Here is a 57,671-nt window from a genome sequence, read left to right as displayed (position 1 = left end):
CGGCGGCGACGTGCGCCGGGTCGGCGGTGTGGTCGGCCAGGATCGCGATCTCGGTGGGGCCGGCCTCGGCGTCGATGCCGACCACGCCGCGCAGCAGCCGCTTCGCGGCGGTGACCCAGATGTTGCCCGGGCCGGTGATCATGTCGACTGGGTCGCAGCGCTGCTCGCCGGCCGGGTCGACGGCCGCGCCGTACGCCAGCATGGCCACCGCCTGGGCGCCGCCCACCGCGTACACCTCGTCGACGCCGAGCAGCGCGCAGGCCGCCAGGACCCGGCGGTCGGGCAGGCCGTCGTTGTCCTGCTGCGGCGGGCTCACCACCACCAGCGAGCGCACCCCGGCTGCCTGGGCCGGGACGACGTTCATCACCACGGTCGACGGATACATGGCCAGGCCGCCGGGAACGTAGAGACCGACGCGGTCGACCGGCAGCCACCGCTCGGTCACCGTGCCGCCGGCGACCACCCGGGTGGTGTGGTCGGTGCGGCGCTGGTCGGCGTGGACCCGTCGGGCCCGGGTGATCGACTCCAGCAGCGCGGCGCGGACCTGCGGGTCCAGCTCACCCTCGGCGGCGCGGATCACCTCGACCGGCACCCGCAGGTGCTCCGGGGAGACGCCGTCGAACCGTTCGCTGGCCTCGCGGATCGCCGGGTATCCATGCTCCCGGACCGCCTCCACGAGGGGACGGATCCGCTCGACCGCCACGGAGACGTCGAGCTGGGCACGGGGCAGCAGGCGGCGCGGGTCGCTTACCCCGCCGCGCAGGTCGATCCGAGTCAGCACGCCTGCGAGTCTAGGCCGCCGCCGGTCGGCCCGGCCGGGCGCGCCCGGCCGCCGGGACGGTGAGCCGGGACACGCCGGCCGGGCGTGATGGGGATACGCTCGATCACGTGAGCGCGCGGCTGCCGGTGTTCCCGCTCGGGACCGTCCTCTTCCCCGGGCTGGTCCTTCCCCTGCACATTTTCGAGGAGCGCTACCAGGCACTGGTGCGCCATCTCGTGGCGCTCCCCGAGGGCGCGCCACGCGAGTTCGGTGTGGTGGCCATCCAGGCCGGCTGGGAGGTGGCGCAGGCGGGTCCGCCGGGGCCGCCCGGTGCCGGGCTGGCCGGTGGCGCGGTCACCCTGCACGAGGTGGGCTGCACCGCCGAGCTGCGACAGGTCACCGAGCTGACCGACGGCGGGTTCGACATCGTCACGGTGGGTCGGCGCCGGTTCCGGATCGCCGAGATCGACGACACCGCCGAGCCCTATCTCACCGCCGAGGTCCAGTGGCTGCCCGAGCCGGCCGGCCCGGACGAGGTGGCCGACGTGCTGGCGGCCCGGGTGATCTCGGTGTTCCGGCACTACCTCGCCCTGATCCGCCCCGAGCAGGAGGAGATCTCCGAGCAGCTTCCGGAGGATCCGACCGTGCTGTCGCACCTGGTGGCGGCGACCGCCGCGCTGACCGTCGCCGACCGGCAGGGGCTGCTCGCCATCGACGACACCCCCGACCGGCTCCGCGCCGAGCTGCGCCTGCTCAACCGGGAGTCGGCGCTGCTGCGCCAGGTCCGGGCGGTGCCGGTGCCGCTCAGCGAGCTGGCGGGTCTTCCGGCGCCGAACTGATCCCCGGCGGCGGGGACTGGCCGCCGCCGGACCCCGGCGGATCCGGCCGTTCGCCGCCGGACTCCGGCGAGCGCGGCACGTCGCCGCCGGGAGCGGGCCAGCGCGGCACGTCGCCGCCGGGACCGGGCAGGGGCGACCAGCTGCCGCCGGGCTCCGGCTCCGGGCGCAGCGACGGCCACCGCGACCAGCCGGCCAGCAGCGTGGTGGTGACGGCCGCGCCGAACGCCGCGAGCAGCAGGTTGCCGTGCGGCAGCGGCAGCGGGCCGAACCAGTCGACGCCGCCGGCGCGCAGGTCGGCCGGCTTGGTGAAGTCGGTCCCCGGCGGCGCGGTGTCCAGCAGCCGCCGGAACGTGGCCAGCCCGATCCGGCGGCCGACCTGCCAGGCCACCACGGCCGCGCCGAGGCCGCCCAGCGTGACGGCGAGCAACCCCGCCGGGCCCCGCCACCGGCGCAGCAGCACCCACAGGGCGACGGCGGAGACGACCCCGAAGGCGAGCGCGAGGAGGCTGAACCAGCCGTCGGCCGCGATCGGTTGCTCCGGCTGCGGGACGGCGTAGACCGCGCCGTCGGGGGTCTGCCGCACCGGCGTGCCCGGCGCCACCCACGCCCAGAGCAGACCCAGGGGTACGCCGAGCACGGTGAGCAGCGCCGTCACGCCGACGACCGACGCCACCGCACGGCCGAGGGGCCGCGTGCCGGGCAACGCCGGCCCGACGTCGGGCTGGTCGGCGACCGGGTCCGCCCCCGGCGCGGTCCCCGGGCCGGGCGCGGTCCCCGGGGTGCCGGCGGGCGGCGGCTCGGCGCCGGAACGGTCGGCGGTCCGCTCGGGATCAGGGGTGTCCGGACTCACCCGGTGATCCTCTCAGGCCCGGGAACCGTGTGGGGCGGTGGTCGGCGGTCAGCGCGCGAACGGTTCCAACATCACCGCGGCCGCCTTCAGCCAGGCGTTGCGGGTCTCCGCCTGGAGCTGCGGGTATTCGATCGAGGAGCCGGTCTCCAGGGCCGGGTCGTAGGGCACCACGGCGACCGCCCGGGTGCGGGTGGCGAAGTGCCGCTCCAGGTCGTCCTGAAGCGCGCTGCGCCCCGGCGTCGGGCAGGAGATCAGCGTGACCGCGTTGTCGGCCAGCTCGCCCATCCCCACCTCGTGCAGCAGGTCGAGCATCCAGTCGGCGCTGAAGGCGGCGTCCTCGCGCGGCACGGTGGTCACCACGAGCTGGTCGGCCGCCTGCATGACGGTGCGCCAGTTCGGGCTCTCCACGTTGTTGCCGGTGTCCACGCAGACCACCTCGTGGGTGCGGCGCAGCAGCTCCAGCACCCGCTTGACGGTGAACTGGTCGAGCCGCTGGGCGAAGCGCGGACTCTCCTCGCCGGCCAGCACGTCGTAGGAGCCGTCGGAGGCGTGCCGCAGGTAGTCGTCGAGGTGCGACAGCAGGGTGTCGCCCTCCAGGATCTCGATCTGCGCGAGATCCTGGACCAGGTGCCGGATGGTGCGGGCGTGCCGGGCGCTGCCGGCGCGCAGGCCGAGCGTGCCCCGCAGCTCGTTGTCGTCCCAGGCGAGCACGCCACGCCCGCGCACGCTGCCCACGGTGGCCGCGCCGAGCACGGTGGCGGTGGTCTTGTGCACGCCGCCCTTGGGGTTGGCGAAGGCGAGCACGCGGGGGGTGCCCAGCTCACGGCGGAGCACACCGGTGGCCCGTTCCAGCTCGGCGTCCGGCTCCGGCGCGCGCCACCGCACCCGCCCGGCGTCGACCCGCCCGGGCCGGGCCTCGACCGGCCGGCGTGGGGCGGGCACCACCGGCGGCTCCGGCGCGGACGGGATCTCCGGCCGGTAGCGGCCCCGGTCCAGCAGCGCGTAGCGGGACTCCGGCGGCGTCGCCGGTCGGTAGCCGCCGTCGAGCAGAGAGTATCGCGACTCGACCGGCGCCTCGGCCCGCCCGCGCGGGTCCGGCTCGGCCCGCCAGGACGGCTCCGCCGGCGGCTCCGCGGCGTAGGACGGCTCGGCGCGCCAGGACGGCTCGGGCGGGTAGGACGGGTCGGGACGCCAGGACGGCTCGGCCGCCGGCTCGGGATCGGTGCGGTACGCCGGTTCGGCCCGATAGGCCGGCTCGCCGTCGTAGCGGGGGTCGGCGCGGAAGGCCGGGTCCACCCGGAACGTGGCCTCGGCCCGGTAGCCGGGCTCCGTGCCGTACGACCCGTCGGCGGCCCGGCCGACGGCGGCGGCGCGCCCGGTCCAGCCGGTGCCGGCGCCACGGCGTGGCAGCTCGGGCGGTGGCACCTGGCTCTCCTCGACACGCCGGTCGGCGTCGGTGTGCTCCGCGCCGCGACCGCCGAGCCGGGCCCGGTCGAGCAGCGCCCGCCACCGCGGTGCCGGCTCGCCCTGCCGACCCCAGCCGGTCTCGCTGCCGTCCAAGGATTCGCCCTCCCCCAGCCCATCGATCTCCGCCTGACAGGCTACGAACGAAACCCTATTCGGACCACTCCCCGCGCCGCACATCGCCCGGTGGCTCTGCTCACCGCGGCACCCGGGTCACGGCCGCCCGCGCGGGCGTCTCAGGAGGTGGAAGCGGGATTGGGCGACCCGTCCACGGCGACGCGCGCGCGGTCGCCCGGTGAAGGCACGCTCACTGTCGGTGCGGCTTCCGACGAATCGCCCATTCCGCCGGCCGCGTCCGGCCCGGTGTCGGCCGGCGGCCGGGCCACGTCGCGCTGCTCGGGCAGCGGCGGGGTGAACACGGTCCGGTCCAGTCGGGTCACCTCCGGCGCCGGGTCCACCACCCGCACCCCCGCACGCCCGGCCAGCGCCCGCAACGCGTCCGGGGCGGCGCGCACCACTGCGGCGTAGACGCAGGCGCACCCGGCCCGGTAGCCGGCCGCCTCCCGGGCCGCGACCGCCGCGCCGGTGTCGTACCGCAGGCGCAGCTCGGGGTCGGCGACGGCCGCCGGGGCGGCGGCGCGGGCCCGGTAGTCCGCGGCCTCCCGGTCCTTGTGCCCGGCCACCTCGGCCATCCCGCCGACCACGTCGTCGGGCAGGCGCAGCGCGGCGATCCGGACGATCTCGGTCTGCCGGCCCGGCAGCGGCACCCGCGCGAGGACCACCGACACCGGCGTGCCGGCCAGCGCGGACGCCGCCCGGGCCGGGGTCAGGTAGGCCGCGAACGCGACCAGGGCGTAGCCGTCGGGCGCGTCGAGCCGGGCCAGCTCGTCGCCCGCCGCCCGCAGGTAGGCCGGCACGGCCGCGCCGTCGGCCACCCCGACCCGGGTCACCTCGCCGACCGTGCGGTCGCCCACCGGCCCGTCCCGCCGCTGGGCCACCGCGACCACCAGCACCACCAGCGCGCAGCCCAGCGCGAGCCAGCTCAGCACGGCGGCACGGGGCCGGCGCGGCGGCACGGCGTGGTCGCTCACGTCAGTCGCGCAGGATCTCCAGCGCCCGGGCCAGGTCGTCGGGGTAGTCGCTGACGAACGTGACCTCCTCGCCGGTGCGCGGGTGCCGGAAGCTCAGCGAGCGGGCGTGCAGCCACTGCCGGGACAGCTTGAGCCGGGCCGACAGGGTCGGGTCGGCGCCGTAGGTCAGGTCACCCACACAGGGGTGCCGCAGCGTCGAGAAGTGCACCCGGATCTGGTGCGTCCGCCCGGTCTCCAGCCGCACGTCCAGCAGGCTGGCCGACGGGAACGCCTCCAGCGTGTCGTAGTGGGTGATGCTCGGCTTGCCGCCGGAGACCACCGCCCACCGGTAGTCGTGGTGCGGATGCCTGTCGATCGGCGCGTCGATGGTGCCGCGCAGCGGGTCCGGGTGGCCCTGCACCACGGCGTGGTAGCGCTTCTCCACCTCGCGTTCCTTGAAGGCCCGCTTCAACGCGGTGTAGGCCAGCTCGCTCTTGGCCACCGCCATCACGCCGGTGGTGCCCACGTCGAGCCGGTGCACCACGCCCTGCCGTTCGGCCGCGCCGCTCGTGGAGATCCGGTGACCGATGCCGGCCAGCCCGCCGATCACGGTCGGGCCGGTCCACCCGGGGCTCGGGTGCGCGGCCACCCCGACCGGCTTGTCGACCACCACGACGTCGTCGTCGGCGTAGACCACGGTCAGCCCGGGGACGGCCTGCGGCACCACGGTCGGCGGGGCGGCCGGCGCGGGCAGCGTGACCTCCAGCCAGGCACCCGCCTTGACCTTGTGCGAGTTGGCTCGGGCCACCCCGTCGACGAGCGCGTCGCCGGCGTCCACGAGCGCCGCCGCCGCGGTGCGGGACAGCCCGAACAGCCGGGACACGGCCTGATCCAGCCGCATGCCGTCGAGGCCGTCCGGGACGGGCAGGGACCGCTGGTCGCCGCCGGTGGCGAAGGCGGCGGTCACGCCCGCTCCCGCTGGTCGGCCGGGGCGTCGGCGGCGGTCTCGGCGCCGGCCCGGGAGCCGTCGCGTTGCCGGCCGGTCAGTTCCAGGAAGACCGCCAGCACCACGCCGCAGACGAGTGAGCTGTCGGCCAGGTTGAACACCGGCCAGACCTGGCCGTACGGGTCGAACAGGCTGATCATGTCGACCACGTGGCCGACGAAGTGCCCGGGCGCGCGGAAGATGCGATCGGTGAGGTTGCCCAGCGCCCCGCCCAGCACCAGGCCCAGCGACACCGCCCAGGGCAGCGAGCGCAGCCGCAGCGCCATCCAGGCGATCCATCCGATGACCGCGAACGTGATCAGCGGGAAGATCCAGGTGTGGTCGGAGCCGATGCTCCAGGCGGCGCCGCTGTTGCGGGTGAGGGTGAGGTAGACGGCCCCGCCGAGCACCGACAGCGGCTCCCGCCCGGTCAGCTCGGCCAGCGCGAGCTGTTTCGTGCCCAGGTCCGCCAGGAGCGCGGCCAGGGCGACGCCGAGCAGCACGGCGACTGCCCTGCGGCGGGGTGTGCCGGTGGCTGTCTCGGTGGTGCCGGACCCGGCGGGCGGTGCTGCGGTCATCTGCTCCCCATCGACGCTCGCGACGGTGGCGGTCACCGTCTGCCGTTCGGCCGCCGGGGAACGGACCTCAGCGCCGCTCCGCCAGCTGCTTGCAGCTCACGCAGAGGGTGGCCGACGGGAACGCGGCGAGCCGCTCCACCGGGATCGGGTTGCCGCACCGCTCGCACCAGCCGTAGCCACCCTCGTCGAGCCGCTCCAGCGCGCGCTCGACCTGCGTGATCCGCTCCTTGATGCTGTTGGCGAGTGAGATCTCCTGCTCGCGCTCGAACGTCTTGGTGCCGGTGTCGGCCTGGTCGTCCCCGGCCGAGTCGGTCAGCCGGTCGCGCTGCAGCTCGGTGATCTCGCTCAGCGTCTGATCGTACTCGGCGCTGAGCTCGTCCCGCCGTGCCGCCAGCGCGGCCCGGATCTTCTCGGTCTCCGCCGCGCTGCGGGTGGGCTTCGCCACCGGCTTGCGACCGGCGGTCCTGGTGTCGGCTGGCTTTGCCATCGTCAGCTCCCTCAGCCGCGTGACGCGGCGGTCAACGGTACCTGGGCAGGGGGCAGCGGCGCGTCCCCCGAGAAACGGATCGGGGCACACGGCCACTCGCCGCGCACTCCGGAGGTTGGCAAGGATACGGAACGTACAGGCGTCCGACAACGTGCCGCACCGTCGCCCCGTGCTTTCGCCCCGAAGTGCCATCAATCAGGGCAAAGGGAACGCTAGCAGATCAGCCGGTGCGGTCCTCTCCGTACTCCCCAAACCACCGGGCCAGGCGACCCCGCCGGCTCACCGCCCGCAGCCGGCGCTCCACCGCGTCCCGCACCCCGGCCGTCGCGACGATGAGCAGGCTGTCGCCCACCTTCAGCCGGGTGTCCGGGCCGGGCACGAAACCGACCCCGTCGCGAAGGACCAGCGTGACCGCCGCACCCACCGGCAGCCGCAGCTCGTCCACGTGCACCCCGGCCAGCCGGGAGCCGGCCGGCACCTCCAGTTGGAGCAGGTCGGCCCGCATCCGCTCCAACGGGGCGGTCTCCAGCAGGATCTCGCTCGCCTCGGCCGGCGCGGTCACCCCCAACCGGCGGGCCGCCGGAGCCAGCGTGCCGGCCTGGAGCAGCGTGAAGATCACCACCAGCACGAAGACCGCGTCGAAGAGCCGGTCCGCGCCCGGCACCCGCAGCGACAGCGGGATGGTGGCCAGCACGATCGGCACCGCGCCCCGCAGCCCGGCCCAGGACAGGAAGAGCTGCTCGCGCAGGCGGACCCGGAACGGCAGCGCGGAGACCGCCACCGACAGCGGCCGGGCGAGCAGCAGCAGGGCCAGCCCGGTGATCACCGCCGGCAGCACCGCGGCGTCCAGCCGGCTCGGCGAGACGAGCAGGCCCAGCAGTACGAACAGGCCGATCTGGGCCAACCAGGCCAGCCCGTCGGCGAAACCGAGGATCGCCTGCCGGTGCGGAAGACGGGAGTTGCCGAGCAGCACCCCGGCCACGTAGACCGCGAGGAAGCCCGAGGCGTGCAACGCCGAGCCGGCCGCGTACGCCAGGACGGTGAAGCCGACCACCGCGATCGGGTAGAGACCGGCCGACGGCAGCGCGGCGCGGCGCAGCGCGTACCGCCCGGCCAGACCCGCGCCCACCCCGACCGCCGCGCCGGCGCCCAGCTCGTAACCGAGCAGCAGCACCTCGTACCACCAGGGGTGGGCGGCCTCCACCCCGGCGCGGGACAGCAGCAACACCAGTAGGACCACCGGGGCGTCGTTCATCCCGGACTCGGCCTCCAGCGTGGCCACCAGGCGCGGCGGCAGGCGCAGCCGGCGCAGGGTGGCGAAGACCGCCGCGGCGTCGGTGGAGGAGAGCACCGCGCCGTAGAGCAGGGCCAGCCGCCAGTCCAGACCGAGCAGCAGGTGCACCACCACGCCGACGACCGCGATGCTCACCACCACGCCCACCGTGGAGAGCGCGGCGGACAGGCCGAGCACCGGCCGCAGCAGACTCCACCGCGCGCTCAGCCCGCCCTCGGCGATGATCACGATGAGCGCGCAGAAGCCGAGCACCCGGGTCAGCTCGACGTCGTCGAACTCGATGCCCAGGCCGGCCTCGCCGATGAGCACGCCGAGCGCCAGGTAGACCAGCAGGCTCGGCACGCCGAGGCGGGTGGAGAAGCGCACCGCGCCCACCGCCACCAGCAGCACGGCGGCACCCACCAGCAGCGCGAGGTTCAGCCCCGGAGTCATCGCCGACCACCCCGCCGGTCGGTCACCCGGCGCTGCCGTCGCGCAGCCGACGCAGCTCCTCGGGCAGCCCGTCGCCCGGACGGTCGACCAGGAAGAGCTTGTCCCGGCTGGCCGCCCCGGAGCGCAGCGACACGGCGGCCGGTCGTACGCCGAGCGCGTCGGCGAGCGCCCGGCGGGCCGCCTCGGTGGCCCGGCCGTCCACCGCCGGCGCGTGCACGGCGACGACCAGGGCGGGACCGTACGGCCCGTCGAACCGGCCGCCGACCCGGGCACGGGCCGCGCCGGGCTTCACGCGCACCGCGACGGTGAGCGGGCTGCCCGCGATCGTCATGTCAGCGGGGCCGGCCGTCGGCGAGCAGCGTGGTGGCGGCGGCGCACCGGGCACACGGAGTGAACCCCAGCCCGACCGCCTCGGCGACCGGCAACGGCTCGGCCAGCCGGCCCACCAGGTGCGGGCAGTCGTCGAGGTGGAAGCGGGGGTGGCCGTCGACCACCCGCACCTCGTCGAGCCGCCGCGCCAACCGGGCCACCTGCCCGGCGGTGAGGGACTCGGCCGGCGGGTCACCGCCGAACGGGCCGTCCGGCGCGGGCGAGGTGGGTGCCGGCTCGGCCGGCGGTGAGTACGCGGCGGCTGCCGCGTCGTACGGCTCGGACGGCGGTGAGTATGCGGCGGCTGCCGCGTCGTACGGCTCGGTCACCGGTGACCCGGGCGGTTGCCGCCACCCGGGTCCACCGGCGCCGACCGTGGACGTGTGGTGCGGGATCGGACTCACCGGCTCGTCCTGGGACGGGCCGGCGGGTGCGGTCCGGAAACGCGGGCCGGCTTCCCGACCCGCCGCGGCCCGGGTCGCGGCCGCCTGGCGGGCGAACGCGATGAAGGCGACGGCGGACAGCAGGCTGGCCGCGATCGAGACGATCAGCAACGGACTGGACCCACCGGCCAGCCCGACCACCAGAAGCACGACCGCGACGAGGATCAGCAGGACGCTGGCGGCTATCACGGCTCACCCCCGGCCGCGTCGTGTCGGTCTGGTGCGGTCGGTGGCCGCCACCGGGACGGCCACCGACGTGGGCTCAGCGGCCGGACTCGAGCGAGCCGCCGCGGCCGCCGCCGTAGGAGCCGGCGAGACCGGCGGCGGCGAGGCCGTTGCTGCCACCGGCGGCGCGGGCGCCCTCGGAACGGTTCATCTCGACCTCGAGGCCCTGGCCGCGACCGTCGAGGTCACGCAGCTGGCTCTCCAGGTATGCCTTGAGGCGGGTGCGGTACTCGCGCTCGAACTGCTTGAGCTCCTCGATGTGCTTCTGCAACGCGGTGCGCTTGGCGTCCAGGCCGCCCATGGCCTCCTGGTGCCGCTGGCGGGCGTCACGCTCCAGGGCGTCGGCCTTGGCCCGCGCCTCGCGGGTGACCTCCTCGGCCTTGGACCGGGCCTCGGAGAGCAGGCTGTCGGCCTCGCGGCGGGCGTCGGAGACGTGGTCGTCGGCGGTGCGCTGGGCCATCATCAGCACGCGCAGCGCCTGCTGCTCGCCGTCCCCGGTCACCCCCGCCGGGCCGCCCTGGGCGCGGACCTGCTCAAGCTCGGACTGCATCGCCCGGGCCGCCTGCTCGGCGGCCGCCTTGTCGCGCTGCACCCGGTCGAGCTGGGCCTTGACGTCGTTGAGCTCGGCCGCGAGCCGGGCGTCGCCGCCGGGGCCGGCGGGTGCGCCACCCCGACCGCCGCGCTCCACCTGGGCGCGCAGCTCGTTGTTCTCCTCGATCAGACGGGCCAGCTCACGCTCGACCTCGTCCAGGAAGGCGTCGACCTCCTCCTCGTCATACCCCCGCTTGCCGATCGGCGGCTTTTTGAAGGCGACGTTGTGGACGTCGGCCGGGGTCAGCGGCATCGAAACTCCTCGGGTCAGTTGCGGCCGCGAAAGCGCTCTGGTCAGGCGAACGCCACGATCAGGCGCTGTAACACGAACTCCATCAGCACGAACAGGATAACCAGGAGCACAAGGGAGGCCAGGTCGATGCTCACGGTACCAATTCGCAGTGGTGGGATCACACGCCTCAACGCGCGCAGGGGCGGATCAGTGACGCTCCACACGACTTCCAGTCCCGCGGATGCCCCTCGTCCCGGTTGCCACCGCCGGCCGTAGGCCAGCACGGCCCCTAGGACAAATCGGGCCAAAAGGACAAGCAGGAAGAAATAGAGCAGCAGGTAGAGCACCTGGAACAGGATCGACAACACGGCAGGCGACGTCCCTCGGTCGTGCGGGATTAGCTCAGACTGAAAAAGCCGCCCTCAGCGATCTTGGCCTTGTCCTCCGCGGTGACCTGGACGTTGGCCGGTGAGAGCAGGAACACCCGGTTGGTCACGCGCTCGATCGTACCGCGCAGGCCGAACGCGAGCCCGGCGGCGAAGTCGACCAGTCGGCGGGCGTCCGCCTCGTCCATCTCGGTGAGGTTGATGATCACCGGCACCCCGTCCCGGAAGTGCTCGCCGATGGTCCGCGCCTCGCGATAGGTGGTCGGGTGCAGCGTGGTGATCTGGTAACGCTGCTCCTCCTCCGGGGCCACCGCCCGCTCGCGCGGCGTGGCCTGCGGGGCCAGGGCGAGATTGTCCCGGGTGTGGTAGCTCAGCGCGCCGGAGGTCTCGCCGGCCGTGGACCGGGTGATCGACCGCACACTGGCGCGCTCGGGTCGGTCGAGGCGGTCGGACTCGGAACGGTCGGTGTCGACCGCGCGGCTCGTGGCGCGCTCGGACAGCCGGCCCCGGTCGCCGACCCGCGTCCGGGGCGCCGGCGGCTCCTCGGACTCCTCGTCGTCCTCGTCGGCGAACTCCTCGGCGTACCGGCTCGACCGGTAGCGCGAGTCACGGTAGCCACCCTTGTCGTAGCCACCGTCCTCGTACGCCCGCTCGTCGTCCTCCTCGACGAGACCGAGCCAGACCCCCGCCTTGCGCAGTGCACCCATCCCCGCGCCCTTCCGTCCGCCATGCGGCACGCGCCCCCGTGCCGTGTCGCTTGATCACGAGTGGACGATCATGCCCACCGGACCGGATCGGCAATCCCCCGGCGCGCGGTTCGCGGTCCGCCCGCCACGGCCCCCGGCTAGGGGAACGCCGTCCTGAACAACACTGATGTAATTTGCTTCCGTCGCGGCCAGGCTACCCCAGCGTGGGGCGCATTCCGAGCAACGCGCTGCCGACACGGACATGTGTCGCGCCGTGACCGACCGCGCTCTCCAGGTCGCCGCTCATCCCCGCCGACAGGGCCGTCGCACCCGGATGGTCGGCCCGCAGCCGCGCCGCCACCTCGGCCAACCGGGCGAACGCCCGGTCCGGCTCCCAGCCCAGCGGCGCCACCGCCATCAGGCCGGCCAACCGCAGCCCGGCCGCCCCGGCGACCGCCGCGGCCACCGGGTCGAGGCCCCGCTGCGGGTCGGCGGCACCCGGCAACGCCCCGCCCCGGGCCGGATCACCGTCGATGCTCGCCTGCACCAGCACGTCCAACGGCCGGTCCCGCACGTCGGACGCGGCGGCGTCCAGGGCGGCGGCCAGCCGGACGCTGTCCACCGACTGGACCATGTCGGCGTACCGGACGACCGAGCGCGCCTTGTTGCGCTGCAACTGGCCGATGAAGTGCCACCGCGGGGTCACTCCCGCGCCGGCCACCGCCGCCGCCTTGGGCGCCGCCTCCTGGTCCCGGTTCTCCCCCACGTCGGTGACCCCGAGACCGGCCAGCGCGACCACGTCGGCCGCCGGGTAGGTCTTGGTCACCGCGACCAGGGTGACCGCGTCGCGGTCCCGGCCGGCCGCCGCGCAGGCGTCGGCGACCCGGGCGCGCACCCGGGCCAGGCCGGCCGCGAGCTCGGCACGACGCTCGGGTCGCACCGCGATGGCTGAGTCGGTCATCGGCGCGGCTCAGGACCCGTTCTTGAGGAAGTCGGGCACGTCGACGTCGTCGAAGAGCACCCGGCGCGACGGCTGCTGCGGAGCCGGCATGGTGGCCGGCGGGTTCACCGGCGCGCTCGGCTGGGCCGGCGGGTTCTGGTTGCTCTTGCGCGGCGGCTCGACCGCCTTGTAGGCGGGCGTCCCCCCGTCGAAACCCGCCGCGATCACGGTCACCCGCACCTCGTCTCCGAGCGCGTCGTCGATGACCGCACCGAAGATGATGTTGGCATCCGGGTGAGCCGCGTCGGTGACCAGCTGCGCCGCGTCGTTGATCTCGAACAGGCCGAGGTCCGAGCCACCGGCGATGGAGAGCAGCACACCCCGCGCGCCGTCCATGCTCTGCTCCAGCAGCGGGCTGGAGATGGCCGCCTCGGCCGCCTCGACCGCGCGGTTCTCGCCCCGGGCGCTGCCGATGCCCATCAGCGCGCTACCGGCACCGCTCATCACGCTCTTGACGTCGGCGAAGTCCAGGTTGATCAGGCCCGGCGTGGTGATCAGGTCGGTGATGCCCTGGACACCGGAGAGGAGCACCTGGTCCGCGGTGCGGAAGGCGTCCATCATGGAGATGTTGCGGTCACCGAGGGCGAGCAGCCGGTCGTTCGGGATCACGATGAGCGTGTCGCACTGGTTGCGCAGCTCCTCGATGCCCGCCTCGGCCTGCACCTGCCGGCGCTTGCCCTCGAACGAGAACGGCCGGGTGACCACGCCGATCGTGAGCGCGCCCAGCTTGCGCGCGATGTTCGCCACGACCGGCGCGCCGCCGGTGCCGGTTCCGCCGCCCTCGCCGCAGGTGACGAAGACCATGTCGGCGCCCTTGAGCACCTCCTCGATCTCGTCGCGGTGGTCCTCGGCGGCGTTCTTGCCGACGTCCGGGTTGGCACCGGCGCCCAACCCGCGGGTCAGCTCCCGGCCCACGTCGAGCTTGACGTCGGCGTCGCTCATCAGCAGCGCCTGCGCGTCGGTGTTGATCGCGATGAACTCGACGCCCTTGAGCCCAACCTCGATCATCCGGTTGACGGCGTTCACGCCGCCACCCCCGATGCCGACGACCTTGATGACCGCCAGGTAGTTGTGCGGAGGTGTCATCTCCGGTCCTTTCCCTTCGAGATTGGCATGGGCCGACCCCACACGGCTTGGCCGGACCAGAGGAGAACCCTCACCCTCTACTAGAGGCTTAGAGTTATGTCAACCACTGATCTCTTCGGGGCAACGTATGCGCCGCCGCGCCAGGAGCCAAGGACCCCTTCCGGCGTGTCGCCGACCGAGCGACCGGCGACACACCGGCCACCGGCTGACCGACGGGTCACTGGAAGGTGACCACGTCCGGCGCGCTGACGTCGATCCGGTCCGCCCGGCGCGGCAGCAGGGCGGTCGCCACGGTGGACTTGTCGGAGCTGCGCGAGGCGTCGCCCCAGAAGACCTGCCGGTCGCCGCGCAGCAGCAACGTGATCCGGGCCAGCCCGGCCACGTCCACCGCCACCAGCTCGGCGCGCAGCTTCTCCCCGAGCGCGGCGAGCACCGCCAGCCCCGCCCGGGTGCCCGGATCGTCCGGGCCCGGCTCGGCGACCCGGATCAGCGGCAGCCCCTCGGGCGCCCGGCCCAGGCGCTGGAAGACCACCCCGGCGGCGTCGACGACGGCGAACCGCTCGCCCTGCGACACCGCCGCGACCGGCACCCGCTCGACCACCCGGATCACCAGCGCCCCCGGCCAGTCCCGCTCCACCGTGGCCCGGGCCACCGGCGGCAGCGTGCCGACCCGGCGGGCGGTCGCGGCCAGATCCACCCGGGCCAGGGGCGTGTCGTCCGGCACCGCCGCCGCGTCCCGGATCTGCACCGGCGTGACCAGCCGCGCGCCCACCACCCGCACCTCGCGGACGCCGAACAGGCCGGTGCCGAGCAGCGTCCAGGCGACCAGAGCGGCGACCGTGACCACTGCCGCGGCCACCGCCCAGGGCAACGCGGCCCGCACCCGCCGCTGCCGGGCCCGGGCCATGAACCGGCGGGTCGACGGCGGCACCGCGTCCGCACCGGCCCGCACCAGTTGCCACCGCCGGACCGGGCCGCGCCGCCCCACCCCGCCGTCGTGGCCCCGAGTGCGCCCGCGGGCCGGGCCCGGACTCATCCGGCGGTGGTCGCCGCGCCGTCCGGGCCGACGGCGGCGCCCAGGGCCGTGCCGCCACCGGTACGCGCCAGCAGCGCATCCAGCAGCTGGTCACCCAAGAGCGAGATGGGCGGAGCGCCCATGGTCACCACCACGTCGCCGGCGCGCGCCCGGCGGGCCACCTCGGCCGGCACGTCGTCCCACGCGTCGACGAAGACCTTCCGCTCCGCCGGCAGCGGCACCGCCTCGATCAGCGCGGCCGACCCCTCGCCCGGCTGACGCAGCTCACCGGGGCCGAAGACCTCCAGCAACACCACCTCGTCGGCGATGCCGAGCGCGGCGGCGATCTCCGCCTGCAGGTCCCGGGTGCGGTAGAGCCGGTAGGGCTGGAAGACCACGATCAGCCGGCCGTCCCCGGCCACCTCACGCAGCGTCTGCAGCGCCAGCGTCATCGAGGTCGGGTGGTAGGCGTACTCGTCGTAGACCAGCACCCCGTCGGCGACCCCCTTGCGCTCGAACCGCCGGCGCACGCCGGGAAACGCGGCGAGCGCCGCCTCCGCCGCCGCCACCGGCAGCTCCAGCAGGTACGCGGCGAGCACCGCCGCCGCGCTGTTCAGCGCCATGTGCCGGCCCGGGACCGGCAGCCGGATCTCGCCCAGCGGCCGCCCCTCGATCTCGGCCAGGTAGCGCACCCCCCGCGCGGACGAGGTGACCTCGCTCATCCGCAGGTCCGCGTCGGCGGACTCGCCGTACGTCCAGACCCGACGGCCCTGGGCCCGCAGCGTCTCGGCCAGCCGCCGCCCGCCGGCGTCGTCGGCGCAGGTGACGACGAAGCCGTCCGGGTCGGTCAGTCGGGCGAAGTCGGCGAACGCCGCCTCCAGACTGGCCAGGTCACCGTAGGTGTTGAGGTGATCCGCCTCGATGTTCGTGACGATCGACACGTACGGGCGATAGATCAGGAAGGAGCGGTCGCTCTCGTCCGCCTCGACCACGAAGTGCTCGCCGGTGCCGTGGTGCGCGCCGGAGCCCACCTCGGAGATCTCCCCGCCGATGACGAAGGACGGATCGGCGCCGGCCTGCTGGAGCACCATGGTGACCATCGACGTGGTGGACGTCTTGCCGTGCGTGCCGGCCACCGCCACCGTGCGCCGGCCGGTCATCGCCGCCGCGAGCGCCTCGGAGCGGTGCAGCACCCGCAGGCCCCGCCGGCGCGCCTCGACCATCTCCAGGTGGTCCTGCGGGATGGCGGAGGAGTAGACGACCGTGTCCACCCCGTCGAGGTTGGCCGCCTCGTGGCTGGAGTGGATCGTCCCGCCCAGCGCCCGCAGGCCGGCCAGCGACGGCCACTCCCGCAGCTCGCTGCCGGAGACCGGCAGGCCGCGGGTGAGGAACAGCCGGGCCAACCCGGCCATCCCGACCCCGCCCACCCCGATCAGGTGGATCCGGCCCAGGTCCTCCGCGGTCATGGTGCCGGCGGGCGTGAACTGCGCGGTGTTCATCTCAGGTACCTTCCCGTCGTGACGGCCCGCATCAGCGGGGCCACCTTCGTTCGCGACTGCGGGGCTCGCAAGCTCACTCCTCACGCTCACCGGGAAACCGCCTCGTAGACGAAGTTCAGCAGGGCCACGTCGCCGTCGCGACGGCCGTAGCCGGCCGCGGCGTGGCTCATCGCCCACAGGCGCTGCGGATCCCGGATCAGCGGGATCACCGTGCGCTCCACCCAGGCCGGAGTCACCTCGGCGTCGTCCACGAGCAGCCCGCCGCCGGCCTCCACCACGGGCAGCGCGTTGCGCTTCTGCTCCTGGTTGCTGTGCGGGTAGGGCACGTAGACCGTGGGTAGACCGATCGCGGCCACCTCGGCGCAGGTCATCGCGCCGCCACGGCCCAGCATCAGGTCGGCCGCCGCGTAGCCCAGCTCCATCTCGGACAGATAGGGCAGCGTCACGTACGGCACCGGCAGGTCGGTGGGGACGGAGACCGGTTCGTTGCGGGCGCCGATCACGTGCAGCACCTGCACGCCGTTGCGGGCCAACTCCTTCGCGGCGCCGGAGACGGCCAGGTTGATCGAGCGGGCGCCCTGCGAGCCGCCGGCCACGAAGAGCACCGGCAGATCGGGGCGGAGCCCGAAGTGGGCGCGGGCGGCGTCGCGCAGGGCCGCGCGGTCCAGGCCGGCGATGCCGCGGCGCAGCGGCACCCCCACCACCCGGGCGTCGCGCAGCGCCTCGGCCTGCGCCGGCTGGTGCGGGAAGCCCACCGCGACGTTCTTGGTGAACTTCATGCCGAGCCGGTTGGCCACCCCCGGCGGCACGTTCACCTCGTGGATGACGATCGGCAGGTCGCGGCGCCACGCGGCCAGGTAGCCGGGGACCGAGACGTACCCGCCGAAGCCGACCACGGCGTCGGCCCGGACCTCGTCGATCACCTTGCCCGCCGCGCGGGCCGCCTTCCACATCCGGTCCGGGGTGCGCACCAGGCTCATGTTCACCGACCGGGGGAGCTGGTAGGCCGGGATCTGCCGCAGGTCGTAGCCGGCCGGCGGGATCAGCTCGTTCTCCAGCCCCTTCGGCGTGCCCAGGCAGGTGATCCGGACGCTCGGGTCGTGTCGGCGCAGGCAGTCGGCGAAGGCGAGCAGCGGGTAGATGTGCCCGCCCGTACCCCCTCCGCAGAGCACCACCGAACGCAGCGGACCCATCAGCGTCTCCTCTCGTTCGCCGAGCCGGCGCGCGTCCGGTCGGGCCGGACGCCGCGGGCCGCGGCCTGATCGTCCTGCCGACGCCGGCGGGACCGGGGCACGGGCCCCCGGTCCGCCGGGGGCGGCGCCGGTCGGCGGCGCCGGCCGGGAAGCGGCGGCAACGGGGCCCACACTAGTCGGACCCATCGGGCCGGCGGACGGGCGTGCAGCGCCCGCGCCGCGTCCGGCTCGGCGCGGGCGAAGGAGGCGAGCATGCCGATCGCGGCCAGCGTCACCACCAGGGCGCTGCCGCCGTCGGAGATGAACGGCAGCGGTACGCCGGTGAGCGGCAGCAGCCCGGTGACACCACCGATGTTGATCACGGCCTGGCCGACCAGCCACGCGGTCACCCCGGCGGCGGCGAGCCGCCGGAACGGGTCCTCCACCCGGCGGGCGATCCGCATCCCGGTGTACGCCAGCACGGCGAACAGCACCAGGATCACGGTGCAGCCCACCACGCCCAACTCCTCGGCGACGATGGCGAAGATGAAGTCGTTGTGCGCCTCGGGCAGCCAGCCGTACTTGAAACTGCTCTGGCCCAGGCCGACGCCGAACCAGCCGCCGTTGCCGATCGCGTAGCGGGCCTGCACGAGCTGGTAGCAGTAGTCCAGCTGCTGGTCGAAGCAGGTCTTCGGCGACGGCGGGTCGAGCCACATGGTGAGCCGGCCCAGCCGGTAGTTGTCGGCGTCGCGGGAGCCGGAGCCGGCGCCGAGCGAGGCCACCGCGACCAGCAGGCCGACGCCGACCAGGCCGATCGCCGAGAGCGAGGCGAAGACCCGACCCCGCACGCCGGCCGCCCAGAGCAGGCCCACCACCAGCGCCAGCAGGCAGAGCATGCTGCCCAGGTCGTTGTAGCCGACCAGCACGAAGAGCAGGCCCACCACCGGGAACAGCGGGGTGGCCAGCTCCCGCCACCAACCCAGCGCGGCGCCCTTGCGGGCCAGCACGTGCGCGCCCCAGAGCACCAGCGCGAACTTGGCCACCTCGGCCGGCTGGAGCGAGATCGGGCCGAGGGAGAGCGAGAGCAGTTCGCCCTTCAACGGCCCGATGGACGCCACCCCGAACAGCGATTCCAGCGCGACCAGCAGGTTCAGCAGGAGCAGCAGCGCCACCGCCACGCCGAGCGCGGGCCGACTCACCGCCCGGAAGGTGCGCGTGGGCAGCCGCTGGCAGGCCCAGAACGCGCCGACGCCGATCACCGCGAACACGGTCTGCTTGGCCAGCGAGGCCGCCGCGTCGTCCTCCAGCACGAAGTCGCGCACGCTGGTCGCGGAGAAGACCATGGTGAGGCCGATCAGCAGCAGCATGCCGGCGCTGGAGAGCAGCAGGTAGTAGGAGGCCAACGGCCGGGCCAGCAGGCCGCGCAGCGCGGCCAGGCCACCGGCCGGGTCCCACCGGGCCGCGTCGGCCGGCGGATCGGCCGGCGGCGTGGCCGCGGGCGCGCGGCGGGCCGGCGGGTCGCTGGTGACCTGGATGTCTCGTCCCTCCCCCACCCGCCCATCATGGCGGCTCGACCCGCCGGCCCGTGGCGCAACCGCCCGGTCGGCGTGTCGGATCTGAAGGAGGGGCCCCTTTTTAACAGACGTCTGTTAAAAAGGGGCCCCTCCTCACACCTAGCTCACCGCGGCGAGGAACTCGCTGTAGAACAGGCCGAGCGCGATCGCCACCCCGATGCCGGCGATGATCCAGAACCGGACCACGATGTTGACCTCGCTCCAGCCGGCCAGCTCGAAGTGGTGCTGCAACGGCGACATCCGGAACACCCGCTTGCCGGTGGTGCGGAACGAGATGATCTGGATGACCACCGACATCGTGATGATCACGAACAGGCCGCCCAGGATCGGCAGCAGCAGGACCGTACGGGTGGACATCGCCATGCCGGCGATCAGGCCGCCCAGCCCGAGCGCGCCGGTGTCACCCATGAAGATCCGGGCCGGCGAGGTGTTCCACCAGAGGAAACCGACGCAGGCGCCGGCTGCCGCGCCGGCGATCAGCGCGATCTCCAGCGGGTCGCGCACCGTGTAGCAGTACGCCTCGGTGTAGTTCGGGTCCGCGCACCAGTGCCGGTACTGCCAGAACGCGATCAGCGCGTACGCGGCGAGCACCATCACCGAGGCGCCGGTGGCCAGGCCGTCCAGACCGTCGGTGAGGTTGACGCCGTTGGTCGCCGCCATCACCACCATGATGATGACGATCACCGCGCCGATCCTGCCGATCTCCAGCGCCGGGATGTCCCGGATGAAGCTCAACGTCGTGCTGCCGACCGTCTCGGTGTTGGTCGCGTTGCCGCTGACGTCGGTCATGCTCGACGGGAAGTAGACCGCCACCGCGCCGAAGACGGCGCCGACCAGGATCTGCCCGGCCAGCTTGCCGCGCTTGTTGAGACCGCCGCTGTGCCGCTTGCGGACCTTGAGGAAGTCGTCGATGAAGCCGACCGCACCGGAGAACACCATCAGCCCGAGCAGCACCAGCGCCGTGATCGTCGGTTCGACCTGCGCGATCTGCGCGTCCGGCAGCGTGGTCAGGGCCAGGTGCCCGGCGACGTACGCGATGACGGTGGCCAGGATGAAGACCACGCCGCCCATCGTCGGCGTGCCCTTCTTGCCCTCGTTGCTGGCGAGCCCGAGGTTCGACCGGATCGGCTGGCCGGCCTTCAGCCGGGCGAACACCTTGATCGCGATCGGGGTGCAGAACAGCGAGATCAGGAACGCGACGCCGATGGCGACGATGACCGCCCTCATGCGGCGCCGCCCTCCGTCGCCGCCTCCCGGGCGTCCGCGCGCAGCGCGTCGGCCACCTCCCAGGTCCGATAACGGGAGCCCTTCACCAGCACCACGTCGCCCGGACGCAGCTCGCTCCGCAGCACCTCGACGGCCGCCGCCTGATCGGTGAGCAGCACCGACTCTCCTCCCCAGTTGCCTACCGCTGTCGCGCCTTCGTGGATCGGCGCCGCCGGCCCGCCCACCACGAGCAGCCGGTCCACTCCCAACTCGGCCGCGAGCCGGCCGACCTGCTGATGCCCCTGACGTTCGAAGTCGCCCAGCTCGGCCATGTAGCCGAGCACCGCGACGGTACGCCCCTCGCCGCGCATGCTGGCCAACGCCCGCAGCGCCACGCCGGTCGACGCCGGGTTCGCGTTGTAGGAGTCGTCGATCACGACCACCCCGTCGGGACGCTCGAAGACGTCCATCCGCCGGGTGGAGACCAGACCCAGCTCGCCCAGGGCCGCCGCCAGGTCGGTCAGGGGCAGACCCAGCTCCCGGGCGACCGCCGCGGCGGCAAGCGAGTTGGACACCTGGTGCCGACCGGTCAGCCCGAGCCGCACCGGAGCGCTGCCCTCCGGCGTCACAAGCGTGTACGAGGGCCGCCCCCGGCCGTCCAGCGTCACGTCCACCGCGCGCACGTCGGCGCGTTCCGACTCGCCGTAGCGGACCACCCGGGCCGTGGTCCGGGCGGCCATCGCGTCGACCCGGGGGGCGTCGGCGTTCAGCACCGCCAACCCGTCGCCGGGCAGCGCCTCGACCAGCTCCCCCTTGGCCAGCGCGATGGCGTCCACCGAGCCGAACTCGCCGAGGTGCGCCACCCCGACGTTGAGCACCACCGAGATGCGCGGCGGCACCACGTCGCACAGGTAGCGGACGTGTCCCACCCCGCGGGCGCCCTTCTCCATCACCAGGTAGCGCGTCTCCGGCGTGGCCTGCAACGCGGTGTACGGATGCCCCAGCTCGTTGTTGAACGAGCCGGGCGGCGCCACGGTCGGGCCGAGCCGCACCGCGAGCTGGGCGATCAGGTCCTTGGTGGTGGTCTTGCCGGACGAGCCGGTCAGGCCGATCACGGTCAGCCCGGGCAGCCGGTCGACCACCGCGCGGGCCAGCCGGCCCATCGCGTCGAGCGCGTCGCCGACCAGCACCATCGGCACGCCCGGCACCTCGCGGGTGCCGAGCACGGCCACCGCGCCGGCGGCCACCGCGCCGGCGGCGTAGTCGTGGCCGTCCACCCGCTCACCGGCGAACGCGACGAAGAGCCCGCCGGGGGTCACCTTGCGGGAGTCGAACTCGACGGTGCCGGTGACCCGCGCGTCCTCGTCGGCCCCGGCCAGCCGGCCACCGACCGCCGACGCCACCTCGGCCAACGTCAGCGGGATCACCGCTGACCCACCAGGTCGCCGAAGCGGGCGCGCAGCGCGGTCGCCAGCTCCACCCGGTCGTCGAACGGCAGCACCTCGCCGCCGATCTCCTGGCCGCGTTCCTGCCCCTTGCCCAGCACCGCCACCACGTCACCCGGTTCGGCCACCCGGACCGCCTCCTCGATCGCCGCCCGCCGGCCGGGCACCTCGATGATGCGGGCCGGCGCGGCGGCGGCGTACGCGCCGGCCAGCACCTCGGCCCGGATCGTGGCCGGGTCCTCGGTCCGCGGGTTGTCGTCGGTCACCAGCAGCACGTCGGCGCCCCGGGCCGCCACCTCGCCCATCACCGGCCGCTTGCCCCGGTCCCGGTCACCGCCGGCGCCCACCACGCAGACCAACCGGCCGCCGGTCAGGCCGCGCAGCGCGGTCAGCACCGCCTCGATCGCGTTCGCCTTGTGCGCGTAGTCGACCACCCCGCGCACCGGCGCGTCGCCGCTGACCAACTCCAGCCGGCCGGGCACGCCGCCGCAGTCGGCCACGCCGCGCGCCGCGACGGCCGGGTCGACGCCGACGGCGACCAGGGTGGCGACGGCCAGCAGCGCGTTGGCCACGTTGTGCCGGCCGGGCAGCGCCACCCCGGTCGGCAGGGTCAGCCCGTCCGGGCCGTGCAGGGTGAAGCGCTGCGCGTAGCCCGCGCCGTCGATCCGCTCGGCCCACCAGGTGGCGGACGGGTCACCGGCGGCCGAGTAGGTCACCGTGGGGGGCCGGCGCAGCGGGCGCAGCGCCGGGTCGTCGTGGTTGAGCACCTCGACCCGGCAGCGCCCGTCGAAGAGCCGGGCCTTGGCGGCGAAGTAGTCCGCCTCGTCGGCGTGGAAGTCGAGGTGGTCGGAGCCGAAGTTGGTGTAGCCGCCGACGTCGAACCGGACGCCGCCGACCCGGCCCATGGCGAGCGCGTGGCTGGACACCTCCATGACCACGGCGTCCACCCCGCGCTCACGGGCCACCGCCAGCATGGCGTGCAGGTCGGTGGCCTCCGGGGTGGTCCGGACGCTGTCCACGACGAGGTCACCCAGCCGGGTCTCGACGGTGCCGACCAGACCGGTGGTGTGCCCGGCGGCGCGCAGTCCGGACTCGATCAGATAGCTGGTGGAGGTCTTGCCGGCGGTGCCGGTCACCCCGATCACGGTCAGCTCGGCGGTCGGGTCGCCGTAGACCGTGGCGGCCACCTCGCCGAGCACGCCCCGGGCGTCGTCGACGACGAGCAGGGGCAGACCCGCGCCGTCGGCCAGCGGCACACCGGCCGGGTCGGTCAGCACCGCGACCGCGCCGGCCCCGGCGGCGGCGGCGGCGAACTCGGCGCCGTGGCGGCGGGCGCCGGGCAGGGCCGCGTACAGGTCGCCGGGGCGGACCTCCTGGCTGGCGTGGGTGACCCCGGTGACGGCCAGGTCGGCGCTCCCCGGAGGCGGTGTCAGCGCGAGCCGGGCGGCGAGGTCGCCGAGCCGGACGGGCAGCACGGTGGCGGGACGTGGATTGCCGGGCACGGCGTCAGACCCTACCCGGTCGTCCGGTTCCGACCGCACAGCCGCCCCGGTGGTTCGTCGCCACTCACCGATGATGTCCCGCCGGCCCCGTTCAGCGCGGAAAGACCTCGAACTTGGGGGACTTGTCGGTGAGCGACGGCGGCACCCGGTAGTGGCGCAGCGTGAAGCCCATCATCTCGCGGAACGCCGGTGCGGCGACCGCCCCGCCCTCGCCACCGGGGCTCCAGACGAAGACCGCCACCACGTAGCGGGGCTTCTCCGCCGGGGCCATCCCGATGAACGAGCCGACCTCGCCCGGCTGCTGCTTGCCGTTGTCGTAGCGCAGGCCGGTGCCGGTCTTGCCGGCCACCCGGTAGCCCGGCACCGCGGCGGCGAGGCCGGTGGCCCGTCCGTCCGGGCCGTCGACGGTGGTGACCGCCTCCAGCATCCGGCGCAGGGCGGCGGCGTTCGCCGGGCTGAGCACCGAGCGGGTGGTCGGCGCGGCGGCCGGGGTCCGGGTGCCGTCCGGGCCGATCGTCTCCTTGATCAGGTGGGGTTGCACGTACGTCCCGTTGTTGGCGATGGCGTTGTACGCGGCGGCCATCTGCAACGGCGTGGCGTCCACGCTGTGGCCGATCGGCACCGACCCGTAGGACGACCCGCTCCACTCGTCGGCCGGGAGCAGCCGGCCGGACGCCTCGCCGGGCAGGCCCTCGCCGGTCGGCTGGCCCAGCCCGAACCGCTTCTGGTAGTCGATCAACCGGTCCCGGCCCAGCTTGTCGGCGATCTCGATGGTGGCGACGTTGGACGAGAACGCGAGCATCCCCGGGACGCTCATGACGCGGCCGTTCGCGTGGTGGGTGTCCTCGAACTGGACGCCGCCCAGGACGACGGTGTTGGCCACCGGGAACGTGGTGTCCGGCCTGATCACACCCTCCTGGAGCGCGGCGCCGTAGGTGATCGCCTTGTGGATCGAGCCGGGGTCCACCACGAAGCTGGTGGCCTTGTCGTCCCGGTCGGCGGGCGAGTCGACCTTCATCGGGGCGGTCGCGTCGTAGGTGGGCTGGCTGGCCTGGGCCAGCACCTCACCGGTGGGCACGTCCATGATCACCGCTGCGGCGACGCTGCCCTTGACCTGGGCCACCTGCTTGGCCAGGATCCGCTGGGTCATGAACTGCAGGTCCCGGTCGACGGTGAGCTTCAGCGAGCTGCCCGGCCTCGGCTGGGTGGTGCTGCTGTAGCCGCCCGGGATGGGCGCGGCCAGGTCACCGAGGCCGGCTTCGTAGGTCCGCTTGCCGGCCTCGCCGCGCAGCAGATCGTCGTACTTCGCCTCCAGGCCCTCCAGTCCGTTCATGTCCTGGCTGACGAAGCCGAGCATGTTGGCGGCCAGGTCACCCCCGGGCACCTCACGCCGCTCGTCCCGGTGCACGCCGATGCCGGCCAGGTCGAGCGCCATGATCTGCTTGGCGGTGCCGATCTCCACGCCCCGGGCGAGGTAGACGAACTCGTCCTCCCGGTCGGTGCCGGGCACCTTGCGGCGTTGCATCCTGTCGGCCAGGTCCGAGGCCGGCACGCCGAGCAGTGGGGAGAGCGCCCGCGCGGGGGCGAACCGGTCCTTGACCAGGGGCGGGTCGGCGAACACGTAGCGCGCCTCCACGCTGTGCGCCAGCGGCTCGCCGGTGCGGTCGAGGATGGCGCCGCGCGGGGCCGGCAGGTCGATCACCTTGACCCGGTTGGGCAGGCCGCCGTCGGCGTACGCCGGGCTGTTCGCGGTCTGCAGATAGACCAGTCGGACGCCGATGCTGGCGAACAGCGTCAGGGCCAGCACCGTGGCCAGCCGCAGCCGCCGGCGCGGGTCGCCCAGCCGGGGCGGACGGCGCGGCTTGCGGACCGGTCGCCGGGCCGCCGGGCGGCGCGGGCCGGGCCGGCGGCGCGGCGGCGGGTCGTCCTCGTCGTCGAACGGCTCGTGCACCGGGCGGGCGGAGACGGTCCGCACCACGCCGGCGCGGCCGCCCACCGCCCGGCGTCCGGCCCGGGCGCTCTCGGCGGCCGCGGCCGGCTCCCGGCGGCCACGGGCGGCCCGGCCACCGTCGAGCACCTGCAACGCGGGCCGGAACGGGTCGCCGGACCGGCTGTCGCGCGGGGTACGCCGTTGCTCGGCGCCACCCTCGCGGATGGTCCGCCCGCGCGGGGTGTACGCCCGGGCGTCGGAGATCCCGCCGACGCCCGGCTCCCGCGGCTCGGCCCCACGCGACGAGCCGCGCCGGGAGCCCGTGGCGTCCCGGCGCGGCTCGTCCGATCTCGGCGGCACCTCTCAGCCTCCGTTGCCCTGCTGACCGTCGGCGGCCGTCCCGCCCTCGGCGGGGTGCGGCACACCGATCGTCCGGCCGTCCGGCAGCCGGATGTAGGCCGGGTCCCCGGATTCCACCAGGCCCAGCTTGCGGGCGTTGGCGGTGAGGTTGCCCGGCGCCTCCTGGTCGGCGATCTCCTTCTTCAGCTCCTGCTCGTCCACGTCGAGCTTGGCCTGCTGCTGCTGGAGCCGCTCCAGCCGGAAGGCGTTCTCGTTGATCTTGGTGTTGACCGCCAGGATGCCGAGCACCCCGCCGACCACGAGCACCAGGATCAGCCCGACGAACGGCGCCCGCGGCACCCGGATCGGCGGCGGCGGGGCGACCCGCAGCCGCGGCGCCGCCGGCGTCGCCGCCCGGGTCCGCTCGACCGGACGCAGCGCGGCCGTACCCTCGGTCGGGTAATCGTGCGTCCCCCGGGCCCGGGTCCCCTCCCGACGGCCGGCCGCCGTGGTCGTCGTGTCCCGCGTGGTGCGCTGCGCCGTGGTCCGGCCCCCCGACCGCGGTGCGCGCTGCCCGACGGCCCCCCGGCCGTCGCGCTTCTCGACGTTCATGTCCCCTCCCCCTCCTCGTCCGTCCCGTTCCCCGGTTGGTGCATCGCCTTCACCCGGCGGCGGTACCGTTCGCGGTCGGTACGCCCCTGCCGGTTCGCCTCCGGATCGAGCCGCTCCGCGGCCCGCAGCCGCACCGAGGCGGCCCGCGGGTTCGCGGCCACCTCCTCCTCCCCGGGCAGCTCGGCGCCCCGGCTCAACAGCCGGAACGTCGGGCCCGACCCGGGCAGCTCGACCGGGAGGTCGACCGGGCCCTTGCTGCGGACCCGGTCGGCGAGCGCCTGCTTGGTGAGCCGGTCCTCCAGCGAGTGGTAGGACAGGACCACCATGCGGCCGCCCACGTTGAGCTTGTCCAGAGCGGCCGGCAGCGCCGTCTCCAGCGCTGCCAGTTCTCTGTTTACCTCGATCCGTAAAGCCTGAAACGTTCTCTTTGCCGGGTGTCCGCCCGTTCGTCGGGCCGGCGCCGGAATCGCGTCCCGCACCAGCTCGGCCAGCCGGGCCGACGACGTGATCCGGGCCCGCTCGCGCTCCCGGATGATCGCCGAGGCGATCTTCCCGGCGAACTTCTCCTCGCCGTACACCCGCAGCAGCCGGGCCAACTCCGGGTGGCCGTAGGTGTTGACCACCTCCTCGGCGGTCACCCCCCGGGTCTGGTCCATCCGCATGTCCAGCGGCGCGTCCTGCGCGTAGGCGAACCCGCGGTCGGGTGCGTCCAGTTGCAGCGACGAGACGCCGAGATCGAACAGCACGCCGTCGATCGCCGGGTAGCCGAGGCGGTCGAGCACCTCGGGCAACTCGTCGTAGACGGCGTGCTCCAGGTGGGTACGGTCGGCGAACCGGGCCAGGCGGACCCGCGCGTGGGCGAGGGCCTCGGTGTCGCGGTCCAGACCGATGAGGACCGTGTCGGGGTGTGCCGTGAGCACCGCCTCGGCGTGCCCGGCCAGGCCGAGCGTGGCGTCGACGTGCACGGTCCGGCCGGGGCGGCCCAGCGCGGGGGCCAGCAGCTCGAGGCACCGCCCGAGCAGCACCGGCACGTGCGTGCCGCGAAGCTCCCCCATGTCGACCCCCACTGCTCGAAAACCGTTTCCGTCCACGTGTCCGTCGTCGCCACGACGCCTCGCCATACCGCCAGATCCCCATCCGCTCCCCGCCCGCCGGAGGCCGCGGCCCTCCGTGTCGGATCGTGCGCCTGGCACCGGGGAAGGGGTGCCAGGAACTCGAAAGCGGCTGGAGATCTCGCAGTACGTCGGGCGCCGTCACGCCCTACAGACCGCCGGGCAGCACCCCCTCCTCGATGTCGGCGAAGTCGTCTTCGCTCTCCGCGAGGTAGGTCTCCCAGGCCGCCCGGTCCCAGATCTCCACCCGGGTGCTCGCGCCGATCACGACCAGTTCCCGGTCGAGGGCCGCGTAGGACCGCAGGTGCCCGGGAATCGTGACCCGCCCCTGCTTGTCCGGCACCTCGTCGTGGGCGCTGGCGAAGAAGACCCGGCTGTAGGCCCGGGCCGCCTTGCTCGTCATCGGTTGCGCGCGCAACTGGTCGGCGATGCGCTGGAACTCGGGCATCGGGAAGACGTAGAGGCAGCGCTCCTGCCCTTTGGTGATCACGACACCCCCCGCCAGCTCGTCCCGAAACTTGGCCGGCAGGATCAACCGGCCTTTGTCGTCCAGGCGCGGAGTGTGGGTGCCGAGGAACATCGGCCCAACCCCCTCGCCCTGAGCGGCGTTCGCGGCGCCGCTGACCCCCCGGGCCGGTGTGGCCCTCCCGGCCTCACCATCGCGCCCCACTCTACTCCACTTCCCTCCACCTGCAACCGGAATCGCCGCCTCGGCGCGGCGTGTCCGCGCGCAAAACCGCACGTCAACGCGGGTGGGGCGGAGTGGAGGGGGGGTGCGCCCCGCGCCGGTGCGTCCGCTACCCGACATCGACCGCCGCCGTCCGGCCGAGCGCGCTCCGGCCGTCCACCGCACCGCCCCCGGCCGAACGGTTCGCCGTCGGCGGCGATCTGGCGATGGTCGTGGTCCGGTAACCTCGCTCGGGTGACGGACGCGAAGATGCCCATGCGGGCGAAGGTGGCCAGCTCCGTGTCGCGCACCGCCGCGGCGCTGTCGCGGGCCGCGGGTCGTGGCGACGGCTCGGTGATCGGCGGCTGGATCGGCCTCAAGATCGATCCCGACCTGCTCGCCCACCTCTCGGCCGGGCGTGCCATCGCCCTGGTGTCCGGCACCAACGGCAAGACCACCACCACCCGGCTGACCACCGCCGCGGTCGGCGTGCTGGGCCGGGTCGCGTCCAACGCCTTCGGCGCCAACATGCCCACCGGCCACACCTCGGCGCTGGCCAAGGCCGGCAGCACGCCCTATGCCGTGCTGGAGGTGGACGAGCACTACCTGGCTCAGGTGCTGGAGGCGACCGAGCCGCACGCGGTGGCGCTGCTCAACCTCTCCCGCGATCAGCTCGACCGGGCCAAGGAGGTCGCCATGATGGCGCAGCTCTGGCGCGCCGCGCTGGTCCGGCACCCCAGGGTGCGGGTGGTCGCCAACGCCGACGACCCGATGGTGGTCTGGGCCGCCTCCCCGCCGGCCGACCCGGCCCAGGGCCACGTGCCACCGCACGTCACCTGGTTCAGCGCCGGCCAGCGCTGGCACGACGACTCGTGGGTCTGCCCGGAGTGCGGCTCCACCATCCAGCGCTCCGGCGGGCAGTGGTGGTGCACCGGCTGCCCGCTGCGCCGTCCCGAGCCGCAGTGGACGGTCGAGGACGACGGCGTGCTCGACCCCACCGGCGCCTGGCACAAGATCCAGCTCCAGCTCCCCGGCACGGTCAACCTCGGCAACGCGGCCACCGCGCTGGCGGTCGCCGCCGAGTTCGGCGTACGCCCGGTGGACGCGGTCTCCCGGCTCGGCACGGTCACCTCGGTGGCCGGCCGCTACGCCCAGGTCGACCGGGACGGGCGCAACGTCCGGCTGCTGCTGGCCAAGAACCCGGCGAGCTGGCTGGAGGCGTTCGACATGGCCGACGTCGCGCCGACCCTTCTCTCGATCAACGCGCGCGACCCCGACGGGCTGGACACGTCGTGGCTGTTCGACGTCGACTTCTCACCGCTGGCCGGCCGGCAGGTGCTGATCACCGGCGACCGGGCGTACGACCTGGCGGTGCGGCTCGACGTCAACGGCGTGCCGTTCCGGCACGTGCGCACGTTCGACGAGGCGGTCCGGGCGGTGCCGCCGGGCCGCCTGGAGGTCATCGCCAACTACACCGCCTTCCAGGACATCCGAGCGGAGCTGGACCGTGTCAACTGAGAGCCTGCGCATCGTCTGGGTCTACCCGGACCTGCTGTCCACCTACGGCGACCGGGGCAACGCGCTGATCCTGGCCCGCCGCGCCCAGCTGCGTGGCATGCCGGTCGAGATGCTGGAGGTCCGCTCCGACCAGCGGCTGCCCGCCGCCGCCGACATCTACCTGATCGGCGGCGGCGAGGACGGCCCGCAGGCGCTTGGCGCCCAGCGCCTGCTCGCCGACGGCGGCCTGCACCGGGCGGTGGCCCAGGGGTCGGTCGTGTTCGGCGTCTGCGCGGGCTACCAACTGCTCGGCACCTCCTTCTTCGCCAAGGGCACCCGCTGCGCCGGTCTGGAGCTGCTCGATTTCTCCTCCGACCGCGGCCCGACCCGAGCGGTCGGCGAGCTGGCCGGTGAGGTCGACCCCCGGCTGGGCATCCCGCACCTGAGCGGGTTCGAGAACCACGGCGGGCGTACCCACCTCGGCCCGGGCGTGTCACCGCTGGCCCGGGTGACCGCCGGCGTCGGCAACGATGGCACTACCGAGGGCGCCTGGCGGGGCAAGCTGCTCGGCACCTATTCGCACGGTCCGGCGCTGGCCCGCAATCCCGACCTGGCCGACCTGCTGCTGCGCTGGGCCACCGGCATCCACCAGCTCCCCCCGCTCGACGACACTTGGGCCGACCGGCTCCGGTCCGAGCGCCGCAGCGCGGTGGCCGCCGCCGCCCGGGCATGACCGGCGCCGCCCGGCCTGGGCGGCGACCGGTGGTCCGCCGGCTCGCCGGGCTGCTCGGGCAGCCGTCGGCGCGCCGGTTCGGGCTGTTGCTCCTGCTGCTCGGCGGGTTCGCCGTCGCGCTGCTGCTGGCGCCCCGCCCGGACGCGGCCGACCTGCCCCGGCTCGCCGACGCGCTCGGCGGGTACGCCCCGGTCGCGGCCGTGGTCGGCGGCGCGCTGCTGCTGGTGGCCCTGGTGCCCCGGACGTTCGTCACGCTGGCCTCGGGCGCGATCTTCGGTCCGGTGCAGGGCGCCGCGTACGCGCTCGGCGCGGCGCTGCTCGCGGCGGCGCTCGGCTTCGCGGTCGGCCGGATGCTGGGCCGCGAGTTCGTGGCCGAACGGGTCCGCGGCCGGCTGGCCCGCCTCGACGGCTGGTTCGCCCGGCAGAGCGTGTTCGGGGTGATCACCGTGCGGCTGCTCCCGATCGCCGGCTTCGGGCTGGTCAGCTACGGCTACGGCACCACCGGCGCCCGGGTGCTGCCGTTCCTGGCCGGCAGCGTGATCGCCTCCGCCCCCACCGCGATCGGCTACGCCGCGATCGGCGCGGCGGTGAGCACCCCCGGTTCGATCAACTGGTACGCGGCCGCGCCGGCCAGCCTCGGCCTGATCGCCAGCGTGCTCATCATCCACCGGTGGTGGCGGGCCGAACGGCAACGCCGGCTCGGCCCGAGTTGACCTGAACGGCTCCGGAAAGAAGCTACCCGACGGGTTCGTCGCCGAGGTGGTCCGAATCGGCGACCCGGTCCGCCGCACCCCAGGGGCCGACGCCGTCTTCGCCGCCGCGCTGCTGCGCCACCTGGCGGCGACCGCGCCCGGCGTCGCGCCCGTGTGCCTCGGCACGGACGGGCAGGGGTGGCAGGTGCTCTCGCACGTGGACGGGGTGGTGCTCTGGCGCGACCGGGAGGACCGGGCCTTCTTCGCCGACGCCGCGCTGACCGCCCGGCCGAATTGATCCGCTCGGTGCACGACGCCTGCGCCGGCACCGCCCCGGCCGGCGGCGCGGAGACGGTCTGCCACCGGGACCTGTCGCCGAAGAACACGGGCCTACCGGCTCGGCCCGGTCGGCCCGTTGCCGCGCTCGGGCCGTCACGGTCGCACGGGCCGTCACAGTCGCACGGGCCGTCACGGTCGCACGGGCCGTCACGGTCGCACGGGCCGTCACAGTCGCACGGGCCGTCACAGTCGCACGGGCCGTCACAGTCGCACGGGCCGTCACAGTCGCACGGGCCGTCACAATCGCACGGGCCGTCACAGTCGCACGGGCCATCACGGTCGCACGGGCCATCACGGTCGCACGGGCCATCACGGTCGCACGGGCCGTCACGGTCGCCCTTTGGCGTTCGGCGGCAGTCGGTCGGCCGTCGCGGTCGCTTGATGGCATTCGGTCGCTGTCGGTCGGGCGGTCACAGCCAGGCGGTAGCCGATTACGCTCGCCGGTCGCCAGTCACATCGGGGCGCCTTTAGAGCTGATATCAGAAACGACTCAGTAGCGGGCATCCGTGCCGGGGTGGGTCTGAGTCGTTGGTGATATCAGCTCTAAAGGGAGTGCGTCGGGATCAGTGGTCAACGAAGGCGGGACCGCGCCCGCAGGAGGGGCTGCCCGGGTGGCGACACCGGCAGTCATCGCCCCGGTCGCACCGCCCAGCACCGCACCACCCAGCACCGCCCGCCACCGCACAGCACCGCCACAGCACCGCACCGCACCGCACCGCCCGCCACAGCACCGCCCGCCACAGCACCGCACAGTACCGCACAGCACCGAACAGCACCGCACGGCACCGCACCCGGCACAGCACCGGGCACCGGGCACCGGGCACCGGGCAGGATCGGCGGGTGAATCGACCGGACCGTCGCGATGGTCACGCTGCTCGCCACGACGGTCGCGCACCGCTGCGCGAACGGGTGCCCGGTCCCGGGCGCGCTCGGGCCATGCGCGCCCGGGACCCTCACTGTCAGACGACGACCGAGACCATCCGGCCCTGCACCACGATCACCTTGCGCGGCTCCTTGCCGGCCAGCGCACCGGCGACCGCCTCCAGCGCTGCGCCGCGGACCACGTCCTCGGTCGCGTCGGCCGGCACCTCGACCCGGGCCCGGACCTTGCCGTTGACCTGCACCGGGTAAGTCACCGACTCGGCCGCCAGCAGCGCCGGGTCGGCGACCGGGAAGTCCGCGTACGCCAGCGAGGTGTCGTGGCCCAGCCGGTGCCACAGCTCCTCGGCCAGGTGCGGGGCGAGCGGCGCGACCATCAGCACCAGTGGCTCGGCCACCTCCCGGGGCGTCTCGGCCAGCCGGGTCAGGCCGTTGGTCAGCTCGATCAGTTTGGCGATCGCGGTGTTGAACCGGACCCCGTCCATGTCGGCGCGGACCCCGTCGACCACCTTGTGCAGCAGCCGCCGGGTCGCGTCGTCGGCCGGCGCGTCGGTGACCCGCGACCCGCCGGTCCGCTCGTCCACGACCGTACGCCAGACCCGTTGCAGGAACCGGTACGAGCCGACCACCGCCCGGGTCTCCCAGGGGCGGGACACCTCCAGCGGGCCCATCGACATCTCGTACACCCGGAAGGTGTCGGCGCCGTACGCCGCGCACATGTCGTCCGGGGTGACCACGTTCTTCAGCGACTTACCCATCTTGCCGTACTCGCGCCGGACCTCGGTCTCGCCGTGGAACCACCGGCCGTCGACCTCGACGACCTCCTCGGCGGGCACGTAGGCGCCCCGCGGGTCGACGAACGCGTACGCCTGGATCATGCCCTGGTTGAACAGCCGGCGGAACGGCTCGAACGACGAGACGTGCCCGAGGTCGAACAGCACCTTCTGCCAGAAGCGCGCGTACAGCAGGTGCAGCACGGCGTGCTCGGCGCCGCCGACGTACAGGTCGGTGCCACCGCAGTCGCCCGCGCCGCGCGGCCCCATCCAGTACGCCTCGTTCTCCGGGTCGACGAACCGCTCGGCGTTGGTCGGGTCCAGGTAGCGCAGCTCGTACCAGCAGGAGCCGGCCCACTGCGGCATCACGTTCGTCTCCCGGGTGTAGCGCTTCGGCCCGTCACCCAGGTCCAGCTCGACCTCGACCCAGTCGCGCCGCCGCGACAGCGGGGTCTCCGGGTTGCTCTGCGCGTCCTCCGGGTCGAACGTCTTCGGCGAGAAGTCGTCCACCTCGGGCAGTTCCACCGGCAGCATCGACTCCGGCAGCGCGATCGGCGCTCCGGAGGAGTCATAGACGATCGGGAACGGCTCGCCCCAGTAACGCTGCCGGGAGAACAGCCAGTCGCGCAGCCGCCAGGTGACCGCGCCCGCACCGTGGCCGTTCGCCTCCAGCCACTCGATGATCCGCGCCTTGGCCTCGGTCACCCCCAGGCCGTCCAGGTCCACGCCGCGGTCCGGCGCGGCGCTGTTGATCGCCGGCCCGTCGCCGGTGAACGCCTTGCCGTCGAAGCCCTCCGGCGGCGCCACGGTGCGCACGATCGGCAGGTCGAAGACCTCGGCGAAGTCCCAGTCCCGCTCGTCCTGCGCGGGCACCGCCATGATCGCGCCAGTGCCGTACCCGGCCAGCACGTAGTCGGCGATGAAGATCGGGATCTGCCCGCCGGTCACCGGGTTCGTCGCGTACGCGCCGACGAAGACGCCCGTCTTCTCCTTGCTGTCCGCCTGCCGCTCGACGTCCGTCTTGGCCGCGGCGGCCTTGCGGTACGCCTCGACGGCCTCGCGCGGGCTGCCGTGCCCACCGGTCCAGGCGTCCTTCGTCCCCTCCGGCCAGGCGGCCGGCGCCAGCACGTCGACCAGCTCGTGCTCGGGCGCCAGCACCATGTAGGTGGCGCCGAAGATCGTGTCCGGGCGGGTGGTGAACACCCGGACCGGGGCGGCGTCGGTCGGGAAGTCGATGTGCGCGCCGGTGGACCGGCCGATCCAGTTGCGCTGCTGCAGCTTGATCGGCTCCGGCCAGTCCAGCGTGTCCAGGTCGTCCAGCAGCCGGTCGCCGTACGCGGTGATCCGCATCATCCACTGCTTCAGGTTGCGCTTGAAGACCGGGAAGTTGCCCCGCTCGGAGCGGCCGTCGGCGGTGACCTCCTCGTTGGCCAGCACGGTGCCCAGGCCCGGGCACCAGTTCACCGGCGCCTCCGAGACGTACGCCAGCCGGTGGTCGTCGACGACGCGGCGGCGCTCGGCCACGGTCAGCTCGGCCCACGGGCGGCCGTCCGGGGTGGGCCGGTTCCCGCCCTCGAACTCGGCGATCAGCTCGGCGACCGGCCGGGCCTTCTTCGCGTCCGCGTCGTACCAGGAGTTGAAGACCTGCAGGAAGATCCACTGGGTCCAGCGGTAGAAGTCGGTGTCGATGGTCGCCACCGAACGCCGCTCGTCGTGGCCCAGCCCCAGCCGGCGCAACTGCGCCCGGTACCGCTCGATGTTCTGCACGGTGGTGGCCCGGGGGTGGGTGCCGGTCTGCACCGCGTACTGCTCGGCGGGCAGGCCGAACGCGTCGAAGCCCATCGCGTGCAGCACGTTGCGCCCGGACATCCGCTGGTAGCGGGCGTAGCAGTCGGTGCCGATGTAGCCCAGCGGGTGGCCGACGTGCAGGCCGGCGCCCGACGGGTAGGGGAACATGTCCAGCACGTACAGCTTCTCGGCGCCCGCGCGGGGGTGGTCCGGATCGGCCAGCGGGCCGGTCGGGTTCGGCGCGTGGAAGGTGCCCTCCCGGGCCCAGGTCTCCTGCCAGCGGTGCTCGATCTCGTCGGCCAGTGCGGCGGTGTACCGGAACGGGGGAATGTCGGTGGCCGGTGCGGCTGCCTCACTCATGGCGTCTCCTCGGCGCGTTCGTCTCGGGTGGTGGGAGGTCTGCTGCGGGCACAAAAAAGCCCCTCGCGCAGGAGGGGCGGCCGTGCTGTCGCGCGTTCAGCGCATCAGCACGGCTCGGTAAGAAGCAGGAACACTCCGGCCATGCCCGGCAGTGTACCCCGATCCCCCGTCCGGCGAATATTCCGGGTGTAACCGACCGACCACCTGCGGGAGTCGGCGTTGACGAGAAACATGGTTAGCCTGAGAGGCCAGTGAGATGCGTGCGGCAGACGAGGCTCGGCGTCGCGAACCCAACGACGGGTCCAGGTGCTCTTATTCAGAGCTGCCGTTCCGGCGACGAGGAGGAGGCCCGTGACACAACAGACCTGGGACGAGGTGGGCGGTCTGCTGCCGCACGACGAGTTCCGTGCCGCCAGCGAGGCCATCGTGGCCAACATCGAGCAGGTCATCGCGGGTAAGACGGCCACCGTCCGGCTCGCCCTGGCGGTGCTGCTCGCCGAGGGGCACCTGCTCATCGAGGACGTGCCCGGCGTCGGCAAGACCAAGCTCGCCAAGGCGATGGCCCGGTCCATCGACTGCTCGGTCCGCCGCATCCAGTTCACCCCCGACCTCCTGCCCAGCGACGTCACCGGCGTCAGCGTCTACAACCAGGAGACCCACGACTTCGAGTTCCGCCCGGGCGCGGTCTTCGCCAACCTGGTCGTCGGCGACGAGATCAACCGGGCCTCCCCGAAGACCCAGTCCGCGCTGCTGGAGTGCATGGAGGAGCGACAGGTCACGGTCGACGGGGTGACCTACCAGCTCCAGACGCCGTTCATGGTGATCGCGACGCAGAACCCGATCGAGATGGAGGGGACCTACCCGCTGCCGGAGGCGCAGCGGGACCGGTTCACCGCCCGCATCGCGATGGGCTACCCGGACCCGAGCGCCGAGCTGGCCATGCTCGACGGGCACGGGGCCAACGACCCGCTGCCGGGGTTGCGGCCGGTCTCCGACGCGGCCACCGTGCGCCGGCTGATCGGCCACGTCCGCCAGGTGCACGTCGCCGACGCCGTCAAGCAGTACGCGATCGCCCTGGTGACCGCCACCCGGGAGGCACCCGACCTGCGGCTCGGCGCGTCCCCGCGGGCCACCCTGCAACTGCTGCGCACCGCCCGCGCGGTGGCCGCCCTGGAGGGCCGCGACTACGTCCTCCCGGACGACCTGCAGGCCCTCGCGGTGCCGGTGCTGGCGCACCGGATCATCCCGACCGCGGACGCGCAGCTGGCCCGCCGCACCACCGACGCGATCGTCTCCGAGTTGGTGCATCGCCTGCCGTTGCCGCACGACCGGCAGCGCTCCCCGTACGACACCCGACCCGGCGGCGGCAACGGCCGCGGGCCGTTCGAGCCGCGGAGGCCATGACGTGCGTGACGGCCTGCGCGGGCTGACCACCCGCGGCCGATCCTTCCTGGCGGCTGCGGTCGCCGCCGCGATCTCCGCCGGCATCCTCGGCGAGAAGGACCTGCTCCGGGTGGCCGTCCTGCTGGCCGTCCTGCCGCTGCTCGCGGCCGCGTACGTGGGGCGCAGCCGGTACAAGCTGGCCTGCCACCGCACGCTCGAACCGCACCGGGTGCCGGTCGGCGCCAGTTCCCGGGTGGTGCTGCGGTTGCAGAACCTGTCCCGGCTGCCCACCGGCACCCTGCTGCTGGAGGACCGGCTGCCCTACGCGCTGGGCAGCCGACCCCGGGTGGTGCTGGAGCGGCTCGGCGCGCACCAGGCCAGCTCGGTGGCGTACACGGTCCGCGCCGACGTGCGCGGCCGCTACGACGTGGGTCCGCTGGTGATCCGGCTGACCGACCCGTTCGGGCTGTGCGAGCTGACCCGCTCGTTCCCCAGCACCGACCACCTCACGGTGATCCCGCAGGTCACCCCGCTGCCCTCGGTCCGGCTGCCGGGCGAGTACGCCGGCAGCGGCGACAGCCGGGCCCGCTCGGTCGCGGTGCACGGCGAGGACGACGCCGCCACCCGGGAGTACCGGCGGGGCGACGACCTGCGCCGGGTGCACTGGAAGTCCACCGCCCGCACCGGTGAGCTGATGGTGCGCCGCGAGGAGCAGCCGTGGGAGAGCCGGGCCACCGTGGTGCTGGACACCCGCGCCGCCGGCCACCGCGGCGAGGGGCCGACGGCCAGCTTCGAGTGGGCCGTCTCGGCCGCCGCCAGCATCACCGTGCACCTGCGCCAGGCCGGTTACAAGTTGCGCCTGGTCACCGGCAACGGGGTGGACGTCGGCGCCACCGAGGCCGGCGGCGAGGGTCTGCTCCTCGACCATCTCGCCGAGGTGCACCTGGACCGACGCGGCGAGATCACCACGCTGGTGCAGCAGGTCCGGCAGCGGGCCGACGGCGGCCTGATCATCGCGCTGTTCGGCACGCTCGGCGATGCCGAGGCGGAGCTGCTGGCCGGCCTGCGCGGCAACGGCGCCACCTGTGTGGCGTTCCTGCTCGACAGCAACACCTGGCTGAACCTGCCGGCCAAGGCCCGGGCCGAGGCGGAGCGGGCGCACGGCGGCTCCGCCCTCGCCCTGGTGCAGAGCGGTTGGCGGGTCATCGGGGTGGAGCACGGCAACCGGCTGCCGGCGCTGTGGCCGCAGGCCGGTCGCGGTTCGCAGGGCTTCGCCCTGCGGGCGGCGCTGGCCGAGACGGTCGCCGGTGGCATGCGATGACCGGAAGGACGATTCGGTGACCCCGCACCGCAACATCGGTTTCGTCGCCGCGGCGGCGACCCTGCTGGCGGCGGCCCCGCTGTCGGCGATCTTCGAGCGCTGGACGTGGCTGGTCCAGGCGGCCATCGTGGTTTCCGTGGTGGCCGGCGCGGCGGCGCTGAGCCGGTTGGGCCGGGCCCCGCTGTGGGGTCAGTTGCTGGCCATGCTGGCCGGCCTGACGCTGGGCCTGACCTGGGTCTTCCCCGGTGGCACCGAGCTGCTCGCGTTCGTGCCCACCCCGGCCACGTTCGCCCACTTCGGCGACCTGCTCCAGACCTCGTCGCAGGACATGCGCGCGTACGGCGTGAAGGTCCCCGACGTCGACTCGCTGCTCTTCCTCGCCGTGCTCGGCATCGGCGCGGTGGCCGTGGTGGTCGACGTGCTCGCGGTCGGGCTGCGCCGGCCGGCGCTGGCCGGGCTGCCGATGCTGGCCATCTACTCGGTGCCGGTGGCGGTCTACGTGGACAGCGTCCCCGCCGTCCCGTTCGTGGTGGGCGCCGCCGGCTACCTGTGGCTGCTGGTCACCGACAACGTCGACCGGGTGCGCCGGTTCGGCCGTCGGTTCACCGGCGAGGGCCGCGACGTCGACGTCTGGGAGGCGTCGCCGCTGGCCGCGGCCGGGCGGCGGCTGGCCGTGGTGGGGGTGCTGGTGGCGGTGGTGCTGCCGCTGGCCGTGCCCGGGATGACCGGCGGCCTGCTGAACAACGTCGGCACCGGCCCGGGCGACGGCACCGGGCGGCCCGGCCAGGGCGGCAGCAGCGGCCGGATCGACCTGTTCGCCGCGCTCAGCGGCCAGCTCAACCAGAGTGAGCGGTTCGACCTGGTCAAGGTCACTACCAACGAGGCGAACCCGTTCTACCTGCGCCTGGGCGTGGTGGACGATCTGCGGCCGAGCGGGTTCCAGGCGCGCGTGCCGAGCGGGCCGCAGGTCACCCGCGACCTGCCCGACCCGGCCGAACAGGCGCCCCGCGGGGTGGAGCAGCGCAGCTACCGGGCCACCGTCGAGGTGACGAAGAACCTGAACATGCCGCTGCTGCCGGTCTACGCCGAGCCGGTCCGCACCGAGGACCTCAACGGCAACTGGCGCTACGACCCGAACCAGCAGGTCGTTTTCTCCAACCGGGAGAACGCGCGCGGCAAGCGCTACTCCTTCGACTACGTGCGGTCGACGTTCAGCCCGGCGGCGCTGCGCGCCGCGCCGACCCCGCCGTCGGAGAGCGCCGTGATGCGTCAGCAGACCAGCCGGCCGACGATCCCGGACGTGGAGCGGCTGGTCACCCGCCTCACCGAGGGCCGGAGGACCAACTACGACAAGGTCCGGGCGATCTACGACTACTTCTCGGTGGAGAACGGCTTCACCTATGCGCTCTCCACCCGCAACGGCAGCAGCGGCGCGGACATCACCGACTTCCTCGCCACCAAGGTCGGCTACTGCCAGCAGTACGCCGCCGCGATGGCCTGGCTGGTCCGGGCCGCCGGTGTGCCGGCCCGGGTGGCGGTCGGGTTCACCAACGGCAGCAACGCCGACGGCGGCACCTACGTGCTGACCAACCAGAACCTGCACGCCTGGACCGAGGTCTACTTCGGTGGGATCGGCTGGGTGCCGTTCGACGCCACCCCGGCGGCCAGCATCGCCGGCTCGGTCCGGTCCGCGTGGGCCCCGGACACCGACGCGCCGCAGGAGATCACTCCGTCGCCGGGCAGCAGCGCCGCGCCCGGCGGGGCGGACCCGTCGGCCGGGCCGGACGAGCCGGACCGTCTCGACAAGGACGCCGACCAGGGCTTGGCGGTCGGCGAGGGCGGGCCGGCCCGGCGGGACACGGTCTGGCCGTGGTGGCTGGCCGGGGTGATCGCCCTGCTGGTCCTGCTCGCCGTGCCGGCCCTGCGCCGCTCGGCGCTGCGTCGCCGACGCCGGGTCCGGGCGACGGTGCCGGCCGCGACTGCGGTGACGGTGCCCGGTCAGCGGGGTGAGAGCCGCGAGATCGTGGTCGGGGTGGACGCCGAGGTGGCTCGCGCCGACGCGCACGCCGCCTGGGACGAGCTGCTGGACACGCTCGTCGACTTCCACGTGCCGGTCGACGGCACCGAGACGCCGCGGGCGACCGCGGAGCGGTTGACCCGGGAGGCGCTGGTCGCCGACGGGGAGGCGGTGACCGGGGTGCGGCTGCTGGGTCGGGCCGAGGAGCGGGCCCGTTACGCCCGTGACCCGCTCACCGACGTCGAGTTGCAGCCGGCGCTGCGGACGGTACGCGGGGCGCTGGCCGCGCGCGCGAGCCGGCGTACCCGGCTGCTGGCCGCGGTGCTGCCGCCGTCGGTGCTGTTGCGGTGGCGGACCGCGCTGGCCGAGCGATCGGCCGGGCTGGTCACCACCACCGGGCAGGCGCGGCAGCGGATGCTGCGGTGGAACCCCCGTCGCCTGTTGGCGGGCCGCCCGGCCCGCTGACCGGTGCGGTGACGGCCGGCCGGCCCTCGGTGCATGCCCGTCGAGGGAGGCTGTCCCGGTGGCCGCCGGACCGAGGGCACCACGGAGCCGGCGTGCTCGCCGACGGGTGTCGGCAAGCACGGTCCAGTCGCCGCCCGCCCGGTCAGGGGCGGGGTGTGGTCAGCGGTGGCCCTCCGGGCGCTGCCGCCAGCGGTCCTCCATCCGGTCGAGGAAGGAGCCTCGCCGGCCGCCGCTGCGGCCCCGGGGGCGACGCCGGCTCGTCGTTGTGCCGCCGACCACGTGCAGGTCGGGCGACTGGGATCGGCGGTGCGACTGCACCGCGTAGCCCGACGAGGCCAGCATGACGACGAAGCCCGCCACGGCCACCGCGGGAATCTTGATCACGACCCCGTAGATCAACAGGGCCAGACCAACGACGACCACGCCGGCAGCGACGAGCACGCGACGCCGCGCGTGGAAACGCGGGTCGCTGGCGCGCACAGCCGAGGCGAACTTGGGATCCTCGGCAAGCGACTGCTCGATCTGCTCGAACAGCCGCTGCTCGTGCTCCGAGAGCGGCACGGCACTCCTCCCCGGTCACATTGGTCGGCCCGGTCGGGCCGACAGACCGTGGCAGCCAACCGGCTGCTTACCCGCAAGTCTACGAGGGCCCTCGCGCGTCGGAAAGCGGGACGACCTACGGCCGGGTCGGTTTTTCGACTCGCCGCTGGTCGCGCCGGCCCAGAAGACTGGCCGGACCTATGACGGACCGCCCGAATCGGGCAGCCGCCGAGTCCGCCGCGGCCTCCGCCTCCCGCCAACCCCGCTCCGGCTCACCCAAAGTGAGCTGCCGCGGCGTCTCCTTCGCCGGGGCGAGCCCCTCCATCCGTACGCCGACCAGACGGACCGGCTCGCCCGGGGCGAGAACCCCCCAGAGCCCCCAGGCAGTGTCGAACATCTCCCGGGCGGTGTCGGTCGGCACGGCGAGGGTGCGGGCGCGACTCACCGTGCGGAAGTCGGCGAACCGGACCTTCAGCGACACCGTGCGACCCACCTGCCCGGCCGCCCGCAGCCGGGCGCCGGTCTTGTCGGCGAGGGCGAGCAGGGCCCGCCGGATCTCGGCCGGGTCGGTGACGTCGGTCTCGAAGGTGGTCTCCGCGCCGATCGACTTCTCCACGTGCTCCGGGGACACCCCGCGCGGGTCCCGCCCCCAGGCCAACTCGTGCAGGTGCGCGGCGGACGCCTCCCCCACCGCCCGGCGCAGCAGACCGGGCGACGCCTCGGCCAGGTCGCGCACGGTGCGCAGGCCGAGCCGGCGCAGCGCCTCCGCCGACCGCTCGCCGACCCCCCACAGCGCCGACACCGGCAGCGGGTGCAGGAAGTCCAGCACCCGGTCGGCGGGGACCACCAGGAGCCCGTCCGGCTTGGCCCGGGTGGAGCCGAGCTTCGCCACGAACTTGCTCGACCCCACCCCGACCGAGCAGGTCAGTCGCTGCTCCTCGGCCACCCGGCGGCGGATCAGCGCACCGATGGCCGCCGGCGGACCGAACAGCCGCCGGGCGCCGGCCACGTCGAGGAACGCCTCGTCCAACGAGAGCGGCTCGACCAACGGGGTGACGTCGCGGAAGATCCCCATCACCGCGCCCGACGCCGCCGCGTAGGCGCCGAAGTCGGGCGGCAGGTAGACCGCGTCGGGGCAGAGCGCGCGCGCCCGCGCGGTGGGCATCGCGCTGCGCACCCCGTGCCGGCGTGCCTCGTAGCTGGCCGAACTGACCACGCCGCGCGGGCCCACGCCGCCCACCACCACCGGCCGGCCGCGCAGCTCGGGGCGACGCCGCACCTCCACCGAGGCGAAGAAGGCATCCATGTCGACGTGCAGGATCGAACAGCCGGTGTCGTCGGCGTCCGGCCCGAAGCGCGGATCACCGCCCCGGGGCAACGACTGGCTGCGGCCCATGCCCGCAGGCTAGCCCGCCGGTCCGACACCCACGCCGGTCAGCCCCGGACCACCAGCAACGGCACGATCATCTCCGCGGCGGTGTCCGCGCCGTGGTACGCCACCAGCCGCGACACCATCGGCGGCTCCGAAGCGGTGGCGAGGACCGCGTACGTGTCCCGGCAGACCACCACCACGTCGCCGATCCGGTCCAGGTGCGCCTCGGGCACCGGCCCGAACCAGCCGGTCGCCACCGCCTCCGCCCGGGTCAGCACGTCGGCCGCGCCGCCCAGCACCGCCGTCCAGGCGGCCACCACGTCGGCCTGCGCGCCCGGCTCGACGTGCAGGTAGCGCACCCGGGGCTCACCGGCCACCACCCGGACGCCGGCCCGCAGCCGCGGATCGGCGTCCAGGTCGATCCGGTGCCCGGGCGGCACGTCGAGCTGGCCGTGGTCGGCGGTGACCAGCAGCGCGGCGTCCGGCGGCAGCCCGTCGACCAGCCGGGCCAGCAGCGCGTCCACCTCGGCGGCGGCCACCCGCCAGGGCGGCGAGTCGACACCGCTGAGGTGCCCGTGCCGGTCCAGGTCGGGGTGGTAGCCGGAGACCAGTGTCGGCCCCGTGCCGGCGGCCAGCGCGGCAAGCATCCGGGCGGCGAGCGCGTCGGCCCCGGCCGCGCCCCGGTAGTCGCCGCCACGGTTCGCGGCCATGGTGAGGCCGCCGCCGGCGAACTCGGGCCGGCTGACGACGGTCACCGCCACCCCGGCGGCGCGGGCCCGCTCGTACCAGGTGGGGACCGGCTGCCAGCGGGACGGGTCCGGGTCACCGGCCCAGTCGACGTGGGTGAGCACCCGGTCGGTGCCGGGCACCCGGACCGTGAAGCCGAGCACCCCGTGCGCGCCGGGCGCCACGCCGGTGCCGAGACCGACCAGGCCGGTCGGGGTGGTGGAGGGGAAACCCGCGGTGAGCGGGGAGCCGGTGGTGGCGGCCAGGCCGGCCAGCGTCGGCGCGTACCGGGCGGCGGTGGGGATCTGGTGCCAGCCGAGCCCGTCGACCAGCAGCACAGCGATCCGGCGCACTCCGGCCAGCCGTGAGGTCAGGCCGAGCCGGTCGACCGCACCCGGGACGCCGAACAGCGACAGCGCGCTGGGCAGCACGTCGACCAGGCTGCCGCCGCCGTAGCGGGGCGGGACCCGGTCCAGCGGCCCGGGGACCGGGCCGGTCATGCCGGGCGGCGGGCGAACAGGTGCAGTTGGGCGGCGAGGTCGCGGTAGGGCAGCTTCGCCGCCAGGGCGCACTCCAGGTCGAGCAGGGCGGCCGGCTGCCCGTCCGCCACGGCGGCCGGGAGCAGGTCGGCGAGCACCCGTACGCCGTGGATCTCCTCGACGGCGAGCCCGGCGGCGGTGAGCAGCGCGCCCGCGCCGTCGGCGTCGTAGCGGCGGTGCAGCGTGTCCCGACCGCCCGCGGTGCCGTGCGGGTCGGCGGCGAGCGCGGCGGCGGCGGCGAGCTGACCGTTGATCGCCCGGCCGAGCACGGCGGCGGCCCGCGCGGCGACCAGCACACTCGCCGCGCCGCCGGGGCGCAGCGCGCCGGCCAGCGCGGCGATCACCGGCTCCGGTTCGTCGACCACCTCCAGGACGGAGTGGCAGAGCACCAGGTCCACGGAGGCCGGTTCGACCAGCCCGGTGAGCGCGTCGGCGTCGCCCTGGGTCGCGCGTACCCGGTCGGCGACCCCGGCCTCGGCGGCCCGGCGGGTCAGCGCGGCGAGCGCGTCGGGGCTGGCGTCGACCACGGTGACCCGGTGGCCGGCCTCGGCGAGCGGGACGGCGAAACCGCCGGTCCCGCCGCCGACGTCGAGCACCGAGAGCCGCTCGCCGGCCCGCCGGTCCAGTTCGGCCCGGAGCACCGCCCAGATCACTGCGGTGCGGGGGCTGAGGGTTCGGGTCTGCTCCACGCCGCCGAGCCTAACCAGGGGTCAGGACTCGCCGCCGCCCGCCGGGTCCTCCTCGGCGCGGGACCGCTGGGCGTTGGCCACCGGGCCGTCGGTCACCTGGTGCTCCCGCGGCTCGATCTCGTGGGTGGGCGCCCACCCGGCGCCGAGCCGGGTCCGCCGGGCGTTGGCCACGCCACCGGGGTACGTGCTGTCAAAGGTCATCGTTCATCCCCCATGCCGGGGTGGGCGACTCTGCCCACCGCCTCCGGGAGTCTCCCGTGTCCGGCCCTCGGAAACCGTAATGTGGATCACTGGCGTCAACGGAAGTCCCGAGACGCCGGCGTGACGGGCGGCTCGATCGCGTCCAGCCGGTCCGCGGTGAGGTTCGTGACGCCCTCGTGCCGCTGCAACCGGCCCCGCACCACAAGCGCTCCGCTGGTGCGGGCGATTCGACGGTAGCGCTGCCAGAGCCCCGGTGAACACGTGACGTTGAGCATGCCGGTCTCGTCCTCCAGGTTGAGGAACGTGACCCCGCCCGCGGTCGCCGGCCGCTGCCGGTGGGTGACGATCCCGCCGACCCGGATCCGCTGCCCGGGCGGCACCTGGCCGAGCCGGGCGATCGGCACCGCGCCCAGCGCGTCCAGCCGGTCCCGGATGAACCGGGCCGGGTGGCTCTCCGGGGACAGGCCGGTGGCCCAGACGTCGGCGACCAGCCGGTCCACCTCCGCCATGCCGGGCAGGGTGGGCGGGTCCACGCCGGTCACCGTGCCGGGCAGCCGGCCGGGCCGGTCCTGCGCCGCCGCGCCGGCGGCCCAGAGCGCCTGCCGCCGGGTCAACCCGAAGCAGGCGAAGGCGTCCGCGGTGGCCAGCGCCTCCAGGTGCGCCGCGGTGAGACCGACGCGGCGGGCCAGGTCCGACATGTCCCGGTACGGCCCGTGCGCCGCCCGCTCCGCCTCGATCCGCTCGGCCACGTCCGCGCCGAGGGTACGGACGCTGCCCAGCCCGAGCCGGACCGCCGGACCGCCCAGCCCCCAGGCGTGCGGCGGCTCGCCCGGCACGCTGCCCCACCGGGTCGCGGGGGTGGACTCCAGCACCGCCTTGGCGCCGCTGGCGTTGATGTCCGGCCGGCGCACCTGCACCCCGTGCCGGCGGGCGTCGTCGGCGAGCGTCTGCGGCGAGTAGAAGCCCATCGGCTGGGCGTTGAGCAGCGCGGCCAGGAACGGGCCCGGGTGGTAGCGCTTGAGCCACGAGCTGGCGTAGACCAGGTAGGCGAAGCTCATCGCGTGGCTCTCCGGGAAGCCGTAGCTGGCGAACGCGGTGAGCTTGCGGTAGACGTCGTCGGCCAGCTCGCCGGTGATGCCCCGCTCGGCCATCCCGGCGTAGAGCCGGTCGGCGATCCGCGCCATCCGCTGCACCGACCGTTTCGCCCCCATCGCCCGGCGCAACTGGTCCGCCCCGGCCGCGTCGAACCCGGCCAGGTCGATGGCGAGCTGCATGAGCTGCTCCTGGAACAGCGGCACACCGAGCGTCTTCTCCAGCGCGTTGCGCATCAGCGGGTGCGCGTACGTCACCGGCTCCTGGCCGTTCTTGCGCCGGATGTACGGGTGCACCGAGCCGCCCTGGATCGGGCCGGGACGGATCAGCGCCACCTCCACCACCAGGTCGTAGAACTCGCGGGGCTTGAGCCGGGGCAGGGTGGCCATCTGGGCCCGGCTCTCCACCTGGAACACCCCGACCGAGTCGGCCCGGCAGAGCATGTCGTAGACCTCGGGGTCGTCCAGCGTCATCCCGCCCAGGTCCAGGCTGGCGCCGATCAGGTCGTAGCCGTAGTGCAGCGCCGACAGCATGCCGAGGCCGAGCAGGTCGAACTTGACCAGGCCGACGGCGGCGCAGTCGTCCTTGTCCCACTGGAGCACGCTGCGGCCGGGCATCCGGCCCCACTCCACCGGGCAGACCTCGATCACCGGCCGGTCACAGATCACCATGCCGCCGGAGTGGATGCCCAGGTGCCGGGGAAACGTCTGCAACTCGTTCGCGTACGCGACCACCTGCTCCGGGATGTCCGCCACGTCGACCGCGGCGACCGAGCCCCACCTGTCGATCTGCTTGCTCCAGGCGTCCTGCTGGCCGGGCGAGAAGCCGAACGCCTTGGCCACGTCCCGCACCGCCGAGCGCGGCCGGTAGGAGATGACGTTGGCGACCTGGGCGGTGTGCTCCCGGCCGTAGCGGGCGTAGACGTGCTGGATCACCTCCTCCCGGCGGTCGGACTCGATGTCCACGTCGATGTCGGGCGGGCCGTCGCGTTCCGGGGCGAGGAACCGCTCGAACAGCAGCCGGTGCCGGACCGCGTCCACGTTGGTGATGCGCAGCGCGTAGCAGACCGCCGAGTTGGCCGCCGACCCCCGGCCCTGGCAGTAGATGTCCTGCTCGCGGCAGAACGCGACGATGTCGTAGACCACCAGGAAGTAGCCCGGGAAGCCCAGCTCGTCGATCATCCGCAGCTCGTGCTCCAACTGCGCGTACGCCTCCGGGTGCGCCTCGGGCGGGCCGTAGCGCTCCCGGGCGCCGTCCATGGTCAGCTTGCGCAGCCAGCTCATCTCGGTGTGCCCGGCCGGCACCGGGTAGGCCGGCAGTTGCGGCGCGACCAGGTGCAGGTCGAACGCGAGTTCCGCGCCGAACTCGGCGGCCCGCGCCACCGCGCCCGGGTACGCGGCGAACCGCGCCGCCATCTCCGCGCCGCTGCGCAGGTGGGCGGTGGCCGCGGCGGGCAGCCAACCGTCGATCTCGTCGAGGCTGCGCCGGGCCCGGACCGCCGCCACGGTGGTCGCCAACCGGCGCCGGCCCGGCGTGGCGTAGTGCACGTTGTTCGTGGCCACCGTGGGCAGCCCGGCCGCGGCGGCCAGCTCGGCGAGCGCGTCGTTGCGGTCGGCGTCGGCCGGGTGGCCGTGGTCGGTCAGCTCCACCGCCACCGTCTCCGCGCCGAACAACGCGGTGAGCCGGTCCAGCTCCCGGGCCGCCGCGTCGACGCCCTCGGTGAGCAGCGCGGTGGGCACGTGCCCCTTGCGGCAGCCGGTGAGCACCAGCACGTGGTCGCGCAGCTCGGCGGCGATCTGCTCCAGCTCCCCGTAGACCGGGCGGCCCTTCTCCCCGCCGCGTAGCTGGGCCCGGGAGATGGTGGCGGCCAGGCGGGCGTATCCCTCGTGGCCGTGGGCGAGCACCAGCAGGTGCCGGCCGAGCGGGTCGGGCTCGCCGTTCTGCGGGCCGGGCAGTCCGAGGGACAGCTCCGCCCCGAAGATCGTCGGCAGCCGCAGCGCGCGGGCCGCCTCGGCGAAGCGCACCACGCCGTAGAAGCCGTCGTGGTCGGTGACGGCGAGCGCGGTGAGCCCCAGCCGGGCCGCCTCCTCGGCCATCTCCTCCGGGTGGCTGGCCCCGTCGAGGAAGCTGAAGTTGGAGTGCGCGTGCAGCTCCGCGTAGGGGACCGTGCCGTCCGGGCGGTCCAGCTCCGGCGGCTGGTATTCCTGGCGCTTGCGGCTCCAGGCCGGGGAGTCGCCGCCGTCGGCGTCGACCGCGAGCGGGTCCACCACGTGCAGGTGGCGCTCGCCCTTGCCCGGTCCGCCCCGCCCGGAGAGCACCTGCTCCAGCTTCGACCAGGGCAGCTTCGGGTTGTGGAAGCTCACCCGACGCTCCCCCGCCCGGCAGCTACCGAGATCTTGGAGTATTTCGGCCCCCGGATGGGCCATGAGCTTCCAAGATCTCCCAAGCCAACCGGTCGAAGGCCGGTCTGCGGTCGCCTACAAACCTGGTGGCCCGGATGAGTCGCCACGACTACGGCAAGGGTGGCAGCGGCGGTTCGGCGCGGTGACCCGTTTACACCATCTAGTTCGTAGGCTCCACCGGGTGGAAGCCGACGCGGCACGTCGGCACGCCGCGGCGCCCGGGCACGGCGCTCAGTCATAGATGGCCTCCACCAGCCACTGCCCACCCTCGACCGCGAGCAGCAGTGCGGTGCCGTCGGCCAGGCAGACCTGGAACCGGGCCCGGCGACGCGCCTCGGCCGGCGCCCACCAGCGTTCGTCCACCGGCCACGGGCCGGCCCAGCCGGAGATCTGGGTTGGTCGGCCGGCGCCCACGGTCAGCCGGGCGGGCGGTGCGCTGACCGCCAGTCGGGCGCTCACCACGACCGGCTCACCCGCCGCGTCGTGCACCTCGGCCGGCAACGGAGTGGGCGGCACCACCGCCGGTGACGGCGGCGGGATCCGCCCCGGCCACGGCGGCTCGACCACCGTCCGGCCCCGACCGACCCGCTTCGTCACCGCGTCCGAACGGGCAGCCGCCGCGGCCACCGAGCCGGGCCGCACCGCCGCAACGACGGCCGGAGTCGACGGCGCGGAGGGCGACGGCGCAGAGGGCGACGGCGCGGAGGCCGGCCGGGGTGGCGGGCCGGGGCGGGCGGGCACCCGTTCGTCGCCCCACGGGACCAGGCGCACCTGGTCGGCCGGGGAGCGCCCGCCGCCGAGCACGGCGGTGACCACCGCCTCGGGACCGAGGATGCCCTGGACCCGGCTCAACGCGCGGTGTGCCCGTTCCCGCTCCGCGCCGGTCTCCCCCCACAGCCCGGGTTGCAGGCCGGCCTGGGCGAGCACCCCGTCCGGCACCAGCCGCAACCGGACGAGGCCGGCGGTCGGCCGGGTCGGGCGGGCCCCGCCCCGGCCGTTGCTGCCGGAGAGCCAGCCGTCGAGCTGCCAGCGGACCCGGTCGGCGATGGCCGCGGCGGTGAGCAGGCCGTCGTGCCGCCACACCCGGTGCAGTTCCTGGCCGTGCGCGGTGACCGCCTCGATGCCGAGCCGGGTGCAGGCCAGCCCGTACGCGGCGAGCCGCTCGTGCAGGCGCTCGGCCAGCGTCCGGGCGGCGAACGCGGCGGCGTCGACCCGGTCGATCGGTTCGTCGTGCTCGGCGGTGACGGTCAGGTCGGCGGGCGGCTGCCGGACCGCGAGCGGACGGTCGTCACGCCCGGCGGCGAGCCGGTGCGCCAGCGCCCCGTCGAAACCGAACCGGGCCAGCACGTCCCCGGCCGGCAACGCGGCGAAGTCGCCGAGGGTGCGGATGCCGAGCCGGCGCAGCAGGTCGGCCAGAGCGGCCCGGCCGAGCGCCTCGACCGGCCGGCCGGCCAGGAACTCCGTGGTGCCGCCGGGAGGCACGATCCGACCCTCCCGGGCGGCCAACCCGGCCGCGAAGACACCGTCGGCGATGCCTACCTGGCTCTCCACCGCGCAGCTCTGCGCGACGTGCTCGACGATCCGCTCGGCCGCCGCCTCCTCGCCGCCGAGGTAGCGGCTCGGCCCCCGGGCGGCGGTCGCGCACGCGCCGGGCCGGATCACCTCGACCCCGGCGACCACCTCCTCGACGGCGGCCACCACCGGCTCGAACGCCCGCGCGTCCCGGCCGGGATCGTGGTCGACGACGGTGAGCCCGGGGCAGCGGCCCTGCGCCTCCCGCCGCCGCAGCCCGCGCCGGACCCCCTCGGCCCGGGCCCGCTCGGAGCAGGCGACCACCCGGTTGGCGTGCAGCACCACGACCGGGTCGGTGGCGGGCACGCCGTCGACGATCTCGGCGGCCAGGACGGGCCAGTCCGGACACCAGAGCAGCAGGGCCCGCGGCGGCGCGCTCACGGGCGTGCCTCAGCTCGCGACTGCGGGGCTCGCAAACCCGGCCCACTCCTCGCGCTCACGGGGTCACCACGCGCAGCCGGCGGGGCGTGGCGGCAGGGACACCGGAACCGGCGGAGCGGGGAATCACCCGGGTCAGCTCGTCGCCGGGCAGCCACACCCTGATCTCCTTGGGCCGGGCGGCGGCGCCCCGGCCACGGGCCGAGACGGTCACCTCACGGCGGCGCAGCCGCCCGCGACCCGGCCCGAGCCCCTGCCAGACGCCGCGGACCACCCGGAGCGTCACGTCCGCGCCGTCCCACCGGCCGTACGGGACCAGCACGCTGCCACGCTGGCGGGCCCGGGCGGCCAGCCGGGCGGAGACCGAGGCGGCGACCGTGGTCGGCACGGCGGTGACCACCACGTCGACCCCGTCGATGAGCGCGGCCACCACGGTGGGCCACTCCGGCCCGGGGTCGGGCACCAGGGCGAGCCGGTCCAGGGCGATCCCGGCCTCCGCCGCCGCGCCGGCCCCGAAGGTGGGTACGCCGACCACGGCGCACCACGAGCCGGCCCGGGACGCCTCGGCGAGCAGCGCCAGGATCAGCGAGGTGGCACCGCTGTGCCGGGGTTGACCGAGGCCGACCGCGACGGTGCTGCCACGACGCAGCCCCCGGTTGGGCAGCAGCCCGGTCAGCTCGGCCCGCACGGGGAGCACCCGATGGCCGCCGGACGGGGCGGGCGCACTCGCCGGACGTACCAGCTCGGTCAGGGCGGCGGAACCGACCACCATGCGGCCCGCCATCGGACCAACCCCCCGTCGTGTTTCGCCACGGGCCCGGCCCGTGGGTGGTGCTGTGGATCGTGTGGTGCGGTGGGAGCGGCGCCCGGCCGCCCTGGGTCCCGCCGGTGGCGGCCGGGCGCCACGACTCAGGCGGCAGCCGCCCCGCGGCGCGGCACGGCGGCGGCCGAACCGGGACGCGGCACGGCGGCGGCCGAACCCGGGCGCGGCGCGACGGCGGGGCCGCCGAGCCGGAGCGGTCGGTGCAGACCGTCGAGCGCCGGTTGGTGCGCCAGCCCGAGCGCGGACTCCACCACGGTCACGAACTGTTCGGCGGCGCGCAGCAGATCGTCGGCCTCCCGGGCGGTGACCACCCGGGGGATGCCGGCCTCGGCGGCGGCCCGCTTGCTCGCGCCGGCGGCGAAGAGGGCGGCCCACTCGTCCAGCTCGGGCGCGACGGCGGCGAGCAGCACCCAGACGCTGGTGATCCGGTTGCGCCGGGTGGGCGCGGGACGGGCCCGGGCGGCGAGCACGGCGGCGGCGGCGCGCAGCGCCGCGAGGTGGGCGGCGGCGTAGCGAAGACCGTCGGGACGGGTGCGGGCGGCCTCGGCCAACCCGTCGCGGGCCACCACGAGCAGTTGGGTGGGAGTGCGGTGCGGCAGCACGTGCGCGGGCACCGTGGGCCCCTGGGCCGGACTGGTCGGCATGGCTGTCTCTCCTCCGCGTGTGGCCGGGGCGGGCGCTCGCGCGACGGGGAAAACCGTCGCCCGGTCGCCCGGAGCGGTCGGTGCGGAGGAAGACGCACCGGTGTTGGCGGCCGGCCGGGTGTGGACGCTTCCCCACACCCACACCCGGCCGGCGTGCCGGCGGGTCCGTCGCCCGCCGCCCGGGGGTCGTGGGCGGCGGGCGACGACCTGCCTGACGGGCTCGGACTCGCGACTGTCCGAGGCCCCGGTGCGGCCCGCGGAGCCGCACCCTTCCGGAAGCCGGTGCCGCGAAACACCGCTTCCGGAGCGTGGCGAACGGTGTGCGTCCGGTCGCGTCGGCGGGGAACCGATCGGGATCGAATCGAACACTCGTTCTAACTACCCTGACAGTACACCTCCCCACCGACGAAAACGCAACGTGTGACGCGGCGAGGACACGCCGGCGCGTGGCCCGGATTCTCAGCCGGCGCACAGCCCCGGCAAAGGAGAACCGGAACTCGCCGGCAGACGGTTTACCCCATGACCGTCCGCCTTATCGAAGACACCGTCCGGTGACCGCCACCGTGGCCGGCCGACGGGCCGTCCGCCCGGCCCCGCCGGCCTGGTGGGCCGACGTCGCCGGCAGCCTCGCCGCGCTCAGCCTGCTGGTCGTCACCGCCCTGTGGACCGCCGACGGCGGGGCGCGGGAGCTGCTGGCCGGCGCGGCCACCGGGCTCACCTCGCTCGGCCGGCTCACCGGCCTGCTCAGCGCCGACCTGATGCTGATCCAGGTGGTGCTGATGGCGCGGGTGCCGCTGCTGGAGCGCCGCTTCGGCCAGGACCGGATCGCCCGCTGGCACCGGCTCGCCGGTTTCACCTCGTTCCACCTGCTGCTGGCGCACGTGCTGCTGACCGTCCTCGGGTACGCCGGCACCGCCCGCCGGGGCGTGCTCGCCGAGACCTGGGACCTGGTCGTCACGTACCCCGGGATGCTGCTGGCCACCGCGGCGCTGGCGCTGGTGGTGGTGACCTCGGTCCGCGCGGCCCGGCGGCGGCTGCGCTACGAGTCCTGGCACCTGCTGCACCTCTACGCCTACCTGGGCGTCGCGCTGGCGCTGCCGCACCAGCTCTGGACCGGCGCCGACTTCCTCGCCTCGCCGGCGGCCCGCGCCTACTGGTGGACGGTCTACCTGCTGGCCCTGGCCAGCGTGCTGAGCTGGCGACTCGGCCTGCCGGCCTGGCGCTCGCTGCGGCACCGGATCGAGGTGGCCGCGGTGGTGCCCGAAGCGCCCGGGATCACCTCGGTCTGGCTGCGTGGGCGGGACCTGCACCGGCTGCCGGTGCGGGCCGGGCAGTTCCTGCTCTGGCGGTTCCTGGACGGTCCCGGCTGGTCGCGCGCCCACCCGTACTCGCTGTCCGCGCCGCCGCACCGGGACCTGATGCGGATCACGGTCAAGGACCTGGGTGACGACAGCGCCCGGGTGGCCGCCCTGCGCCCCGGCACCCGGGTGCTGATCGAGGGACCGTACGGGCGACTCACCGGGCAGCACTGGCGCGGCGGCGGGCTCACCATGCTGGCCTGCGGCGTGGGCCTCACCCCGCTGCTGGCGCTGCTCTGGGAGCTGCCGTACGCGCCCGGTCAGGCGGTGCTCGCCTACCGCGCGCGTACCCCGGAGGACCTGGCCTTCTCCGACGAGCTGGACCGGCTCGCCGCCGAACGCGGGCTGGTCGTGCACCACCTGGTCGGCCCGCGGGCGTCGCAACCGTCCTGGCTGCCCGCGTACGCCGAGGGGCTCGCCGACGCCGAGGCGCTGCGCCGGCTCTCCCCCGACGTGGCCGGGCACGACGTCTTCCTCTGCGGACCGGGCGGCTGGGTCGACGCCGTCCGCGCCGCGGCCCGCGCGGCCGGGGTGCCCGACGCGCACGTCCATCACGAACTGTTCGCCTGGTGACGGGCGCGAAGGGAGGATCCGTGCGACGGATCACCATCTGGGCGCTGTCCACGGTGGCCGCGCTGGTGCTGCTGTTCAGCTACCGGACCAGCACCATGGGCGCGGGCGGGGAGACCAGCGCGGCCGCCACCGCCGGCGCCACGACCGACAGCGGCGGCGGTGACGGCAGCGGCACGGCCACCGGCGCGGTGGCGCAGACCCGGTGGGGGCCGGTGCAGGTGCGGATCACCGTCTCCGGCGGGAAGATCACCGATGTGGCCGCCGTCCAGGTGCCCGACGGCAACCGGCGGGACCAGGAGATCAACGACTACGCGGTGCCGATCCTGCGGCAGGAGGCCCTGACGGCGCAGAGCGCGCGGATCGACACCGTCTCCGGGGCCACCGTCACCAGCGACGGCTACCGGGAGTCGCTCCAGTCCGCCATCGACGCGGCGCACCTACGGTGACCACGCCGGCCGGGCCGGACCGGCGCGCCTGGGTGGAGCAGGTGATGGGGCTGCCGGTCAGCGTCCACCTGCGCGGTCCGGCGGTGCGCACCGAGGCGGTGGCGGAGCGGGTGGCCCGGCTCTTCGCCGAGCTGCGCCGGGCCGACGCGGTGTTCAGCACGTACCGGCCGGACAACGAGCTGGGTCGCCTCGGCGGCGCGCCGCCCGACCCGGCCACCACCACGCACCCGCTGCTGCGCGAGGTGGCCGCGCTCTGCGAGACCGCCCGCGCGCGTACCGGCGGGTGGTTCGACGCCCGTCGCCTGCCGCTGCCCCTCGGCGGCGTGGGCTTCGACCCGTCCGGGCTGGTCAAGGGCTGGGCGGTGGCGCGCGCCGCACGGCACCTGACCGACCTGGCGGGGCACGACCTGTGCCTCAACGCGGGCGGTGACGTGCTGCTGCGGGCCGCGCCGGGCCGACCGCCCTGGCGGGTCGGCGTCGAGGACCCCGACCGGCCGGACCGGATGCTCGACGTGGTCGAACGGGCCGACGGCGCGGTGGCCACCTCGGGCACCGCCCGGCGCGGCACGCACATCACCGACCCCCGCGCCGGAAGACCGGCCGGCGCCGTCCGGTCGGTCACCGTGGTCGGCCCCGACCTGCTCTGGGCCGACGTGTACGCGACCGCGGCGGTCGCCCGCGGCGCGGACGCCCCGGACTGGCTGGCCACCCTGGACGGGTACGCCGCCCTGGTGGTGGACGCCGCCGGGCGGGTCCGGACCACGCCGGGCTGGCCCGGTTCCCGTTTCCCGGCCCGGCGCGGGCCGGGCCGGGCCGGGTCCGGAGCGCAGGTGGCCGTATCGTCGGCGTAGCGGGCGGACCGGCGTCCCCCGGCGAGGTGGGAGGGCGATCCGTGCGGGCCGGTGAGGTCGACAAGAAGCGGCTGTTCGAGCTGCTCTGGGGCGCGCCCGCCGGCCCCCGGCGGGGGCCCCGCCCCACCCTCTCGCCGGCCGCCGTGGCCCGCGCCGGCATCGCCGTCGCCGACGCGGACGGGCTGGACGGGCTCACCATGCAGCGGGTCGCCGAGTCGCTCGACGTCACCAAGATGGCGCTCTACCGCTATGTGCCCGGACGGGCGGAGCTGGTCGCGCTGATGCTGGACGCGGCGCTGGGCGAACCCCCGCCGGCACCGGCCGGGGCCGACTGGCGCGGTCAGCTCGACGACTGGACCCGGCGGCTGGTCGAGCGGTTCCGCCGGCACCCGTGGGCGCAGGCGGCGGCCGTGGGCGCCCGGCTGCCCGGACCGCACGAACTGTCCTGGGTGGAACGGGTCGTCGCCGCGCTCGCCGGGACGGGGCTCACCGCGACCGAGCGGCTGGACGTGGCGACGCTGCTGGTCGGGCACGCCCGCAACCTGGCCGGCCTGCCGCCCGGGTCCGGCCGGGAGGCGGCGTTCGGCGCGCTGGTGCGGGGCCGCGAGGAACGCTACCCGGCGCTGGACGCCGCACTGCGCCCCGGCCCGGACGGCCCGGCCGACCACGACACCCTCGACTTCGGCCTGGCCCGCATCCTCGACGGCGTCGCCGCGTTCGTCGCCGCCCGCGCCACCGGCGGCGCCCCGCCGTGACCCCACCGGTTCGTCCGGCGGCGGCAGACTGACGCGCATGGCTGACAAGGACGACCCGAAGACGGCGCTGCGCCACTACCTCCAGGCGTGCCGCGACGACCTGATCTGGAAGCTCGACGGGTTGGGCGAACGCGACGCCCGGCTGCCCCGTACCCCGACCGGCACCAGCCTGCTGGGCATCATCAAGCACTGCCTCAACGTCGAGGCCGGCTACTTCGGGCCCACCTTCGGCCGCGAGTTCCCGACGCCCGAGGAACTGGTCTCCCTGGCCGCGCAGGAGGAGGACCCGCAGGCGGACTGGTACGCCCGGGAGGACGAGACGAAGGACGGGCTGATCGACCTCTACCGGCGCGTCGGGGCCTTCGCCGACGAGACGATCGCCGAGCTGCCGCTCGACGCCCCGGGACGGGTGCCGTGGTGGGGGCCGGACGCTCCGGACGTGACCCTGCACGAGATCGTCGTGCGCGTGGTCTACGACCTCGCCCGCCACGCGGGGCAGGCCGACATCCTGCGCGAACAGCACGACGGGGCGATCGGTTGGCAGCAGGGGAACACCAGCCTCCCCCGGGACCACGACTGGCCCGCGTACGTCGCCAAGCTGACCGGGCTCGCCGACCGGTTCCGGTAGCCGGGCCGGCGGGACGCGGCGTGGGTGGCTGCGCGCCGGGCGGGCGCGGCGGGGAGAATGGCCGGCATGCAGCCACACCCGAACGTGCAGGCGGTGCAAGGGGCGCTCGACGACGCGGGAGCGCGGGACGGCTCCGGCGGCCCGAGCCGCGTCCGCCTGCTGCCGGAGGCAGTGCACACCGCCGCCGCGGCGGCCGACGCGCTCGGCGTCGCCGTCGGCGCCATCGCCAACTCGCTGATCTTCGACGCGGACGACGCGCCGCTGCTGGTGCTCACCTCCGGCGCGCACCGGGTCGACACCGCCGGGCTGGCCGCCACGCTGGGCGTGACCCACCTGCGCCGGGCCAGCCCCGACTTCGTCCGGCGGCACACCGGCCAGGTGATCGGCGGGGTCGCCCCGGTCGGCCACCCCGGACCGTTGCGCACCCTGGTCGACACGGCCCTGGCCGGATACGACGAGGTGTGGGCGGCCGGCGGCGTGCCCCAAGCGGTGTTCCCCACCACGTACGCGGAACTGCTGCGGATCACCGCCGGCAACCCGGCCGAGGTGGCGTGAACCCCGACCTCGTCACGCTGCACGTGTGGCGCATCCCCCGCCGGGCCGTGCCCGGGGCGCTGACCCGGATGGCGACCCACCCGGCGCGGCTGCGCAGGCTGCCCGGCGTCCGCTTCGCCAAACTGCTCGGCACCGGGACCGGCACCGGCTTCGGCCCCGGCGACGCCGACCTGACCCGGTGGGCCGCGCTCGTGGTCTGGGACTCCCCCGCCGACGCGGCCGGCTTCGGCGCCTCCCCGGTGGCCCGTTCCTGGGCCCGGGCCGCCTCCGCCGCCGTCCGGCTGGAGCTGCGGCCACTGACCAGCCGGGGTGAGTGGTCCGGCCGGGAGCCGTTCGGCACGCCGGCCGGTGGGCGGGTCACCGGGCCGGTGCTGGCGCTGACCCGGGCCCGGCTGCGGGCCCGCCGGGCGGCCACCTTCTGGCGGGCGATCCCGCCGGTCGCCGCCGAGCTGCACGCCGCGCCCGGACTGCTCGCCCGGTTCGGCGTCGGCGAGGCCCCGCTGGGCTGGCAGGGCACGGTGAGCGTGTGGCGCGACCCGACGGACCTCGTCGCCTTCGCGTACCGTTCCCCCGAGCACCGCGCCGCGATCACCCGCACCCCCACCGAGGGCTGGTATGCGGAGGAACTGTTCGCGCGGTTCGCGGTGGCCGACGTGGTCGGCGACCGTACGGTGCTCGGCTGGGTCGCCGCCGACGGCGACCCCCACGCGGCGAGAGGGAACGCATGAGGCTGGTGCGCTGGACGCCGGACGACCTGGTCCGACGGCTGGACGACGTGGTCGCCGTCTACGGCGAGGCGATGGGCTACCGCGCCGACCTGCTGGAGGCCCGGCGCGGCTACATCGCCACCCACGTCCGCCGGCCCGGGTTCCGCGCCGTGGCCAGCCTGACCACCGAGGGGCACCTGGCCGGCTTCGGGTACGGCTATCTCGGCGCCACCGGCCAGTGGTGGCACGACCAGGTGCATCGGGCGCTGGGCGCGCCGGCCCGGCAACGCTGGCTGACCCACCCGTTCGAGGTGGTCGAGCTGCACGTGCGCCCGCCCGCGCAGGGGCACGGCCTGGGCGCCCGCCAGCTGCGCGCGCTGCTCGCCATGGCCGAGGGCGACACCACGCTCCTCTCCACCCCCGAGGCCGACGAGCAGACGTCCCGGGCCTGGCGGCTCTACCGCCGGTTCGGCTTCACCGACGTCCTGCGGCACTTCCACTTCCCCGGTGACGAACGGCCGTTCGGCGTGCTCGGCCGGGACCTGCCGCTCCCCCCGCCGGACCGGACGTGAGCGCGAGGAGTGAGCCGGGCCTGCGAGCCCCGCAGTCGCGAACGAAGGCGGCACAGTGAGCGCGAGGAGTGAGCCGGGCCTGCGAGCCCCGCAGTCGCGAACGAAGGCGGCACAGTGAGCGCGAGGAGTGAGCCGGGCCTGCGAGCCCCGC

Annotated in this window: 52 protein-coding genes (1 of these 52 cut by a window edge); 16 read left to right on the top strand and 36 right to left on the bottom strand. The window is 74.9% G+C overall.

Annotated elements, in window-relative coordinates; all coding sequences use genetic code 11:
- A protein-coding gene (gene hisD / locus AB0H28_RS16395; protein WP_358040035.1) for a histidinol dehydrogenase crosses the window boundary here: on the bottom strand, positions 1-781 show its 5' portion. 542 nt of this gene lie to the left of the window's left edge; only the first 781 of its 1,323 coding nucleotides appear in the window; the start codon lies at positions 779-781; its stop codon lies beyond the left edge, outside the window.
- A gap of 107 nt (positions 782-888) precedes the next feature.
- Between hisD and AB0H28_RS16390 the strand changes: the two genes are divergently transcribed.
- Positions 889-1,599 (top strand): LON peptidase substrate-binding domain-containing protein, encoded by a 711-nt coding sequence (locus tag AB0H28_RS16390; RefSeq protein WP_358040032.1) that lies wholly within the window; start codon positions 889-891, stop codon positions 1,597-1,599.
- Here the strand turns inward: AB0H28_RS16390 and AB0H28_RS16385 are convergent.
- From AB0H28_RS16385 to mraZ, 25 genes are all read right to left on the bottom strand, one after another.
- On the bottom strand, positions 1,565-2,449 hold the full coding sequence (locus AB0H28_RS16385; protein WP_358040029.1) for a DUF2567 domain-containing protein: 885 nt from the start codon (positions 2,447-2,449) through the stop codon (positions 1,565-1,567). The genes AB0H28_RS16390 and AB0H28_RS16385 overlap by 35 nt on opposite strands.
- A 48-nt stretch (positions 2,450-2,497) precedes the next feature.
- On the bottom strand, positions 2,498-4,009 hold the full coding sequence (locus AB0H28_RS16380) for an ATPase (RefSeq protein WP_358040026.1): 1,512 nt from the start codon (positions 4,007-4,009) through the stop codon (positions 2,498-2,500).
- A 140-nt stretch (positions 4,010-4,149) separates the two neighbouring features.
- The gene (locus tag AB0H28_RS16375; RefSeq protein ID WP_358040270.1) at positions 4,150-4,944 is read right to left on the bottom strand and encodes a hypothetical protein; all 795 of its coding nucleotides are present in this window, start codon (positions 4,942-4,944) and stop codon (positions 4,150-4,152) included.
- 61 nt (positions 4,945-5,005) lie between these two features.
- Complete coding sequence (locus AB0H28_RS16370) at positions 5,006-5,950, bottom strand: RluA family pseudouridine synthase (RefSeq protein WP_358040023.1); 945 nt, start codon at positions 5,948-5,950, stop codon at positions 5,006-5,008.
- Positions 5,947-6,546, bottom strand: coding sequence for a signal peptidase II (gene lspA, locus AB0H28_RS16365; protein ID WP_358040020.1), 600 nt, complete (start codon positions 6,544-6,546; stop codon positions 5,947-5,949). The genes AB0H28_RS16370 and lspA overlap by 4 nt, the downstream gene beginning before the upstream one ends.
- A 67-nt stretch (positions 6,547-6,613) precedes the next feature.
- Complete coding sequence (locus tag AB0H28_RS16360; protein ID WP_358040017.1) at positions 6,614-7,033, bottom strand: TraR/DksA family transcriptional regulator; 420 nt, start codon at positions 7,031-7,033, stop codon at positions 6,614-6,616.
- A gap of 220 nt (positions 7,034-7,253) precedes the next feature.
- Complete coding sequence (locus AB0H28_RS16355) at positions 7,254-8,759, bottom strand: potassium/proton antiporter (protein ID WP_358040014.1); 1,506 nt, start codon at positions 8,757-8,759, stop codon at positions 7,254-7,256.
- 22 nt (positions 8,760-8,781) lie between these two features.
- Entirely contained in the window at positions 8,782-9,090 is a 309-nt protein-coding gene (locus AB0H28_RS16350; RefSeq protein ID WP_358040011.1) for a DUF167 domain-containing protein, read from the bottom strand.
- Between the two features lies 1 nt (position 9,091).
- Positions 9,092-9,760, bottom strand: a complete 669-nt coding sequence (locus AB0H28_RS16345) for a hypothetical protein (protein ID WP_358040008.1) — start codon at positions 9,758-9,760, stop codon at positions 9,092-9,094.
- A 73-nt stretch (positions 9,761-9,833) separates the two neighbouring features.
- Positions 9,834-10,640, bottom strand: coding sequence for a DivIVA domain-containing protein (locus tag AB0H28_RS16340; protein WP_358040005.1), 807 nt, complete (start codon positions 10,638-10,640; stop codon positions 9,834-9,836).
- Between the two features lie 41 nt (positions 10,641-10,681).
- Positions 10,682-10,987 carry a YggT family protein gene (locus tag AB0H28_RS16335; protein ID WP_091059628.1) on the bottom strand — a complete coding sequence of 102 codons (306 nt, stop codon included), beginning with the start codon at positions 10,985-10,987 and terminating at the stop codon, positions 10,682-10,684.
- 29 nt (positions 10,988-11,016) lie between these two features.
- A complete protein-coding gene (sepF, locus tag AB0H28_RS16330; RefSeq protein WP_358040002.1) occupies positions 11,017-11,712 on the bottom strand; it encodes a cell division protein SepF in 696 nt (231 codons plus the stop codon).
- 193 nt (positions 11,713-11,905) lie between these two features.
- Positions 11,906-12,652 carry a YggS family pyridoxal phosphate-dependent enzyme gene (locus tag AB0H28_RS16325; protein WP_358039999.1) on the bottom strand — a complete coding sequence of 249 codons (747 nt, stop codon included), beginning with the start codon at positions 12,650-12,652 and terminating at the stop codon, positions 11,906-11,908.
- A gap of 9 nt (positions 12,653-12,661) precedes the next feature.
- On the bottom strand, positions 12,662-13,777 hold the full coding sequence (gene ftsZ, locus AB0H28_RS16320) for a cell division protein FtsZ (protein ID WP_358039996.1): 1,116 nt from the start codon (positions 13,775-13,777) through the stop codon (positions 12,662-12,664).
- Positions 13,778-13,994: 217 nt separating this feature from the next.
- Entirely contained in the window at positions 13,995-14,813 is an 819-nt protein-coding gene (locus AB0H28_RS16315) for an FtsQ-type POTRA domain-containing protein (protein WP_358039993.1), read from the bottom strand.
- Positions 14,810-16,291, bottom strand: a complete 1,482-nt coding sequence (murC, locus tag AB0H28_RS16310; RefSeq protein ID WP_358039990.1) for a UDP-N-acetylmuramate--L-alanine ligase — start codon at positions 16,289-16,291, stop codon at positions 14,810-14,812. The genes AB0H28_RS16315 and murC overlap by 4 nt, the downstream gene beginning before the upstream one ends.
- A gap of 86 nt (positions 16,292-16,377) precedes the next feature.
- On the bottom strand, positions 16,378-17,484 hold the full coding sequence (gene murG / locus AB0H28_RS16305; protein WP_358039987.1) for an undecaprenyldiphospho-muramoylpentapeptide beta-N-acetylglucosaminyltransferase: 1,107 nt from the start codon (positions 17,482-17,484) through the stop codon (positions 16,378-16,380).
- Positions 17,484-18,899 (bottom strand): putative peptidoglycan glycosyltransferase FtsW, encoded by a 1,416-nt coding sequence (locus tag AB0H28_RS16300; protein WP_358040268.1) that lies wholly within the window; start codon positions 18,897-18,899, stop codon positions 17,484-17,486. The genes murG and AB0H28_RS16300 overlap by 1 nt, the downstream gene beginning before the upstream one ends.
- A 237-nt stretch (positions 18,900-19,136) precedes the next feature.
- Entirely contained in the window at positions 19,137-20,264 is a 1,128-nt protein-coding gene (mraY, locus tag AB0H28_RS16295) for a phospho-N-acetylmuramoyl-pentapeptide-transferase (RefSeq protein ID WP_358039984.1), read from the bottom strand.
- Positions 20,261-21,670: a UDP-N-acetylmuramoyl-tripeptide--D-alanyl-D-alanine ligase gene (gene murF / locus AB0H28_RS16290; protein ID WP_358039981.1), complete on the bottom strand. Its 1,410-nt coding sequence runs from the start codon at positions 21,668-21,670 to the stop codon at positions 20,261-20,263. The genes mraY and murF overlap by 4 nt, the downstream gene beginning before the upstream one ends.
- On the bottom strand, positions 21,667-23,229 hold the full coding sequence (locus AB0H28_RS16285; RefSeq protein ID WP_358039978.1) for a UDP-N-acetylmuramoyl-L-alanyl-D-glutamate--2,6-diaminopimelate ligase: 1,563 nt from the start codon (positions 23,227-23,229) through the stop codon (positions 21,667-21,669). The genes murF and AB0H28_RS16285 overlap by 4 nt, the downstream gene beginning before the upstream one ends.
- A gap of 52 nt (positions 23,230-23,281) precedes the next feature.
- Positions 23,282-25,480 (bottom strand): penicillin-binding protein 2, encoded by a 2,199-nt coding sequence (locus AB0H28_RS16280; protein ID WP_358039975.1) that lies wholly within the window; start codon positions 25,478-25,480, stop codon positions 23,282-23,284.
- A 3-nt stretch (positions 25,481-25,483) separates the two neighbouring features.
- Entirely contained in the window at positions 25,484-26,071 is a 588-nt protein-coding gene (locus AB0H28_RS16275; RefSeq protein ID WP_358039972.1) for a hypothetical protein, read from the bottom strand.
- Positions 26,068-27,126 (bottom strand): 16S rRNA (cytosine(1402)-N(4))-methyltransferase RsmH, encoded by a 1,059-nt coding sequence (gene rsmH / locus AB0H28_RS16270; protein WP_358039969.1) that lies wholly within the window; start codon positions 27,124-27,126, stop codon positions 26,068-26,070. Before rsmH ends, AB0H28_RS16275 begins: the two co-directional genes overlap by 4 nt.
- Before the next feature lie 205 nt (positions 27,127-27,331).
- Entirely contained in the window at positions 27,332-27,763 is a 432-nt protein-coding gene (gene mraZ, locus AB0H28_RS16265; protein ID WP_089157225.1) for a division/cell wall cluster transcriptional repressor MraZ, read from the bottom strand.
- Between the two features lie 357 nt (positions 27,764-28,120).
- Here mraZ and AB0H28_RS16260 point away from each other — a divergent pair, with 357 nt between their 5' ends.
- Genes AB0H28_RS16260 through AB0H28_RS16245 form a run of 4 tightly spaced genes read left to right on the top strand, consistent with a single transcriptional unit; the run spans position 28,121 to position 31,070 of the window.
- Entirely contained in the window at positions 28,121-29,368 is a 1,248-nt protein-coding gene (locus tag AB0H28_RS16260) for a MurT ligase domain-containing protein (RefSeq protein WP_358040266.1), read from the top strand.
- The gene (locus AB0H28_RS16255) at positions 29,358-30,080 is read left to right on the top strand and encodes a glutamine amidotransferase (RefSeq protein WP_358039965.1); all 723 of its coding nucleotides are present in this window, start codon (positions 29,358-29,360) and stop codon (positions 30,078-30,080) included. The genes AB0H28_RS16260 and AB0H28_RS16255 overlap by 11 nt, the downstream gene beginning before the upstream one ends.
- A complete protein-coding gene (locus tag AB0H28_RS16250; protein ID WP_358039962.1) occupies positions 30,077-30,793 on the top strand; it encodes a VTT domain-containing protein in 717 nt (238 codons plus the stop codon). Before AB0H28_RS16255 ends, AB0H28_RS16250 begins: the two co-directional genes overlap by 4 nt.
- A gap of 46 nt (positions 30,794-30,839) precedes the next feature.
- Positions 30,840-31,070 (top strand): hypothetical protein, encoded by a 231-nt coding sequence (locus AB0H28_RS16245; protein ID WP_358039959.1) that lies wholly within the window; start codon positions 30,840-30,842, stop codon positions 31,068-31,070.
- A 1,000-nt stretch (positions 31,071-32,070) separates the two neighbouring features.
- On the opposite strand, the gene leuS is transcribed toward AB0H28_RS16245, so the two are convergent.
- Entirely contained in the window at positions 32,071-34,911 is a 2,841-nt protein-coding gene (gene leuS / locus AB0H28_RS16240) for a leucine--tRNA ligase (RefSeq protein ID WP_358039956.1), read from the bottom strand.
- A 351-nt stretch (positions 34,912-35,262) separates the two neighbouring features.
- Between leuS and AB0H28_RS16235 the strand changes: the two genes are divergently transcribed.
- From AB0H28_RS16235 to AB0H28_RS16225, 3 genes are read left to right on the top strand one after another with little or no spacing between them, the layout of a single operon-like run.
- Entirely contained in the window at positions 35,263-36,315 is a 1,053-nt protein-coding gene (locus AB0H28_RS16235; RefSeq protein ID WP_358039953.1) for a MoxR family ATPase, read from the top strand.
- Position 36,316: 1 nt separating this feature from the next.
- On the top strand, positions 36,317-37,615 hold the full coding sequence (locus tag AB0H28_RS16230) for a DUF58 domain-containing protein (protein ID WP_358039950.1): 1,299 nt from the start codon (positions 36,317-36,319) through the stop codon (positions 37,613-37,615).
- Positions 37,616-37,631: 16 nt separating this feature from the next.
- On the top strand, positions 37,632-40,097 hold the full coding sequence (locus AB0H28_RS16225) for a DUF3488 and transglutaminase-like domain-containing protein (protein WP_358039946.1): 2,466 nt from the start codon (positions 37,632-37,634) through the stop codon (positions 40,095-40,097).
- Positions 40,098-40,256: 159 nt separating this feature from the next.
- Here the strand turns inward: AB0H28_RS16225 and AB0H28_RS16220 are convergent, their stop codons facing one another.
- The 9 genes from AB0H28_RS16220 to AB0H28_RS16180 form a co-directional block, all read right to left on the bottom strand.
- A complete protein-coding gene (locus AB0H28_RS16220; protein ID WP_358039943.1) occupies positions 40,257-40,658 on the bottom strand; it encodes a DUF3040 domain-containing protein in 402 nt (133 codons plus the stop codon).
- A gap of 115 nt (positions 40,659-40,773) precedes the next feature.
- Positions 40,774-42,033, bottom strand: a complete 1,260-nt coding sequence (locus tag AB0H28_RS16215; RefSeq protein WP_358039940.1) for a DNA polymerase IV — start codon at positions 42,031-42,033, stop codon at positions 40,774-40,776.
- A 38-nt stretch (positions 42,034-42,071) separates the two neighbouring features.
- Positions 42,072-43,235: a nucleotide pyrophosphatase/phosphodiesterase family protein gene (locus tag AB0H28_RS16210; protein WP_358039937.1), complete on the bottom strand. Its 1,164-nt coding sequence runs from the start codon at positions 43,233-43,235 to the stop codon at positions 42,072-42,074.
- Positions 43,232-43,963: a methyltransferase domain-containing protein gene (locus AB0H28_RS16205; protein ID WP_358039934.1), complete on the bottom strand. Its 732-nt coding sequence runs from the start codon at positions 43,961-43,963 to the stop codon at positions 43,232-43,234. Before AB0H28_RS16205 ends, AB0H28_RS16210 begins: the two co-directional genes overlap by 4 nt.
- A 21-nt stretch (positions 43,964-43,984) precedes the next feature.
- Entirely contained in the window at positions 43,985-44,164 is a 180-nt protein-coding gene (locus tag AB0H28_RS16200) for a hypothetical protein (RefSeq protein ID WP_358039932.1), read from the bottom strand.
- Between the two features lie 95 nt (positions 44,165-44,259).
- The gene (locus AB0H28_RS16195; protein ID WP_358039929.1) at positions 44,260-47,619 is read right to left on the bottom strand and encodes an error-prone DNA polymerase; all 3,360 of its coding nucleotides are present in this window, start codon (positions 47,617-47,619) and stop codon (positions 44,260-44,262) included.
- Between the two features lie 270 nt (positions 47,620-47,889).
- Complete coding sequence (locus AB0H28_RS16190) at positions 47,890-49,611, bottom strand: DNA polymerase Y family protein (protein ID WP_358039927.1); 1,722 nt, start codon at positions 49,609-49,611, stop codon at positions 47,890-47,892.
- A 55-nt stretch (positions 49,612-49,666) separates the two neighbouring features.
- Positions 49,667-50,392, bottom strand: coding sequence for a hypothetical protein (locus AB0H28_RS16185; RefSeq protein WP_358039924.1), 726 nt, complete (start codon positions 50,390-50,392; stop codon positions 49,667-49,669).
- A 125-nt stretch (positions 50,393-50,517) separates the two neighbouring features.
- Entirely contained in the window at positions 50,518-51,075 is a 558-nt protein-coding gene (locus tag AB0H28_RS16180) for an SAV_6107 family HEPN domain-containing protein (RefSeq protein WP_358039921.1), read from the bottom strand.
- A 551-nt stretch (positions 51,076-51,626) separates the two neighbouring features.
- Here AB0H28_RS16180 and AB0H28_RS16175 point away from each other — a divergent pair.
- From AB0H28_RS16175 to AB0H28_RS16140, 8 genes are all read left to right on the top strand, one after another.
- Complete coding sequence (locus tag AB0H28_RS16175) at positions 51,627-53,006, top strand: ferredoxin reductase family protein (RefSeq protein WP_358039918.1); 1,380 nt, start codon at positions 51,627-51,629, stop codon at positions 53,004-53,006.
- 20 nt (positions 53,007-53,026) lie between these two features.
- Positions 53,027-53,452, top strand: coding sequence for an FMN-binding protein (locus tag AB0H28_RS16170; protein WP_358039915.1), 426 nt, complete (start codon positions 53,027-53,029; stop codon positions 53,450-53,452).
- Positions 53,449-54,303, top strand: a complete 855-nt coding sequence (locus AB0H28_RS16165; protein WP_358039912.1) for an FAD:protein FMN transferase — start codon at positions 53,449-53,451, stop codon at positions 54,301-54,303. The genes AB0H28_RS16170 and AB0H28_RS16165 overlap by 4 nt, the downstream gene beginning before the upstream one ends.
- 41 nt (positions 54,304-54,344) lie before the next feature.
- Positions 54,345-55,058, top strand: a complete 714-nt coding sequence (locus AB0H28_RS16160) for a TetR/AcrR family transcriptional regulator C-terminal domain-containing protein (RefSeq protein ID WP_358039909.1) — start codon at positions 54,345-54,347, stop codon at positions 55,056-55,058.
- 37 nt (positions 55,059-55,095) lie between these two features.
- The gene (locus tag AB0H28_RS16155) at positions 55,096-55,686 is read left to right on the top strand and encodes a DinB family protein (RefSeq protein ID WP_098746671.1); all 591 of its coding nucleotides are present in this window, start codon (positions 55,096-55,098) and stop codon (positions 55,684-55,686) included.
- A 66-nt stretch (positions 55,687-55,752) separates the two neighbouring features.
- Positions 55,753-56,241, top strand: coding sequence for a YbaK/EbsC family protein (locus AB0H28_RS16150; RefSeq protein WP_358039906.1), 489 nt, complete (start codon positions 55,753-55,755; stop codon positions 56,239-56,241).
- Entirely contained in the window at positions 56,238-56,969 is a 732-nt protein-coding gene (locus tag AB0H28_RS16145) for a monooxygenase (RefSeq protein WP_358039903.1), read from the top strand. Before AB0H28_RS16150 ends, AB0H28_RS16145 begins: the two co-directional genes overlap by 4 nt.
- Positions 56,966-57,520 (top strand): GNAT family N-acetyltransferase, encoded by a 555-nt coding sequence (locus AB0H28_RS16140; RefSeq protein ID WP_358039899.1) that lies wholly within the window; start codon positions 56,966-56,968, stop codon positions 57,518-57,520. The genes AB0H28_RS16145 and AB0H28_RS16140 overlap by 4 nt, the downstream gene beginning before the upstream one ends.
- Positions 57,521-57,671: the final 151 nt, after the last annotated feature.

It is taken from the genome of Micromonospora sp. NPDC050980, from assembly GCF_040653835.1.
Classification (GTDB): Bacteria; Actinomycetota; Actinomycetes; order Mycobacteriales; family Micromonosporaceae; genus Micromonospora.
The sequence above is the reverse complement of the archived record's forward strand: the minus strand, read 5'-3'. Positions and strand labels throughout refer to the sequence as shown.

What these genes read in the sequence shown, in the direction of transcription:
- AB0H28_RS16260 (WP_358040266.1), top strand. Translation starts at nt 28,121, where the DNA reads ATGCCCATGCGGGCGAAGGTGGCCAGCTCCGTGTCGCGCACCGCCGCG.
- AB0H28_RS16140 (WP_358039899.1), top strand. Translation starts at nt 56,966, where the DNA reads ATGAGGCTGGTGCGCTGGACGCCGGACGACCTGGTCCGACGGCTGGAC.
- leuS (WP_358039956.1), bottom strand. Translation starts at nt 34,911, where the DNA reads ATGAGTGAGGCAGCCGCACCGGCCACCGACATTCCCCCGTTCCGGTAC.
- murG (WP_358039987.1), bottom strand. Translation starts at nt 17,484, where the DNA reads ATGGGTCCGCTGCGTTCGGTGGTGCTCTGCGGAGGGGGTACGGGCGGG.
- sepF (WP_358040002.1), bottom strand. Translation starts at nt 11,712, where the DNA reads ATGGGTGCACTGCGCAAGGCGGGGGTCTGGCTCGGTCTCGTCGAGGAG.
- ftsZ (WP_358039996.1), bottom strand. Translation starts at nt 13,777, where the DNA reads ATGACACCTCCGCACAACTACCTGGCGGTCATCAAGGTCGTCGGCATC.
- murC (WP_358039990.1), bottom strand. Translation starts at nt 16,291, where the DNA reads ATGAACACCGCGCAGTTCACGCCCGCCGGCACCATGACCGCGGAGGAC.
- AB0H28_RS16215 (WP_358039940.1), bottom strand. Translation starts at nt 42,033, where the DNA reads ATGGGCCGCAGCCAGTCGTTGCCCCGGGGCGGTGATCCGCGCTTCGGG.
- rsmH (WP_358039969.1), bottom strand. Translation starts at nt 27,126, where the DNA reads ATGGGGGAGCTTCGCGGCACGCACGTGCCGGTGCTGCTCGGGCGGTGC.
- AB0H28_RS16360 (WP_358040017.1), bottom strand. Translation starts at nt 7,033, where the DNA reads ATGGCAAAGCCAGCCGACACCAGGACCGCCGGTCGCAAGCCGGTGGCG.
- lspA (WP_358040020.1), bottom strand. Translation starts at nt 6,546, where the DNA reads ATGACCGCAGCACCGCCCGCCGGGTCCGGCACCACCGAGACAGCCACC.
- AB0H28_RS16340 (WP_358040005.1), bottom strand. Translation starts at nt 10,640, where the DNA reads ATGCCGCTGACCCCGGCCGACGTCCACAACGTCGCCTTCAAAAAGCCG.
- AB0H28_RS16180 (WP_358039921.1), bottom strand. Translation starts at nt 51,075, where the DNA reads ATGCCGACCAGTCCGGCCCAGGGGCCCACGGTGCCCGCGCACGTGCTG.
- AB0H28_RS16150 (WP_358039906.1), top strand. Translation starts at nt 55,753, where the DNA reads ATGCAGCCACACCCGAACGTGCAGGCGGTGCAAGGGGCGCTCGACGAC.
- AB0H28_RS16200 (WP_358039932.1), bottom strand. Translation starts at nt 44,164, where the DNA reads ATGACCTTTGACAGCACGTACCCCGGTGGCGTGGCCAACGCCCGGCGG.
- AB0H28_RS16250 (WP_358039962.1), top strand. Translation starts at nt 30,077, where the DNA reads ATGACCGGCGCCGCCCGGCCTGGGCGGCGACCGGTGGTCCGCCGGCTC.
- AB0H28_RS16350 (WP_358040011.1), bottom strand. Translation starts at nt 9,090, where the DNA reads ATGACGATCGCGGGCAGCCCGCTCACCGTCGCGGTGCGCGTGAAGCCC.
- AB0H28_RS16185 (WP_358039924.1), bottom strand. Translation starts at nt 50,392, where the DNA reads ATGGCGGGCCGCATGGTGGTCGGTTCCGCCGCCCTGACCGAGCTGGTA.
- mraY (WP_358039984.1), bottom strand. Translation starts at nt 20,264, where the DNA reads ATGAGGGCGGTCATCGTCGCCATCGGCGTCGCGTTCCTGATCTCGCTG.
- AB0H28_RS16155 (WP_098746671.1), top strand. Translation starts at nt 55,096, where the DNA reads ATGGCTGACAAGGACGACCCGAAGACGGCGCTGCGCCACTACCTCCAG.
- AB0H28_RS16355 (WP_358040014.1), bottom strand. Translation starts at nt 8,759, where the DNA reads ATGACTCCGGGGCTGAACCTCGCGCTGCTGGTGGGTGCCGCCGTGCTG.
- AB0H28_RS16275 (WP_358039972.1), bottom strand. Translation starts at nt 26,071, where the DNA reads ATGAACGTCGAGAAGCGCGACGGCCGGGGGGCCGTCGGGCAGCGCGCA.
- AB0H28_RS16210 (WP_358039937.1), bottom strand. Translation starts at nt 43,235, where the DNA reads ATGACCGGCCCGGTCCCCGGGCCGCTGGACCGGGTCCCGCCCCGCTAC.
- AB0H28_RS16315 (WP_358039993.1), bottom strand. Translation starts at nt 14,813, where the DNA reads ATGAGTCCGGGCCCGGCCCGCGGGCGCACTCGGGGCCACGACGGCGGG.
- mraZ (WP_089157225.1), bottom strand. Translation starts at nt 27,763, where the DNA reads ATGTTCCTCGGCACCCACACTCCGCGCCTGGACGACAAAGGCCGGTTG.
- AB0H28_RS16325 (WP_358039999.1), bottom strand. Translation starts at nt 12,652, where the DNA reads ATGACCGACTCAGCCATCGCGGTGCGACCCGAGCGTCGTGCCGAGCTC.